General features: G+C 72.4%; 46 protein-coding genes. 19 read left to right on the forward strand and 27 right to left on the reverse strand.

What is annotated here, in order from left to right:
* Positions 1-18 precede the first annotated feature (18 nt).
* On the forward strand, positions 19-495 hold the full coding sequence (locus VF289_RS14740) for a nucleoside deaminase (protein WP_330884664.1): 477 nt from the start codon (positions 19-21) through the stop codon (positions 493-495).
* A gap of 1 nt (position 496) precedes the next feature.
* On the opposite strand, the gene VF289_RS14745 is transcribed toward VF289_RS14740, so the two are convergent.
* Entirely contained in the window at positions 497-2,398 is a 1,902-nt protein-coding gene (locus tag VF289_RS14745) for a penicillin-binding transpeptidase domain-containing protein (protein WP_330884665.1), read from the reverse strand.
* A gap of 30 nt (positions 2,399-2,428) precedes the next feature.
* Here VF289_RS14745 and VF289_RS14750 point away from each other — a divergent pair, with 30 nt between their 5' ends.
* The 8 genes from VF289_RS14750 to VF289_RS14785 all read left to right on the forward strand — a co-directional run bounded on the left by VF289_RS14750 (position 2,429) and on the right by VF289_RS14785 (position 14,323).
* A complete protein-coding gene (locus VF289_RS14750) occupies positions 2,429-3,340 on the forward strand; it encodes a PfkB family carbohydrate kinase (RefSeq protein WP_330884666.1) in 912 nt (303 codons plus the stop codon).
* 79 nt (positions 3,341-3,419) lie between these two features.
* Positions 3,420-3,911 carry a glutathione peroxidase gene (locus VF289_RS14755; protein WP_330884667.1) on the forward strand — a complete coding sequence of 164 codons (492 nt, stop codon included), beginning with the start codon at positions 3,420-3,422 and terminating at the stop codon, positions 3,909-3,911.
* Between the two features lie 52 nt (positions 3,912-3,963).
* Positions 3,964-5,106, forward strand: a complete 1,143-nt coding sequence (locus VF289_RS14760) for an SPFH domain-containing protein (protein ID WP_330884668.1) — start codon at positions 3,964-3,966, stop codon at positions 5,104-5,106.
* 3 nt (positions 5,107-5,109) lie between these two features.
* On the forward strand, positions 5,110-6,576 hold the full coding sequence (locus VF289_RS14765) for an arylsulfatase (RefSeq protein WP_330884669.1): 1,467 nt from the start codon (positions 5,110-5,112) through the stop codon (positions 6,574-6,576).
* Positions 6,577-6,651: 75 nt separating this feature from the next.
* Complete coding sequence (locus VF289_RS14770; protein ID WP_330884670.1) at positions 6,652-7,722, forward strand: hypothetical protein; 1,071 nt, start codon at positions 6,652-6,654, stop codon at positions 7,720-7,722.
* 76 nt (positions 7,723-7,798) lie between these two features.
* Positions 7,799-10,465, forward strand: coding sequence for a PD-(D/E)XK nuclease family protein (locus tag VF289_RS14775; RefSeq protein ID WP_330884671.1), 2,667 nt, complete (start codon positions 7,799-7,801; stop codon positions 10,463-10,465).
* A complete protein-coding gene (locus VF289_RS14780; RefSeq protein WP_330884672.1) occupies positions 10,462-13,698 on the forward strand; it encodes a UvrD-helicase domain-containing protein in 3,237 nt (1,078 codons plus the stop codon). Before VF289_RS14775 ends, VF289_RS14780 begins: the two co-directional genes overlap by 4 nt.
* The gene (locus VF289_RS14785; protein ID WP_414644502.1) at positions 13,682-14,323 is read left to right on the forward strand and encodes a nucleoside/nucleotide kinase family protein; all 642 of its coding nucleotides are present in this window, start codon (positions 13,682-13,684) and stop codon (positions 14,321-14,323) included. The genes VF289_RS14780 and VF289_RS14785 overlap by 17 nt, the downstream gene beginning before the upstream one ends.
* Before the next feature lie 3 nt (positions 14,324-14,326).
* Here the strand turns inward: VF289_RS14785 and VF289_RS14790 are convergent, their stop codons facing one another.
* The 4 genes from VF289_RS14790 to VF289_RS14805 form a co-directional block, all read right to left on the reverse strand.
* The gene (locus tag VF289_RS14790; RefSeq protein ID WP_330884673.1) at positions 14,327-14,824 is read right to left on the reverse strand and encodes an FBP domain-containing protein; all 498 of its coding nucleotides are present in this window, start codon (positions 14,822-14,824) and stop codon (positions 14,327-14,329) included.
* A gap of 219 nt (positions 14,825-15,043) precedes the next feature.
* A complete protein-coding gene (locus VF289_RS14795) occupies positions 15,044-15,928 on the reverse strand; it encodes an aldo/keto reductase (protein WP_330884674.1) in 885 nt (294 codons plus the stop codon).
* Positions 15,929-15,969: 41 nt separating this feature from the next.
* Entirely contained in the window at positions 15,970-16,950 is a 981-nt protein-coding gene (gene speB, locus VF289_RS14800) for an agmatinase (protein WP_330884675.1), read from the reverse strand.
* Positions 16,951-16,965: 15 nt separating this feature from the next.
* Complete coding sequence (locus tag VF289_RS14805) at positions 16,966-18,345, reverse strand: MFS transporter (protein WP_330884676.1); 1,380 nt, start codon at positions 18,343-18,345, stop codon at positions 16,966-16,968.
* A 173-nt stretch (positions 18,346-18,518) separates the two neighbouring features.
* Here VF289_RS14805 and VF289_RS14810 point away from each other — a divergent pair, with 173 nt between their 5' ends.
* A complete protein-coding gene (locus tag VF289_RS14810; RefSeq protein WP_330884677.1) occupies positions 18,519-20,012 on the forward strand; it encodes a PucR family transcriptional regulator in 1,494 nt (497 codons plus the stop codon).
* A 15-nt stretch (positions 20,013-20,027) separates the two neighbouring features.
* Here the strand turns inward: VF289_RS14810 and VF289_RS14815 are convergent, their stop codons facing one another.
* The 11 genes from VF289_RS14815 to VF289_RS14865 all read right to left on the reverse strand — a co-directional run bounded on the left by VF289_RS14815 (position 20,028) and on the right by VF289_RS14865 (position 29,350).
* Entirely contained in the window at positions 20,028-20,729 is a 702-nt protein-coding gene (locus VF289_RS14815) for an urease accessory protein UreD (RefSeq protein WP_330884678.1), read from the reverse strand.
* A complete protein-coding gene (gene ureG, locus VF289_RS14820; RefSeq protein ID WP_330884679.1) occupies positions 20,726-21,460 on the reverse strand; it encodes an urease accessory protein UreG in 735 nt (244 codons plus the stop codon). The genes VF289_RS14815 and ureG overlap by 4 nt, the downstream gene beginning before the upstream one ends.
* A complete protein-coding gene (locus tag VF289_RS14825; RefSeq protein WP_330884680.1) occupies positions 21,453-22,118 on the reverse strand; it encodes an urease accessory UreF family protein in 666 nt (221 codons plus the stop codon). The genes ureG and VF289_RS14825 overlap by 8 nt, the downstream gene beginning before the upstream one ends.
* Positions 22,119-22,123: 5 nt before the next feature.
* Complete coding sequence (locus tag VF289_RS14830) at positions 22,124-23,827, reverse strand: urease subunit alpha (protein WP_330884681.1); 1,704 nt, start codon at positions 23,825-23,827, stop codon at positions 22,124-22,126.
* The gene (locus tag VF289_RS14835) at positions 23,827-24,174 is read right to left on the reverse strand and encodes an urease subunit beta (RefSeq protein ID WP_330884682.1); all 348 of its coding nucleotides are present in this window, start codon (positions 24,172-24,174) and stop codon (positions 23,827-23,829) included. Before VF289_RS14835 ends, VF289_RS14830 begins: the two co-directional genes overlap by 1 nt.
* A gap of 11 nt (positions 24,175-24,185) precedes the next feature.
* Entirely contained in the window at positions 24,186-24,488 is a 303-nt protein-coding gene (locus VF289_RS14840; protein WP_330884683.1) for an urease subunit gamma, read from the reverse strand.
* Between the two features lie 5 nt (positions 24,489-24,493).
* On the reverse strand, positions 24,494-26,158 hold the full coding sequence (locus VF289_RS14845) for a hypothetical protein (protein WP_330884684.1): 1,665 nt from the start codon (positions 26,156-26,158) through the stop codon (positions 24,494-24,496).
* Between the two features lie 137 nt (positions 26,159-26,295).
* Entirely contained in the window at positions 26,296-27,237 is a 942-nt protein-coding gene (locus tag VF289_RS14850; RefSeq protein WP_330884685.1) for a phosphotransferase, read from the reverse strand.
* 4 nt (positions 27,238-27,241) lie between these two features.
* Positions 27,242-27,649: a GNAT family N-acetyltransferase gene (locus tag VF289_RS14855; RefSeq protein WP_330884686.1), complete on the reverse strand. Its 408-nt coding sequence runs from the start codon at positions 27,647-27,649 to the stop codon at positions 27,242-27,244.
* Positions 27,650-27,653: 4 nt separating this feature from the next.
* Positions 27,654-28,760, reverse strand: coding sequence for a mandelate racemase/muconate lactonizing enzyme family protein (locus tag VF289_RS14860; RefSeq protein ID WP_330884687.1), 1,107 nt, complete (start codon positions 28,758-28,760; stop codon positions 27,654-27,656).
* A 17-nt stretch (positions 28,761-28,777) separates the two neighbouring features.
* Positions 28,778-29,350, reverse strand: coding sequence for a helix-turn-helix transcriptional regulator (locus VF289_RS14865; RefSeq protein ID WP_330884688.1), 573 nt, complete (start codon positions 29,348-29,350; stop codon positions 28,778-28,780).
* A 145-nt stretch (positions 29,351-29,495) separates the two neighbouring features.
* On the opposite strand from VF289_RS14865, the gene VF289_RS14870 reads away from it, so the two are divergent.
* Entirely contained in the window at positions 29,496-30,755 is a 1,260-nt protein-coding gene (locus VF289_RS14870; RefSeq protein WP_330884689.1) for an MFS transporter, read from the forward strand.
* Positions 30,756-30,765: 10 nt separating this feature from the next.
* Here VF289_RS14870 and VF289_RS14875 read toward each other — a convergent pair whose 3' ends face one another.
* Together VF289_RS14875 and VF289_RS14880 are read right to left on the reverse strand one after the other, a co-directional pair.
* A complete protein-coding gene (locus tag VF289_RS14875; protein WP_330884690.1) occupies positions 30,766-32,577 on the reverse strand; it encodes a glycoside hydrolase family 3 protein in 1,812 nt (603 codons plus the stop codon).
* A 13-nt stretch (positions 32,578-32,590) separates the two neighbouring features.
* Entirely contained in the window at positions 32,591-33,961 is a 1,371-nt protein-coding gene (locus tag VF289_RS14880) for a DUF1343 domain-containing protein (RefSeq protein WP_330884691.1), read from the reverse strand.
* Positions 33,962-34,225: 264 nt separating this feature from the next.
* Between VF289_RS14880 and VF289_RS14885 the strand changes: the two genes are divergently transcribed.
* Positions 34,226-35,185: a formylglycine-generating enzyme family protein gene (locus VF289_RS14885; protein WP_330884692.1), complete on the forward strand. Its 960-nt coding sequence runs from the start codon at positions 34,226-34,228 to the stop codon at positions 35,183-35,185.
* Between the two features lie 4 nt (positions 35,186-35,189).
* Here the strand turns inward: VF289_RS14885 and VF289_RS14890 are convergent, their stop codons facing one another.
* From VF289_RS14890 to VF289_RS14910, 5 genes are all read right to left on the reverse strand, one after another.
* Positions 35,190-35,831: a helix-turn-helix domain-containing protein gene (locus VF289_RS14890; protein ID WP_330884693.1), complete on the reverse strand. Its 642-nt coding sequence runs from the start codon at positions 35,829-35,831 to the stop codon at positions 35,190-35,192.
* A 100-nt stretch (positions 35,832-35,931) separates the two neighbouring features.
* Positions 35,932-37,272, reverse strand: coding sequence for an MFS transporter (locus VF289_RS14895; protein WP_330884694.1), 1,341 nt, complete (start codon positions 37,270-37,272; stop codon positions 35,932-35,934).
* A gap of 327 nt (positions 37,273-37,599) precedes the next feature.
* The gene (locus VF289_RS14900; protein WP_414644504.1) at positions 37,600-38,898 is read right to left on the reverse strand and encodes an alpha/beta fold hydrolase; all 1,299 of its coding nucleotides are present in this window, start codon (positions 38,896-38,898) and stop codon (positions 37,600-37,602) included.
* Complete coding sequence (locus tag VF289_RS14905; protein WP_330884696.1) at positions 38,895-39,944, reverse strand: LacI family DNA-binding transcriptional regulator; 1,050 nt, start codon at positions 39,942-39,944, stop codon at positions 38,895-38,897. The genes VF289_RS14900 and VF289_RS14905 overlap by 4 nt, the downstream gene beginning before the upstream one ends.
* Positions 39,945-40,034: 90 nt before the next feature.
* Positions 40,035-40,781, reverse strand: a complete 747-nt coding sequence (locus tag VF289_RS14910) for a GAP family protein (RefSeq protein WP_330884697.1) — start codon at positions 40,779-40,781, stop codon at positions 40,035-40,037.
* 102 nt (positions 40,782-40,883) lie between these two features.
* Here VF289_RS14910 and VF289_RS14915 point away from each other — a divergent pair, with 102 nt between their 5' ends.
* The 4 genes from VF289_RS14915 (at position 40,884) to VF289_RS14930 (ending at position 45,286) form a co-directional block, all read left to right on the forward strand.
* Entirely contained in the window at positions 40,884-42,131 is a 1,248-nt protein-coding gene (locus tag VF289_RS14915) for a sensor histidine kinase (RefSeq protein ID WP_330884698.1), read from the forward strand.
* Entirely contained in the window at positions 42,128-42,856 is a 729-nt protein-coding gene (locus tag VF289_RS14920) for a response regulator transcription factor (RefSeq protein ID WP_330884699.1), read from the forward strand. Before VF289_RS14915 ends, VF289_RS14920 begins: the two co-directional genes overlap by 4 nt.
* 221 nt (positions 42,857-43,077) lie before the next feature.
* Complete coding sequence (locus VF289_RS14925) at positions 43,078-44,649, forward strand: DHA2 family efflux MFS transporter permease subunit (protein ID WP_330884700.1); 1,572 nt, start codon at positions 43,078-43,080, stop codon at positions 44,647-44,649.
* Positions 44,650-44,818: 169 nt separating this feature from the next.
* Positions 44,819-45,286, forward strand: a complete 468-nt coding sequence (locus tag VF289_RS14930; RefSeq protein ID WP_330884701.1) for an ATP-binding protein — start codon at positions 44,819-44,821, stop codon at positions 45,284-45,286.
* Positions 45,287-45,409: 123 nt separating this feature from the next.
* Here the strand turns inward: VF289_RS14930 and VF289_RS14935 are convergent, their stop codons facing one another.
* The 3 genes from VF289_RS14935 to VF289_RS14945 are packed head-to-tail and all read right to left on the reverse strand — an operon-like array spanning position 45,410 to position 48,395.
* Positions 45,410-46,408, reverse strand: coding sequence for an ArsA family ATPase (locus VF289_RS14935; protein WP_330884702.1), 999 nt, complete (start codon positions 46,406-46,408; stop codon positions 45,410-45,412).
* On the reverse strand, positions 46,399-46,689 hold the full coding sequence (locus VF289_RS14940; protein WP_330884703.1) for a cory-CC-star protein: 291 nt from the start codon (positions 46,687-46,689) through the stop codon (positions 46,399-46,401). Before VF289_RS14940 ends, VF289_RS14935 begins: the two co-directional genes overlap by 10 nt.
* Positions 46,686-48,395 carry a carbon starvation protein A gene (locus VF289_RS14945; RefSeq protein WP_330884704.1) on the reverse strand — a complete coding sequence of 570 codons (1,710 nt, stop codon included), beginning with the start codon at positions 48,393-48,395 and terminating at the stop codon, positions 46,686-46,688. Before VF289_RS14945 ends, VF289_RS14940 begins: the two co-directional genes overlap by 4 nt.
* 268 nt (positions 48,396-48,663) lie before the next feature.
* Here VF289_RS14945 and VF289_RS14950 point away from each other — a divergent pair, with 268 nt between their 5' ends.
* The 3 genes from VF289_RS14950 to VF289_RS14960 are packed head-to-tail and all read left to right on the forward strand — an operon-like array spanning position 48,664 to position 50,725.
* Positions 48,664-49,230 (forward strand): TetR/AcrR family transcriptional regulator, encoded by a 567-nt coding sequence (locus VF289_RS14950; RefSeq protein ID WP_330884705.1) that lies wholly within the window; start codon positions 48,664-48,666, stop codon positions 49,228-49,230.
* Entirely contained in the window at positions 49,227-49,964 is a 738-nt protein-coding gene (locus VF289_RS14955) for an ABC transporter ATP-binding protein (RefSeq protein WP_330884706.1), read from the forward strand. The genes VF289_RS14950 and VF289_RS14955 overlap by 4 nt, the downstream gene beginning before the upstream one ends.
* A complete protein-coding gene (locus VF289_RS14960) occupies positions 49,961-50,725 on the forward strand; it encodes an ABC transporter permease (RefSeq protein ID WP_330884707.1) in 765 nt (254 codons plus the stop codon). Before VF289_RS14955 ends, VF289_RS14960 begins: the two co-directional genes overlap by 4 nt.
* Positions 50,726-50,761: 36 nt before the next feature.
* Here VF289_RS14960 and VF289_RS19590 read toward each other — a convergent pair.
* A partial coding sequence (locus VF289_RS19590; protein WP_414644505.1) for a DUF1990 family protein occupies positions 50,762-50,862 on the reverse strand: 101 nt, incomplete at its 5' end.

A 50,862-nucleotide genomic window follows, 5' to 3' on the forward strand; every position in this document is an offset into this window, starting at 1 on the left:
GGGGAAGCATCAGCAGGTATGAGCTCCCCTGACGAGTCAGCGCCCCTGCACCGCGCCGTCGAGCTGGCCACCGCCAACGTCGCCGCCGGAGGCGGCCCCTTCGGCGCCGTGGTCGTCACGGCCGACGGCCGACAGCATGAAGGTGCCAATCGGGTCACCGCCCTCCAGGATCCGACCGCCCATGCCGAGGTGCAGGCGATCCGTGCGGCATGCCGCCGGGCCGGCACCCATGAGCTGCGCGGCGCGATCCTCTACGCGAGCTGCGAGCCGTGCCCGATGTGCCTGGCCTCCGCGCTGTGGGCACGCATCGAGCGGATCGTGTTCGCCGCCGGGCGGGACGACGCCGCCCGCGCCGGCTTCGACGACGCGGCGTTCTACGAGTACTTCGAGTCCCCGGCCCACCGCGGGATGCTGCCCACGGTGCAGCACCGGGGCGCGGACGCGATCGCGCCGTTCGAGGCCTGGCGCGTGCACGAGGCGCGCACCGAGTACTGACTCAGGCGCCCTCGAGCACCTCGCGCGCGATCGGCCCGGCGGTGACCGAGCCGTAGCTGCCGTCCTCGACGAAGACCGCGACCACCAGGTCGCCCTGGGCCACGATCACCCAGGAGTGGAGCGCCAGCTCGCCGTTCTCGTCCGTCCACTCCGCGGTGCCGGTCTTGCCGATCACCGGCTCGCCGGGCAGGTCCGCGAAGTCGTCGAGGCTGCCCTCGGTGACCACGCCGCGCAGCAACCCCTGCATCTGCGCGGTCTCCTCCGCGGTGAGCGGGGTGGGCACCTCCGGGGTGACGGGCTCCTGATCGGCGAGGATCCGCGGGGCGACGGTCGCGCCCTGCTGGACGCTCGCGAGCACGGTCGCCATCGCGAGCGGGGAGGTGAGCACCCGGCCCTGCCCCATCATCGCCGCCGCGTGCTCGGTGCCGGTGTCCTCGGGATCGACCGAGCCCATGAAGGCATCGAGCCCCGTCGGCGCCTCCTGCCCGATGCCCAGCGTGGTCGCGGCATCGGCGAGCGCCGGCTGATCCACGGTCTCGTGCTGCAGCAGCAGAGCGGTGTTGCAGGAGTGGGCGATCACGGAGCGCAGCGGCATCGTCCCGAACAGGGAGGGATCCATCGAGTCCGCGTTCTTGAAGCTGCGGCCCGCGACGGAGGCGGTCTCGGGGCACTCGAGCTCGGTGTCCGGGGTGACCCCGGCGCGCAGCAGCGAGAGCGCGGTGACCGCCTTGAAGGTCGATCCCGGGGCGTACCGGCCGACGAGACCCACGGGGTAGGACTGGCCCGTCGGCCCGAGGGCGGCGGCGAGCACGTCCCCGGTCGAGGGCTGCAGCGCGATCACGGCCGACGGGGAGTCCTCCTCGGCGATCGCGGCGGTGGCGAGGTCCTGCAGCGAGCGGTCGAGCGTGATGGGCACCGCGGTGCCGTTCGTCGGCTCGACGCGATGCAGGGAGCGGTGCTCCTCGGTCTCCTCGTCGGCGGCGCGGACCTCGACACCCGCCGCGCCGAGGATCTCCGCTTCCGCCGCCGCGATCACGCCGCCGGTGGCGACGAGGTCCCCGGCCTCGAGCTCGCCGTCGGACTCCTCGATGTCCTCGGCGCTGGCCTCCTGCAGGGAGCCGAGGATCCCGGGAGCATAGTCCCGCTGGGCGGCGAGGGGGCGGGTGCCGTCCACGGCGAGGTAGCCGGTGATCTGCTCCGCCTCCCCGAGCGGGTAGCCGCCGGTCGCCTCCTCGCGCAGGGTCAGCGCCGCGACGAAGGCCTCCGGCCCGGCCTCGGCGACGCGCTGGGCGTAGCGGTCGGCATCGATGCCGAGCAGCCCCGCGAGCTCCCGCGCGGCGGCGTCCAGCTCGTCCTCCTCCAGCTGCGTCCGATCCAGGCCGATCGTGGTCACCGGCAGGTCGCTGAAGAGCACGTCCCCGTCGCGATCCGTGATGCTGCCGATCTCCGGCTCGAGCGGTGCGAGCTCAAGGTGCTCGGTCGCGGTGAGGTCCGGGGCGTAGGCGGCGGGATCGAGCTGGGCAACCCAGCCGTCCTCCCCGCGGTGCAGGCTCGCCTCGGTGGTGTACTCCCAGGTCCCGGCATCCTCCGGGAGGGTCCAACTCCAGGCGAGGTCGACGGTGCGGGCGCCGTCCTCCGCGCTGCCGGGATCGGTGAGCTCCACGCTCGGTGCGGCCCCGGCCTCGAGCAGCGGGCCGAGGATCCGTTCATGCATCTCCGCGTCGGCCCCGGCGGGGACCTCCCCGGCGCTCAGCGCGGCGGCCAGCTCCTCCGCCTCCTGCTCCCCGGAGCCGAAACGGTCCCGCCACAGCAGACCCCCGGCCACCAGGGCGGCGATCGCGAGCGCGGCGACGAGGGCGAGGAGCGGGCCGCGACGACGCGGGGCGGCTGGGGCGTGGGCCATGGCGCCATCCTGCCACCTAGACTCGGGCACATGCCCAGAGTGCTCCACACCGCCCAGGCGCTCGTCGACGTGATCCTGGAGATCGACGCCCTGCCGCAGCGCGGCGGGAACACCAATGTGCGCCGCGAGCAGAAGTACGCCGGCGGCGCCGTGACCACGCTGATCGCAGCCGCCCGCACCGGGGCGGAGGCCGTGCACGGCGGGGCGCACGGCACCGGACCGTACGGCGACCTGCTTCGGGCGGCGCTCGTGCGGGACGGCGTGGCCCTCTCCGACGCACCGCGGCCGGACACCGACTCCGGGTACTGCGCGGTGCTGCTGGAGCCGTCGGCCGAACGGACGTTCCTCACCGTGTACGGGGCCGAACGGGAGATCACGGCAGAGTCCCTCGCGACCCTCGACCCTGTGGCCGGCGACCTCGTGTGCGTCTCCGGGTACAGCCTGTTCGAGCCGACGCGGGCGCCGCTGCTGGAGTTCCTCGAGTCGCTGCCGGCAGGGGTGGACGTGGTGCTGGATCCGGGCGATCCCTTCGCGGACTTCCCGCCCGAGGTGCAGCAGCGGGTGCTCGCGCGCACCACCGTGTGGACCTCGAACGCGGACGAGGCACGGGCGCTGACAGATCTCGACGCCCTCGAGGACACCCCGGAGGCGATCCGTCGACGGCTCGCCCCCGGCGCCGTGGTCATCGTGCGCGACGGCGACCGCGGCTGCCTGGTCTTCCACCACGGCCGCGGCACCGAGATCCCCTCCTTCCCGCAGACCCCGGTGGACACCAACGGCGCCGGCGACACCCACACCGGGGTGCTGCTGGCCGAGCGGGCCCTCGGCGCCGACTGGGAATCCGCCGCGACCCGTGCGAACGCCGCCGCCGCGATCGCCGTGACCCGCCGCGGCACCGAGAGCGCCCCCACCCGCGACGAGGTGGACGCGTTCCTCTCCTGAGACCGGAGGTCCCGGCCTACGGTCAGCGAGCGGACCTACGATGGAGGCGCACGTCACCCTCGACCCGAGTCAGGAGACCATGGCCGACTCGACCTTCCACGACTTCTCCGCGCTCACCATCGACGGCGAGCGGCGCGAGATGGGCGACTACCGCGGGCGTCTGGTCCTCGTCGTCAACACCGCCACCCAGTGCGCCTTCACCCCCCAGCTGACCGCCCTGCAGGAGCTGCACGACAGCTATGCCGAGCACGGCTTCACGGTGCTCGGATTCCCCTCGGACCAGTTCCGCCAGGACCCCGGCACCGATGCGGAGACCAAGGAGACCTGCACCTCCACCTACGACGTGCGCTTCCCGCTGTTCTCCAAGATCGACGTCAACGGGCCCACCGCCCATCCGCTGTGGAAGTGGATGTGCACGCAGAAGGCGGGCGTGATCGGCGGGCGCATCGCCTGGAACTTCACGAAGTTCCTCATCGACGGCGAGGGGAAGGTGCTGCGCCGCTACGCCCCGCCCGTGCCGCCGGTGCGGATCGCCCGCCGGATCGAGAGCGAGCTGGGACTGCGGCCCTGAGGGGTTGGTAGCGTAGGTCACAGACTTCTCACCGCATAGAAAGGGGGATCCCATGGAAGGCGTCATCCTCGTCCTCGTCCTGGGTCTCGGCCTGCTCATCTTCCTCGTGATCGTCGCAGCGCTGCTGTTCGGCGGCCTGCGCACCTCGCTGATGTTCACGGTGCACACCCAGGAAGCCGTCATCGTGGAGCGATTCGGCAAGTTCCGCCGGGTCGCGCAGGCCGGGCTGAACTTCAAGACCCCGTTCATCGACAACACCACCAAGCCGGTCTCGCTGCGCGTGCAGCAGCTCGAGGTGAACATCGAGTCCAAGACCAAGGACAACGTGTTCGTCACGGTCCCCGTCGCGGTCCAGTACCGGATCCGCGAGGAGCAGGTCGTCGATGCGTACTACAAGCTGTCCAACCCCGAGGCGCAGATCCGCTCCTATGTGTTCGACACCGTCCGTTCCGCGCTGTCCGGCCTCGAGCTGGACCAGGCCTTCGAGTCCAAGGACGACATCGCCCGCAGCGTCGAGAACACGCTCTCGGAGCGCATGCGCGAGTTCGGCTTCAACATCATCAACACCCTGGTCCAGGACATCTCCCCCGACCAGCGGGTGCGCGATTCGATGAACTCCATCAACGCCGCCCAGCGCGACCGGGTCGCGGCCCAGTCCCTCGCCGAGGCGGACAAGATCAAGCGCGTCACCCAGGCGGAGGCCGAGGCCGAGTCCAAGCGCCTCCAGGGCGAGGGCGTCGCCGCGCAGCGGAAGGCGATCGCTCTCGGCATCGCCGAGCAGTACGAGATGCTGCGCAAGGTGGGCATCGAGAACTCCGCCGAGCAGCTGCTGCTGATGACGCAGTACTTCGACACCATGCAGGACGTGGCCCGGAACTCCCGCTCCAACGTGCTGTACCTGCCCAGCAACCCCGGCGCCGTCGGCTCCATGGGCGACGAGATCCGCACCGCGATGCTGCAGTCGCAGGCCGCACAGGAGGCCAGCAGGGACGCCGATGCGGATGATGTCGAGAACCGTCGGCGCGCGACCGACGACCAGCGCCGGCAGCAGGAGCAGGCACGGGCCGCACGAGCCCGCGAGCAGGCGGGCGATCGTGCGCGGGAGGCGCAGCGCCAGGCCCAGCAGGCACCGGAGGGCTACCCGGGCGGGAACGTCCCGCCGTGGACGCACCCGGGCAGCGCGAACCAGGGCTGAGCGGTGATCGACCGCCCCCATGTCGTCCTCGTCTGCGTGGACGAGATGCGGGCCGACGCGATGGGCGTCGCCGGCAACGAGGCGATCGACACCCCGAACCTCGACGACCTCGCGCGGGGCGGGTACCACTTCACCCGCGCCTACTCGGCGACGCCCACCTGCGTGCCCGCACGGGTCGCGATGTTTACCGGGCAGTCCCCGGAGCGGCACGGGCGATACGGGTACCGCGAGGGGATCTCCTTCCCGGACGCCTACCCCGTGACCCTGCAGTCCACCCTCGGCGCCGCCGGGTACCAGACCTTCGGCGTCGGCAAGATGCACGTGTTCCCGGACCGGGCGCGCTGCGGCTTCGACGAGGTGCTGCTGCACGACGGCTTCCTGCACACCTCGCGCCGGCTCAGCCGGGGCCCGTCAGCACAGATCGACGACTACGTGGAGTTCCTGCGTCGCGAGACCGGCGACCCGCGTGCCGACTACCAGGAGACCGGGATCGGCTGCAACGCCATGACGGCGCGGCCCTGGGAGCGGGAGGAACGGCTGCACCCCACCCGCTGGGTGGCCGACGAATCCTTCCGGTTCCTCGAACGCCGCGATCCGACCAGGCCCTTCTTCCTGTACATGTCCTTCCATCGGCCGCACGCGCCGTTCGATCCGCCCCAGTGGCTGTGGGACAAGTACCGCGAGCGGGAGTTCGGGGAGCGGGCGATGGGCGACTGGGTGGCGCGCTTCGACGAGCACCGTCGGGACTTCGAGTCCGAGTCCGAGTTCGGGGCGCAGAAGGAGTCCACCCACCAGCAGGTCCGGGCCGGGTACTACGGCTCGATCGAGTTCATCGACCTGCAGCTGAACCGGCTGAAGGAGACGCTCTCGGACCAGGGCCTGCTGGAGGACACGGTGATCGTGTTCGTCTCCGATCACGGCGACATGATGGGCGACCACGACATGTACCGGAAGTCCGTGGGCTACGAAGGCTCCGCGCGGGTGCCGCTGGCGGTGCACGTGCCGCCGCGCTGGCGCGAGGGCTGGGGCGAGCCCGGCGAGGTCGATTCCCTCGCGGAGCTGCGGGATCTGATGCCGACGGTGCTGGGGCTCGCCGTAGTGCCGGTGCCGGAGGGCGTGGACGGCATCAGCCTGAGGCCCGGCGGTCCGGTGAGGGAGCACCTGCATGGCGAGCACCTGATCAGCTCGCTCGGCCGGCACTCGATGCAGTGGATCCGCTCGGAGCGCTTCAAGTACCTGTGGTTCTCCGGTGACGGGCACGAGCAGCTGTTCGATCTCGACGCGGATCCGCACGAGGAGCATGACCTCTCGGGCACCCCCGAGGTCGCCGACGAGCTCGCGCGGCACCGCGCGCTGCTGGTGGAGGCTCTGACCGGCCGTGAGGAGGGCTTCGTCCGGGACGGCGCACTCGTCCCGGGCCGGGAGGTGCGGTCCGAGGCGTCGTGGGTGCGGGAGTTCGCGCGGCTGTGATCTCCACCGAAAGTCGCACCGGGCCGATCCGGCGGGCTGATCCCGCAGGGTCGGCCTGTGCGCTGGAGTGGAGGCATGACCGCACCGTCCCCCGCCGCACCGTCCCCCACCGCACAGCCTGACGACTACGCCACCGAGAAGCGGCTCGCCCGCACCGCCGCCGTGACCCTGGGCTGGTGGGCGCACGGCGCCGTGCGCCTGCTGCTCGCGGTCGCGATGCTCTACTACGGCGTCGCGAAGCTGGTGCTGGGGCAGTTCGGGGTGACGGACATGGGCGATGCGCTGATCACCCACGGCGAGATGAGCCCGATGGGGACGCTGTGGCGGCTGATGGCCTTCTCCCCGCTGTTCCAGTTCCTGGCCGGCCTCGCCGAGTTCGGTGCCGGTCTGGCGCTGCTGTGGCGGCGCTCGGTGGCCCTGGGCGCCACCATCGCGGCCGGCTCGATGTCGCTGGTCCTGGTGCTGAACATCGGCTACGACGTGCCGGTCAAGCAGATCGCGACCGCCCTGCTGGTGATGTCGCTGCTGGTGCTGATCCCGTGGCTGCCGCGCCTGACGGCGGCGTTCCTCGGCCGTGGCCCGATCGGCCGCGGTCCGCTGCCCACCCTGGTGCCCTGGCGACCGCTGGCACGGATCACGCAGATCGCCGGCCCGCTCGCCGCGCTGGTCCTGGTGGGACTCGTGGGCTGGGGCGTGAGCTCCCTGTATCCCGAGCGGAGCGTCGACGAGACCGCACCGGCCGGGGTATGGACCGTGCAGGAGGACGCCGCCGCACCGGCGGAACAGCTCAGCGAGGACACCCGCTGGAGCGCGCTCGCCTTCGGCGAGGTCGAGTACGACGGACGCGCCGCGGTCCAGCTGCGCCGGGCCGACGGACAGCTGCTGACCGGGACCTATGTGCGCACCGACGAGGGCACGATCGAGCTGTCGCTGAAGCCGCCGCGCGAGCAGGGGCAGACGCTCCAGGAGCACTCCGCCCTCGAGCCCGCCGAGCTCACGCTGCGGATCCAGGAGCAGGCGGACGGCACGCTCCACCTCACCGGCGAGGGACAGGACCTGGTGCTCGCTCCCGACGAGTCCGCGATGGTGCTCTACGAGCGCGGGTTCAGCTGGGGCGTGCGGCCGGACGACCCCTTCAACCGCTGACCGGACGTCAGCCCGCTCCCCTACAGTGGGGTCGCGGCCCCACCGGGCCCGCCACCTGCGACGGAGGAGCGACGGCATGCGGATCGAGTTCGGCTGGTCCCTCGACGGCGCCTCCTGGGCCGATGCCGCCTCGGGCGGGGCGTCCGGGCAGGTGCGGAGCGGCCCGCGGGGCCTGGTGCAGCTGCTGCAGACCCGCCTCGCGCTCACCCGGCCGGGCGTGGCACCAGCGGTGAGGATCGCCCAGTACGCCCAGGCGATCGCCGCCGCGGACCATGCCTGGGTGCGTGACTCGTTCACCGTGGATCCCTGGGCGACCGCGACCACGATGCTGGCCTGGCGCGATGCGGCAGTGACGGCGGGTGCGCGACTGGAGGGCATGACGGGGCTGCCCGATCGCGTGGACGCGCTGTGCGCGATCGAGGCCGCGGCGGAGCTGTCCCCGGGCCCTGGGGAGGACCTGCAGGAGATCGTGGATCTGCTCGCGACCACCTCATGGCCGCTCGGGATCGCTGAGATCCGATGCCAGGAGGAGCCGACGCATCTGCCGGGACTGTGGCCACGGCTGTTCGCTCTGCTCGCCGAATCGGGCGTCGCGGTGACCGCTGCGGAGGACCAGGAGGGACGGCCCGAGCTCATGCTGCTCGAGGCCGAGGACGAGTGGACCGCGGCCGAGACCGCCGCACGACTGCTCGCCGGACGCGAGGGCCTGCATGTCCTGGCGACCGAGGACACGGTGCTGCTCGACCAGGAGCTCCACCGCCGCGGACGCGCCGCGCTCGGTGTGGCCGGGGCCTCCGCCGACCGTACGAGCCTGCAGATCCTGCCCCTGTTCCTCTCGATCGCGATCGCCCCGGTGGACGTCCAGCAGCTCGGCGCCTTCCTCGACCTGCGCGTGCTCGACGCACCGGAGGCGGACCGCGAACCGATCGGCCTGGTGCCCGTGCGGGTGCGTCGACGGCTCCTGGACGCGCTCGCGGCCGAGCCCGGCACCGGAGGCGCCGCCTGGCAGTCGACGATCGCCGAGCTCTCCGCCGACCCCGAGTCACAGGAGATCGCCCGGGAGATCTCCGCACTGGTCAGCGACCCGATCGCGCCGAGTCAGGTCACTCCGGCACGGCTTCGGGCCGCCACGGAGTGGCTCGGCGATCGACTGCGCCGGCTCGGGCAGGACGATCAGGGCCTGCTGCGGGCGAGCGCGCATCTGGCGACCTTCCTCGCGGTGCTCGAGACCCTCGGGGAGGATGCTCTGCTCAGCGCGCGCGAGCTCTCCCAGATCGTCGAGGCCGCCGGCAGCCGCGCCGCCTCCCCCTTCGCGCGCCCCGAGGCGACCGGTGCCTGGACCCTGTGCACCCGGCCCGCGCAGCTGCGCGCCGACGGCGGGGACGTGCTGTGGTGGGGCGCCGATCGGAAGGACGCCGCAACCGGCGTGACCTGGGACGCCGTCGAGGTCGCGGCGCTCGAACAGCTCGGCGGGCAGCTGCTCGATCCTGCCGCGCTGGCTTCGCTCGAGACCGAGGCGGGACTGCGCGCGCTGCGCGGGGCCGGGCGCCTGATCGTGGTCCGAACGCGCAGCCGCGCCGAGAAGGCGACCGCACCGCACTCCCTGCTCGCGCACCTCGCCGCGGAGCGCGCCGCTGACGGCGAGAGCGTCGCCCGCGTCCTCGCACGGTTCCGACGGGATCCGCGGGAGGCGATCGACGGGACGCAGTGGCAGCTCGCGGGGGCACAGCGGGCGGTGGCGGTGCCGGAGGCGGAGGAGATCCCGCCGCTGCCGGAGGACCTGACCAGGACCTCAGCGCCGGCACCGCATCTGCTGCCCACCAGGCTCAGCTACTCGCAGGCGGAGAACCTGCTGGGCTGCCGGCAGAAGTGGACCTATCGCACCGGGCTCGGGATCCGACCGGCATCGGTCGCCTCGGTGCCGAGCGGCAACCAGATGATCGGCACGCTCGTCCATGCGGTGGTCGAGCAGCTGGTGACCGCACGCGAGGAGCGCGCAGGCGCGCCGTCGGCCGACGAGATCGAGCAGATGCTCGACGCGCTGGTCCCACAGCTCGCCTCCGAGCTGCTGCTCCCGGGGCGCGAGGTCGAGCTGACCACCATGCGCGAGACCGCCGTGCGCTCGCTCCTGGAGTTCTTCGACCGGCTCGGCGCTGCCGGGCTCGTGGTCACCGCGGTCGAGTCCCGCTTCGAGGAGCCGCTGACCCTGCACCTGGAGCGAGGGGACGTGGAGATCCCCTTCATGGGGTTCCGCGACGTGCTCGCCGAGGACGCCGCCGGGGCACCCACCGTGATCGACCTGAAGTGGACCGCCGCGGCGAAGAAGCACCCCGAGCTGTTCGACTCCGGGGAGGCGCTGCAGCTGGCCTCCTATGCCTGGTCGCTGCACGATCCGCGCACTGACGTCGGCTACTTCCTGCTCAAGCAGGGCGAGTTCGTCTCCGCGAACCCGATGCTCGATCCCCATGGCCGGCCCGCGCTGGATGTCGAGGCGGCGTGGGAGACCACGGTCTCCGGCGTCACCGCGGCGCTGGAGGCGATCGGCGAGGGCACCGTCTCCGCGGAGTCGGGACAGATCCTGGTGGACGCCGGCCAGGGCCTCGGCACCCCTCGCGAGGCGGCGAAGAAGACCTATTCCGCGGCGCAGGAGACGGCGCGGGCGAGCGGCGGGATCGTGGTCGATGCCCGCTGCGACTACTGCGAGTTCTCCCTCCTGTGCGGACTGCGAGGCGATGCATCATGAGCTTCACCCTGATCAACGCGTCGGCCGGCTCCGGCAAGACGCACACCCTGACCACCCTGCTCGCCGAGCGCCTCGGTGCGGGGATCGACCCCTCACAGGTCATCGCCACCACCTTCACGGTCAAGGCTGCGGACGAGCTCTCCCAGCGGGTGCGCTCCACGCTGCTGGACCGTCGGCAGGTCGAGGCGGCACGCGGCATCGACAGCGCCCTGATCAGCACCGTGAACTCGGTCGCGGGGCGCCTGGTGACCGAGTACGCCCTCGATGCCGGCATCTCCCCGCAGGTGCGGGTGCTGGACGAAGCCACCCAGAAGACCGCCTTCGCTGCGGCGATCGACCGCACCGCCGCCGCGGCCGGGGTGCGCTGGGCAGGGATGCTCTCCCGCATGGAGCACGACGGCGACGAGAACGACACCGGCTACGCCCAGAAGCAGGCCTGGCGGGGCAGGGTCCGTGCCGTCGCGGACGCCGCGCGCACCAACCAGCTCGACGCCTCAGCGCTGCGTGCGGCGGCGCCCGTGTCCTGGGAGGAGCTGCGGGACTCCGCACAGCTCCCCGAGCCCGGCGAGGACCTGCGCGGGCGCTGGCTGCATGAGCTGGGGCGCCTGCTCGACGGCTTCGCGGAGGACATCGGGGCCTCCGTCGACGCCTCCGGTGAGGGGATCTCCGGCGGACCGATCGCGAAGGGCAGCGTCGGCAAGGCGCAGCGCGACCTCGTCGCATTGCGACGGCTCGAGAGGAGCCTCGCAGAACGGGAGCGGGTCCCCTGGTCGAGCTGGCTGCGGATCGCACGCGGCGCCTGGGGCGCTCCGGCGAAGAAGGTGCTCGCGCCGCTCGCCGAGGGGGTCGAGGACGACGTCGCCCGGAACCCCGCCTGGCAGCAGGACCTGCGCGACCTCATCACCCTGGTGCTCGACGTGGCGGCCGGCTCCCTCGACGCCTACGAGACCTACAAGCGCGAGCTCGGACTGATCGACTTCATCGACCAGGAGGTGCGGGCGCTGAGACTGCTGCAGAGCTCCGAACGGGTGCGCGCCTCCATCGCCTCGAGGTTCCGCCTGCTCGCGGTCGACGAGTTCCAGGACACCTCCCCCGTGCAGCTCGCCCTCTTCCTCGAGCTCTCCCAGCTCATCGAGGAGAAGATCTGGGTGGGCGACCCCAAGCAGGCGATCTACGGGTTCCGCGACGCGGACCCCTCGCTGATGAAGAACATCATCGCTGCGCTCGAGGCCGGAGGCACCGTCTTCGGCACCGGTGAGGTCATGAACCTCTCCCATTCCTGGCGCTCGCAGGAACGGCTCGTGGAGTTCTCCAACGCTGTGTTCGCCCCCGTCTTCGCGCCCGACGGGACGGAGCTCGACCGCGTGCGGCTCGCGATCCCGGAGCAGCGCCGCGATATCGCCGCAGGGGGCGTGCTCGAGGTGTGGGAGGCGACGAAGAACGATCGGCGCGCTGTCTCCGCCCAGAAGCACGCCATGATGATCGCCGAGCAGATCCGGACCCGGATCGCCGAGGGGGTCCTCACCCCCGGCTCGACAGCGGTGCTCGTGCGCAGCAACGTCCAGCGCGCCGCCGTGGTCGCCGCCCTCCAGGAGCGCGGGGTGCCCACGGCGGGCGCCGCCCATCCGCTGCTCGCCACCCGCGAGGCGCAGATGGTGCGCGCCGCCCTCGCGGTGACCCTCGACAGCTCGGACACCCTCGCGCTGACCGAGCTGGTGACGCTGCTGAGCGACCACGGGGCGCACGGGACGTGGTTCTCCCAGCTGATGGCCGCGCCGGACCGCGAGGGGCGCCGGGCCGTGTTCGCCGACTGGTGGGAGGACGAGGCGCTCAGCGGGCTGCGGGTGGTGCGCCGCACCTGCATCGGCTTCACCCCGGAGGAGATGATCAGCGCCCTGATCGATGCCCTGGACCTCCCGCAGAGGATCAAGCGCTGGAGCGAGCAGGGTTCCCGTCGCCGCTCCCTGGACGCGCTGCGGGCGATGGCGCGGGAGACCACCGAGCGGCGCCGCGCGGAGGGCTCCCCCGTCACCCTCACCGGCCTGCGGGCCGAGCTCGATGCCTGGACCGAGGGACCGGACCTGTCCGCCCTGCCCGAGGCGGTGTGGGTGGGCACGGTCCACGGCGCGAAGGGTCTGGAATGGGATCACGTGATCTCCTACCTCGGCGCACCGCCCAAGGAGCGCGACCATTCCAGCGGCGTGCTCGTCATCTCGCCCGAGGAGCTCGACGTCACCGCCCCGCTCGCCGGACGGAGCCTGCGCTTCTGGCCGAAGATCGCCGCCCCTGCGCAGGTCGCCGAGCGCCTCGCCGCCTCGAGCTTCGCGACCCGTCGACGCGACGCCGAGGCCGAGGAGTCCGGGCGCCTGCACTACGTCGCCCTCACGCGGGCTGCCCGCACCTCGGTGCTCGCCGTGCCCGGCGCCGCGACCGTGCTCGACACCCTCGTCCCGACGCCTCCGCTGGTGCGCTGGCGTGACGAGGAACTGCTCGTGCACGGCACCGAGCAGCCGCTGCCGGCACGCGTGACCAGGGTGAACGTGGACGACCTGGCCGAGCAGATGCCGGTGCGGCTGACTGCGACGACCGATCCGCTCGCGGTCAGCGATGTGCCGCTGCATGCACCCTCGCGCGGCGCGACGGGCGCCTCGGCCCGGTTCCAGGCCTCCGCGGTCGGATCCTCCGAAGGGCTCGGCACGGTCCACCAGCCGCGGAGCATCGGGCCGATGCTCGTGACCGGCGGCGGCCCGCAATGGGAGCGCGTCGGCGAGGCGGTGCACGCCTACCTGGCGCTGCCGCTGGCGCAGCTCACGGAGGTGCAGCGGGCCGCGGCGGCGCAGCGGCTGCTGGAGCGCTGGACCGTGACCCGCACCGTCGACGCACAGGTGCTGCTCGGCGCCGGCGACGCCTGGGCCCGTTTCCTCGCCGAGGAGTTCCCCGGCGCCGAGGAGCTCACCGAACAGCCGATCACCTGGTGGAACGAGGACGATCAGGTGATGGAGGGCTGGATCGACACCCTGCTGCGTCTCCCCTCCGGCGAGATCGTGCTGGTGGACCACAAGTCCTATCCCGGGCAGGAGCCGGTGGACCATGTGCGCCGGAAGTATCTGGGGCAGATGGCGACCTACTCCCGCGCGCTGGCCGCCGCGGGGCGGGCACCGGACCGGATCCTGATGCACCTGCCGCTGCGCGGCGAGGTCATCGAGGTGACGCTGCATGAGCATGCACTCTGAGCACGCCGTCGACGCCGCCCGGGCGCTGCTGGATGAGGCGCTGCGCTCCGGCTCGCGGCGTCTGCTGGGGATCGCGGGGGCGCCCGGGGCGGGGAAGTCGACGCTCACGGCGCTGCTCGCCGAGCAGCTGCCGGCGGGATCCTGCGCCGTGGTGCCGATGGACGGCTTCCATCTGGCGGATGTCGCGCTGGAGCGGCTGGGACGGGCGGAGCGCAAGGGCGCACCGGACACCTTCGACGCCGCGGGGTATGTCGCGCTGCTGCAGCGGCTGCGGACCGCCCGGCCGACGGATCCGCCCGTGTGGGCGCCGATGTTCGCACGGGACCTCGAGCAGGGGCTCGCGGGCGCGATCGAGGTGGGCGCCGAGGTGCCGCTCGTGCTCACCGAGGGGAACTACCTGCTGTGCGAGGAGGGACCGTGGGCGCAGGTGGGTGCGCTGCTCGATGCGCGCTGGTTCGTCGAGGTCCCCGAGGAGCTGCGCCACCAGCGGCTGATCGCGCGGCACGAGCGCTTCGGGAAGTCACCGCGAGCGGCCCGGGACTGGGCGCTGGGACCGGACGAGGACAATGCTCGCCGGGTCGCCGCCACCCGATCCCGGGCCGATGCGGTCGTCACCCTGCCGTGACGGTCAGCCTGCTCTGACCGCGCGGACGAAGCGCGAGGAGCGCTCCTGCAGGCCGGCGATCTTCTGCTCCTGGTGGTACGCGAGCAGGGCGGGGTCCTCGGAGCGCAGCTCGTAGGAGGACGGCGCCCGGCGCACATTGCGCGAGCAGCGCAGATCGGCGCAGATCGAGGTGCCGATGGTGTTGCCTCGTCTGCCGGAGTCACCGCCGAGCGGCGCGACGAAGAGCGCGGCGTGATTGCCGTCGACGATGTCCTCGCACCAGGAGCACAGCAGCTTCTTCGCCGGCGGCCGCTCCGCGCCGCGCAGCATGACGGTCGCGACCTCGCCGTCGAGCTCGAGGCTCACGTAGTGCAGCTTGGGACGCTTGGCGTCCTGCCAGCCCAGCAGGTCCAGGCGGTCCCAGTCGACGGCGTCGAGGTCGGGCAGCTGGGCCCGCTTGGCGTCGCCCTTGCTGGCGTTGACGAAGGAGCTGCGGATCAGGGAATCGGTCAGGGGGATCATGGGGTCCTCACGGAAGGCGCGTCGCGGCGCCCCGTCCGGAACGGGCTCGCTGCGCGCAGGGGAGATGGTGGATGCGGGTGTGACGAGGTCACGCCGAGCAGGCCCCGTGGGCCGCCCCGCTTCCTGCAGGCGTGATGCGCATGCTGTCTCCCTGTGCCGTCGTGGACCCGGCCACGCTACGCCTCCGCGCCCGGATCCGCCACGGGATTCCCCTCACTCTCAGGCGAGGATCCGGTCCAGCTCCTCGCGCTCCTCCGCCGTGAGCTCGAGGTCCAGCGCGCCGGCGGAGTCGGTGATCGACTCGGGGCGGCTCGCGCCCGGGATCGGGATGACGTGCTCGCCCAGCGCCATCTCCCAGGCGAGGACGACCTGCTGGGGGCTCACGCCATGGGCCTCGGCGATCCGCTGGATCTGCCCGAACCGCTCCCCCACCGCGGCCGCGCCGCCGCCGGTCCCGCCGAGCGGTGACCAGGGGACGAAGGCGATGCCGTGCTCGCCGCAGTGCCGCAGCTCGTTCCGGCTGGTGTGGAAGAAGGTCGGCGAGAACTCGTTCTGGACCGCCGCGAGCCCGCCCTCGCCGAGCACGTCGCGGGCCACGTCGATCTCCTCGACGTTCGCGTTCGAGATGCCGATCTCCCGGATCAGGCCCTCCTGCTGGAAGGTGGCGAGCGCCTCGACCCCCTCGGCGTAGCGGATGCTGCGGTCGGGACGGTGCCAGTAGTAGAGATCCACCGAGTCCTGGCCGAGGGCGGTCAGGGACTTCTCGAGCGCGGAGCGGAGGTAGGCGGCGGAGCCGTCGCGGCCACCGCCCTCGGCCGAGCGGGTGATGCCGCCCTTGGTGGCGACGACGGCCTGTGAGCGGTCACCCTCCCAGCTGCGCAGCGCCTCGCCCACGAACTTCTCGTTGTGGCCCATGGTGTCCCAGCTCGGGGCGTAGATGTCGGCCGTGTCCAGGAGGGTGACGCCGGCGTCGAGGGCGGCGTGGATCGTGGCCATGGCGCGGTCGTGAGGGGCGGGCTCGCCGCGTCCCATCGACAGGGGCATGGCGCCCAGGCCCAGGGCGGAGACGGTCAGGGAGCCGATGCGGCGGGTGGGTGCAGTCATGCTGGTAAGCGTATGCCGCGAGCGGCGGTCCTGCCAGGGGGTCAGCCGGCCGTACGACCGAGGGCCTGGTTCGTCATGAGCGCGACGATGTCGTACACGACGGTCGCCGCGGCGACGGTGGTGACCTCGGCGTGGTCATAGGCCGGCGCCACCTCCACCACGTCCGCGCCGACCAGGTTCAGCCCGTCCAGGCGCCGCAGCAGCGCGAGCAGCTCGCGGCTGGAGAGGCCGCCCGCCTCCGGGGTCCCCGTGCCCGGCGCGAAGGCGGGATCGAGCACGTCGATGTCGAGGGAGAGGTAGACGGGAGTGTCTCCGACGCGCTCCTTCACCTGGGCGACGGCCGCGTCGATCCCCATCCGGTCGAGGTCGCTGCAGCGGATGGCCTTGAACCCGAAGTCCCGATCCTGCCGGAGGTCGATCCGGTCGTAGATGGGGCCGCGGATGCCCAGGTGGATCGATTTGTCCTCCGCGAGCAGGCCCTCCTCGAAGCAGCGGCGGAACACCGTGCCGTGGGTCAGCGGGGTCGAGAAGTAGGTGTCCCAGGTGTCGAGGTGGGCGTCGAAGTGCACGAGGGCCACCGGGCCGTGCTTCGCGACCGCGCTCCGTATCAGCGGATAGGCGATGGTGTGATCGCCGCCGATGCCGATGAGGCGCCGCTCCGGGGCATCGCCGCGCACGTCCAGCGCCACCTTCTCCACCTGGGCCATCGCGTCCGTGATGCTGAACGGGGTGCAGGCCACGTCCCCGGCGTCGACCACCTGGAGCTCGCCGAAGGGGGCCACGTCCAGCTCGACGTGGAAGGCGGGGCGGAGGTGGCGGGAGGAGGTGCGCACCTGCAGCGGGCCGAAGCGGGCGCCGGGTCGGTACGAGGTGCCGCCGTCGAAGGGGACGCCCAGGACGGCGATGTCGTAGTCGGCGACCTGGTCGATGCGCGGGATCCTGGCGAAGGTCGATTCGCCGGCGAAGCGGGGGACGATCGTGCCGTCGACGGGGCCGACGGGGTCGGGGACTCGGATGCTCATGGGAGGCGCTCCTTCTCAGAGGGTGGGTTCGGTGGAGGCGAGACGAGGACGGCCGGAGGCCGTCGCAGGCGCTGATGACTCGGCGCCGTCGCTCGTCTCGTGGAGGGCGCGACCGGCCGTCTCCTCGCCCCAGACCAGGGTCACGACGAGGCCGACGACGCTCACCGCCGCACCGGCCAGGAGCACGTACGCGATGCCATGGGCGAGCAGGAGCGGCATGAGGTAGACGGCGATCGCGGCGCCGATGCGGCTCGCGGCGGTGCCGATGCCGACGGCCGTGGCCCGGACCTGGGTGGGGAAGAGCTCGTTGGGCACCACGACCTCGAGGAAGTTCGAGGAGCCCGACAGGAAGGCGAACAGACAGATCGCCACGAAGATCGCCATCATCGGCAGTCCCGGCACCAGCCCGGCCATCCCCCAGATCACGGCGATGCCGGCGAAGGAATAGATCAGGAGTGCCTTTCGCCCGATCCGGTCGACGAGCAGCAGCCCGGGGATGCCTCCGAGGACGAACAGCGCGGCCAGGAACACCTCGGCGCCGTTGCCCTCGAGGCCCACGGTCGCGAGCACGTCGAAGGAGAACGAGTAGATCGAGAGCATCGGGATGACCTGGCACATCCAGAACAGGCAGACGAAGATCAGCCGGCCCCGGTACGGGGCACGGAACAGGGTTCCCAGCGAGACGCGGCCCGCGCTCTCCTCGTGGCCGAGGTCGGCGCTCGAGTATCCCGACCCGTAGACCTTCCGGATCGCGGCGTCGGCCTCCTGGACCCTTCCCTTGCTGAGCAGCCAGCGCGGGGACTCTGGAGTGCCGAGGCGGAAGAGGAGGGTGACGATCGCGAAGACCGCGGTGCTCGCGAGCATCCATCGCCAGGCCTCGTCCCCGAAGGCCGCCGTGCAGGCGATCGCGACGATCGGCGCCAGCGTCGCGCCGACGGCCCAGACCACGAAGGTCGCGCCGAGCATCTTGCCGCGATGCCTGCGGGGCAGGTACTCCGCGAGGAGGGAGGTGGCGATCGGATAATCCGCCCCGATGGCGACGCCGATCGCGAAGCGGAGCAGGACGATCTGCCACACGTCGCCGGCCCAGAAGGTGAGGACCGAGAAGAGGGCGAGGGCGAGGAGGTCGATGATGTACATGGCGTGGCGGCCCACCTTGTCGGTGACCCAGCCGAACAGCGCACCGCCCACGAAGATGCCCACCAGGGCGGCGGCGGCGATGAGCCCCTTGTCCGCGGCGCTCACCTCGAATGCGGTCCCCATGCTGGCGTAGGTGAACCCGATCATCGCGATCGCGTAGCCGTCGATCAGCGGGCCGCCCGAGGAGTAGGCGGTGAGCTTCTTGTGGAACGAGGTGAGCGGCGCATCGTCGATCACGCCTGATGAGCTGGTCATCGGAGCCTCCTGGGGACGAGCCGGGTGAGAGGGGGCACTCGGCTGGATGCATCGATCATGCGCCTCCGACCGCGCGCAGCGCGCCGTGCATCCGTATGAGGCAGCTGCACCGATATCGTGCGAATGCACGAACGGGCCCGGAGCGGGCGGACGAGAGGCGGCGGACGATGGTCATGTCGGTGCGCGAGCTGATGGAGATCCCCCACCTGACCCTGAGGCTCCACGCGGGTGCGCCCGGGCTGGACCGCGCGATCACCTGGACCCACACCACGGATCTCCCCCAGCCCTGGCGCTGGCTCTCCCACGGCGAGCTGATGATGACCAACGGGATGAGCTTCCCCGCCGGGGCCGCGGAGCAGGTTGAGCTGCTCGACCGTCTGTCCGACGTGGGCGTCGGCGCGCTCGCGATCGGCGAGGAGATGTACTGTCCCCCGCTCACCCGCGCCTTCGACGACGCCGCGGACCGCCTCGGCATCCCGGTGCTGTGGATCCGCTACCCGATGCCCTTCGCCGCGATCTCGCGCACCGTCGCGGAGTCGGTACAGCCCGAGCAGTCCCTGCGGATCAGCCGCACCGCCCGGCTCTACGAGGCGATCCGTCGCACCCCCGGCACGGACATCGACCGCTCCCACACCCGGCGCACCCTGATCTCCGTCCTGGGCAGCGATGTGGACGTCTGCGACGTCCATTCCGGTCGCGCCTACTTCCCCCACGACGACCAGCCGCCGGAGGAGGTGACCCGCGCGATCCGCGGCCCAGTCGGGCTGCTCTCCTCCGGCAACCGGCTCGCACCCCTGTCCGGCGGAAGGGTCCTGCACATCGTCCCCGTCCCCACCCAGTCCGCCGCCGTGCTCGCCGTGATCAGCCGCTCCGAGACGCCCCCGGACACGCTGCTGCTGCAGCACGCCGCGACGGTGGCGGCCCTCGAGCTCTCCCAGGCGCATCTCGAGCTCGGCAACCGTCAGCGCATCCACGGCGAGCTCGCCGCCGCGGTCCTGGACGCGGGCGTCCGCCGCCAGGGCGCCGCCCGGGAGCTCGGAGAGCTCGGGCTGGATCCCGCGCGCTCCCTGGTCGCCGCAGTCGCCTGCGAGGACGAGGAGCGGCTGCGCACGCTCCCCGTGAGCCTGTGGCGGGCGCGGATCCCCTACGCGATGACCCTGCGCGCCGGCTCGCCCGTCCTCATCCTCCCGCAGCGGCCTCATGCGCTCCGGGTGCTCACCGATGCGCTGGGCCGGGCCGGTCGGACCGGTCTCAGCCGCCCGGTGCGGCGCGGCTCCCGGTACGCCGAGAGCGCCCAGGAGGCGGCCTGGGCGCTGGGCATGGCTCGGCGCAGCGGGTCCACGAGCGTCCGCTACGGCTCGATGAGCCCGGATCTCGGGCCGACGGACCGGGCGGACGCCCGGGCGCTCGTGGAGCATCGGCTCGGGCCGGTGCTCCGGCACGATGCGGAGCAGGACGGATCGCTCATGGAGACCCTCGAGGCGTTCCTCGAGCACCGTCGTTCCTGGCAGAGGACGGCGGAGGCGCTGCAGCTCCACCGCCAGACCGTGCACTACCGGATCCGCCGCATCGAGGGTCTGCTCGACGTCGACCTCCACGAGAGCGGCGACCTGGCCCAGGTGTGGCTCGCGCTCCAGGCGAGGCGCTCGCTCGACGGTATGCCCTGACCGCTGCGGCGTGGGCTACGAGGGGACGGCGTCATCGGCCCACTCCTCCATCAGCTCCCCGACGCCGGTGCCGTGGGTGCTCGCGCCGAGGGCTCGGCCCAGGGCGCCGGGGGCCTCGAGGTGGAGCACGCGCGGACCGGTGCTCTCCGGAGGGCGACGGCCGAGCAGCACTGCGGAGTCCAGCACCCGGTGGGCGCCGAGCACGCCGTGGCGCGGCGCGGCGCCATCGAGGTCCAGGTGCTCGAGCAAGAGCGGGGCGCCGTCCGCGCCGCGCGCATCGAGGGCGCTGACGAGGTGGCCGCCTCGCTCCCCTGTGCGTCCCAGCACGAGGGTCTCGCGCAGGAGCAGGTCGGCTCCGTGGCCGAGGGTGATCGTGGTCCGTCGGCGCACGTCGGCCCCGTCGGTCACCACGAAGGGGTGGGCCCGCCACACCAGGCGGGCCCCCTCCTCCAGGCGGATCGAGACGTCGAACCGGCTGGGCGCACCGGTGCTCTCGTAGGCGACCGTGCCGCCGACGTCCTCGATCTCGAGCGTGCAGCCGGCGCCCACGTGCACGTCGACGGAGACCTCGTCGCCGCCCAGCAGCGTGGCCCCGGCGGCGACGAGCGCCACCCGGGCACCGGTCCGGGTCCGGGAGATGAGCCGCGGCTGGAGCAGGCCGGGGACGAGGCGCAGGCGCACCGGTCCGTCGGCCCGCTCGAGCGCGATCCGTGTCATCCGGCGTGGGCGTGCTCGTGCGGGTGCTCGTGGTCGTGCTCGTCCTCGGCGTGGACGTGCGGCGCCATCGGCCCGGGGTCCTGCGGGGCGTGGGTGCCCGCGGTGTGGGCGGCGAGAAGCTCCAGCACCCAGGCGCGCAGCTCCGCGACGGTGTCCTCCTGGTGACGGGAGACCCCGAGCACCGGCCCGCCCTCGCGGGCCGCGGTCGCATCGGCGAGCATCCGTTCCACATCGACCCCCACGTGCGGGGCGAGGTCGACCTTGTTCACCACCAGCAGGTCGGCGCGGCCGATCCCCGGGCCGCCCTTGCGGGCCACGTCCCCGCCGCCGGCGACGTCGAGCACGAAGATCTGCGCGTCGACCAGCGCCGGGGAGAAGGTCGCGGTGAGGTTGTCGCCGCCGGACTCGACGAGCACCAGGTCCAGCGGGTCGAAGTCCGCCTCGAGGTCCTCGACGGCGGCGAGGTTCGCGGTGACGTCGTCGCGGATCGCGGTGTGGGGGCAGGCCCCGGTCTCGACGGCGCGGATGCGCTCGGGCTCGAGCACCCCGGCGGAGCGCAGGAAGCGGGCGTCCTCGTCGGTGTAGATGTCGTTGGTGATCACACCGATGCGGATCTCGCCGGCCAGGGCGCGGCAGATCGTCGCGATGAGCGAGCTCTTGCCGGTGCCGACGGGGCCGGCGACCCCCAGCCGGAGCGAGCGGTTCGGGGATCGATGGGTGTTCTCAGGCACGGAAGAGCCTCCTCGGCAGTTCGGACTGGGCCTCGGACCAGCCCTCGGTCAGGGGTGCCCCCGCGCACGGGATGTGCGTGGGGTCCGTCAGCGCGGCGAGCTCCGCCACGCGGGGTTCCAGGAGCGCGCAGGCCTCGAGCACGAGGGCGGCCGCGGCGCGGGGGTCGCCCGGCTCGAGCTTAAGCAGGGCGGAGGCGATGGTCTGCGCGTCGTCGTAGGCGATCAGGCGCACCAGGTCCTCGGCCTCGAGGCCGGCGGCCGCGGCGACGAGGCCCAGCACGATCGGCCGGGGCCAGGGGCCGTCCCGCCGGGCGGGGACGGGGACCGCGCCGGGCCACAGGACGTCGGCCGCGCGGCGCAGCCCGTCCCCGAGGGCTCCGGCGACCTCGCGCTGGGCGCGGCTCGGGGTGCGGGCCGCCCATTCGGCGCGCAGGCGGTCCAGGTCCGAGGCGGGCCCGAGCGCTCGGGCGACGACCGCGGTCCCGGCCTCCACCAGGACCACCGTGCGGATCCGGGAGGCGACGTACCCGGCCACGTCCGCCGGGGCCAGCCCGTCGCGCAGCGCCGCCTCGAGGGCGTTGGAGGAGACGTGCGCGCCGGCGGGCAGGCGGGAGTCCGCGAGCAGCAGGGCGACCGACAGCGAAGCGGGCACAGTCATCGGGGTCAGAACATCTGGTAGAGCTGGGCCAGCGGCAGCATGCTGGCGGGTGCCGGTTCGACCAGCTCCCCGTCGATCCGGATCTCGAAGGTGTCCGGGCGGATGTCGATCCGGGGCAGCGCGTCGTTGAGACGGAGGTCCGCCTTGGTGACGTCGCGGGTCGGAGCCACCGGCAGCAGCTCCCGGGACAGGCCCAGGCGATCGCGCAGACCGTCCTCGACCGCGGAGGGCGCCACGAAGGAGACCGAGAGCGCGTCCCCGATCGCGTCCCCGAAGGCGGGTCGCATCAGCACCGGCTGCGGGGTGGGGATCGAGGCGTTCGGGTCCCCGAGCGCCGCCCACGCGATCGCACCGCCCTTGAGCACCAGCGCGGGCCGCACCCCGAAGAAGCGCGGATCCCAGAGCACCAGGTCCGCGAGCTTGCCCTCCTCCACGGAGCCGATGTGGGCGTCGACGCCGTGGGCGATCGCGGGGTTGATCGTGTACTTGGCGACGTAGCGGCGGGCTCGTTCGTTGTCCGCCGGCATCGTGTCGCCGAGGGACCCGACACGGTCCTTCATCACGTGGGCGACCTGCCAGGTGCGGGTGATGACCTCGCCGATCCTGCCCATCGCCTGCGCGTCGGAGGACGTGATCGACAGGGCGCCCATGTCGTGCAGGAGGTCCTCGGCGGCGATGGTCGAGGCGCGGATGCGGGACTCGGCGAAGGCGAGGTCCTCGGGGACGGAGGGCTTGAGGTGGTGGCAGACCATCAGCATGTCGAGGTGCTCGGCCACGGTGTTGACGGTGTGCGGGAGGGTCGGGTTGGTCGACCCGGGCAGCACGTGGGGCAGGGAGGCGATCTCGAGGATGTCGGGGGCGTGCCCGCCGCCCGCGCCCTCGATGTGGAAGGCGTGGAGGGTGCGGCTGTCGATCGCGGCGATCGTGGACTGCACGAAGCCGGACTCGTTCAGCGAATCCGAGTGCAGGGCCACCTGCAGGCCGTGCTCCCCGGCGGCACGCAGCGAGGCGTCGATCGTGGCGGGGGTCGCGCCCCAGTCCTCGTGGACCTTGTACCCGGCGGCGCCGGCGAGGGCCTGCTCGGCCAGCGCCTCGGCGGAGACGGTGTTGCCCTTGCCCAGGAGCAGCACGTTCACGGGCAGGCGGTCCAGCGCCTGATGCATCCGGCCCAGGTGCCAGGCGCCGGGGGTGACGGTGGTGGCGCGGCTGCCCTCCGACGGGCCGGTCCCGCCGCCGCCGATCGTGGTGATGCCGGTGGCCAGCGCCTCGTGGATCTGCGAGGGAGAGAGCAGGTGGACATGGGTGTCGAAGGCGCCCGCGGTGAGGATCTTCCCCTCCCCGGAGATCACGTCCGTGGAGGGCCCGATGCGCAGCGCGGGGTGGATGCCGTCGGAGATGTCGGGGTTCCCGGACCTGCCGAGCGCGACGATCCTGCCGTCGCGCAGCCCGACGTCGGCCCGGACCACACCCCACCAGTCCAGGATGATCGCGTTGGTGATCACGGTGTCCGGGGCGCCCTCGGCGCGGGTGGTGGTGCCCTGGCCCATGGACTCGCGGATCGACTTGCCCCCGCCGAACACGGACTCCTCGCCGCCGACGGTGCGATCCTCCTCGACCTCGATCCAGAGGTCGGTGTCGCCCAGGCGCAGCTGGTCGCCGGTGGTGGGTCCGTAGAGCGCGGCGTAGCGCTCGGCGCTGATGCGCACCATCAGCGCACTCCCCCGTCGTCGGCCGTGGACCGGATCTGCAGCCCCGGCACCCGCCCGGCCCCGCCCAGGCGCACCACCGCGACGCGGCGCGAGGCGCCCGGCTCGAACCGCAGCGAGGTGCCCGCGGGGATGTCGAGGCGGAAGCCGCGGGCGGCCTCCCGATCCATGGCCAGGGCCGTGTTCGCATCCGGAAGGTGCAGGTGCGAGCCGATCTGGATCGGGCGGTCGCCGGTGTTCTCGAGGACCAGCTCGGCGGAGTCCTCGGCGCGCTCGCGACGGTTCAGCTCGCGCATCCCGGGGCGCACGCGGAGCGCGCCGGGGCCCGGTCGGTCGGTGATGGGGTCCATGCGCAGTGTCCTCAGTCGATCGGGTGGTGGAGGGTGACGAGCTTGCGACCGTCGGGGAAGGTGGCCTCGACCTGCACGTCGGTGAGCATCTCCGCCACGCCCTCCATCACCTGGGTCCGGGCGAGCACCTCACGGCCGGCGACCATGAGCTCCTCGACGCCGCGGCCGTCCCGCGCCCGCTCGATCACCCAGGTGCTCAGCAGGGCCACGGCCTCGGGATGGTTCAGCAGCACACCGCGGTCCAGGCGGTCACGGGCCACCATCCCCGCGACCGACAGCATGAGCTTCTCGGTGTCCGCCGGGGTGAAGCGCATGGCGGCTACTCCTTGGGCAGCACGTGCTGCCCGGTGCGGTCGGTGGTCAGAGCCAGGGAGCTGAGGTAGATCCGCTCCCCGTCGGGGCCGGGGACCGCGGAGGCGATCATGTCCGGCCGCTCGAACTCCATCCCGGTGACGGCGCACTCGAGGGTCTCGCCCGAGGGGTTGCCGTGCTCGTCGAGCATCGGCAGCTCGATGCCGTCGTCGGTGCGGCGCAGGTAGTAGCGGCCCTGGGTGAGGACAGCCATCAGCGGGGTGGCGAGCACGGCGATGCCGACGGCGAACAGCGGCGAGAAGGGCTGGACCGCGGCCCCGAAGGCGCCGAAGAAGATCGCGATCGAGAAGCCGCCGGCCAGGGCCAGGGACACGATGCCGACGGGGTTCCAGTCGTACAGCATGCCGCGGCGGAACTCGGGTCGCACCGGAGACAGCTTCAGCACGTGCTTGTTGATCACGATGTCGGTGGCGACCACGCAGATCCAGGACATCGCGAGGTTCGCATAGAAGCTGAGGATGCCGTTGAGGAAGTCGAACATGTTCGCCTCCATGAGCACCAGGGCGATGCCCAGGTTCACGGCGAGGAACACCAGGCGGCCGGGGTAGCGGCGGGTGACGCGGGTGTACGAGTTCGTCCAGGCCAGCGACCCGGAGTAGGCGTTGGTGACGTTGATCTTGACCTGGGAGATGACCACCAGGACCACGGCGAGGATCAGCGCGAGCCAGCCCGGCATCAGCTGCTCGTAGGTGACCAGGAACTGCTGCACCGGCTCGTTGGCGAAATCGCGGGCGCCGGGGACGTTGGCCACCAGGTACACGGCCAGGAACATGCCGAGGATCTGCTTGATCGCGCCGAAGATGACCCAGCCCGGGCCGCCCAGGATCGTGGCGGCCCACCAGGAGCGGCGGTTCGCGTCGGTGCGGGGCGGCATGAACCGCAGGTAGTCGATCTGCTCGGCGATCTGGGCGATGAGCGAGAGGCAGACGCCGGCCGCGAGCATCGCGGAGGCCAGGTTCACCCCGGCGCCGCTGTCCCCGGTGTGGGAGAGGAAGGTCTGCACCGAGTCGGGGTGGGAGATGACGAGATAGGCCACGGGGATGACCATGAGGATCAGCCACACCGGGGTGGTGGCGACCTGCAGCTTCGCCAGCGTCTTCATGCCGTAGATGACCAGCGGGAAGATCATCAGTGTGGAGACGAGGTAACCGATCCAGCGCGGGATCCCCAGGCCCAGGTAGAGGCCCTGGGCCATGATCGAGCCCTCGAGGGCGAAGAAGATGAAGGTGAACGACGCGAAGATGACGTTGGTGATCACCGAGCCGTAGTAGCCGAAGCCGGAGCCGCGCGTGATGAGGTCGAGGTCGAGGTTGTAGCGGGCGGCGTAGTACGCCAGGGGGAAGCCCGAGAGGAAGATGATCGTCGCCGCGACCAGGATCCCGATGATCCCGTTGAGGGTGCCGTGGGTGAGCGCGATGTTCGCGCCGATCGAGAAGTCCGCGAGGTAGGCGATGCCGCCGAGGGCGCTCGTCGCCACGACCGCCGGGGTCCACCGACGGTAGGACCGCGGGGCGAAGCGGAGGGTGTAGTCCTCGAGGCTCTCGCGGGTCGCGGTCTGGGCGTCGGCGGAGGGCCCGGCGCCGTCCGGGGCAGGTCTGGTCTCTACGCTCATCACAGCTCCGATCGCGGGAGGGCAGTGTGAGGAGGATCTGCCCGGGAACAGCCGCACCGTAGGCGGCGGATTCCGGGCGGCGCGCGGCCAGGAGGGGCCGTGACCTGTTCGTGACCGGGTGTCTCAGCGGGTGCGGGTCAGGCCCGGGCGGTGCGCTCCCAGCGCCGACGCACCAGCGTCAGGAGCGCGTCGCGCCGACGCCGACGGTGCTCGCCGAGCAGCGGCATCGACGGGACGTGCGGGTGCCGGGCCGCGTCGGCGAAGAAGGCGAGGATGCCGGCGAGCACGTCCGTGCCCTCGCCGAGCGGCCTTCCGTGGCGAACCAGGAGCTCGTCCACGTGCCGGTCCACCTCGAGCGCTCCGTCGGGGTCCTCGATCGAGGAGAGCAGCTGCAGGGCGTCGGCGGTGCGGCTGCCGCGGGAGGCCCATGCCCAGTCGACGAGGCTGACCGTGCCGTCGTCGGCGAGGAGGATGTTGTCCGCGCGCAGGTCGGAGTGGCACAGGGTGTCGCCGTCGAGCACGTCGATGCCCCGCCGGGCGGCGGCCCGCAGCGCGTCGAGATGCGCCGAGATCCACGGGTCGAGGTCCTGCGGAGGATCGGCGGCGATGCGGTCGAAGCCCAGCATGTCCTCGCCGAGGGTGTCCGTCACGCTTTGCAGATCGGGCACCGGGCACGGCGTGGCGGAGGCCTGGAGCTCGTCGAGCGCGGTGAGCACCGCCGAGAGGTCGCCCGCGGTCCACGGCTCCTCCGGCATCGCGCCCCGGCCCACCTCGGTGACCAGCACGAACCAGTCCTCGTGCGGAAAGGCGTCGACGAGGGCGGGCACCGGGGCGGCCGACGGGATGCGCGCGAGCGCCGCGGCCTCGGACCGGTTCAGCTGCATCGCCCCGGGGTTGTCCTGCTCCCGCACCGCCTTGACGAAGAGGGGGCGGCCCGAGTCGGCCTCGACGATCTCCGCGGAGCTGCGGGAGAAGCCGCCGCGGCACGAGCGGAGACGCGTCACCGGACCGCCGAGCAGCAGCTCGAGACGCCTGTGCAGCGAGACGGGCAGATCGGCCCAGGTCAGACGGTGCGTCATCGGCTCAGACCTTCAGGATCCCCGCCGTGCTGCGCTGGAACAGGCCCTCGGTCATGTAGAACGCGCCGAGGTCGATCTCGAAGTCGACGTGAAGCCATTCGACCTGGCTCCTGCGGCACTCCTCGATGGCGCGGTGCACCATGGTGCGGCCGATCCCCGTGCCCTGGTGATCGGGGTGCACGGAGGTGTCCAGGAGGAAGGCGTGGCGGCCGCCGTCAGTGATGACGTTGCAGAACCCGCGCAGCTCGCCGTCGCAGCGGGCCGTGACCCAGCCGAGCGAGTACCGCTCGAGGCGATCGGACCACGGCTCGAGCTCGACGGCGTGGCCGAACGCAGCGGCGTGGAGCGCGGAGAGCTCCTCGTCGGTGGCGTCGTCGCGCCAGGCGATCTCGGGCTGCTCCCTCGGACTCATCGCCTCAGTGTGCCAGGCGCACGAGGCCGAATCCGGGCTTTCCCGGCAGCACGAGCTTCCCGTCCTCCAGCAGGTATGCGGAGGCGTCGACACCGTCGGTCGCGCCGGGCACCCCCTCGACCACGGGGACCCCGCCCAGGCCGGCAGCGAGCTGGGCGGCGTAGAGGGTCTTCAGCGGATGGCCCCAGGCGTGCGGGGAGGCGAGCACCCCGAGCTCGCGCACCCGGGGCATCAGCTGCCGCCAGGCGGTGAACCCGAAGGAGAGCACGTCCATGAGCAGCACGTCGAGCAGGCCCTCGCCGGCCAGCTCGAGCACCGCGTCCACGTCGGGGTCGAACTCCCCGTCGGCCACCAGCACCCCGGAGCCCGCGGCCACCAGGTGCTCGTGCACGCGACGCAGCCCGTCGGCCTCCTCGGCGAACGGCTCCTCGATCCAGAACAGCTCGCAATCGGCGGTCTCCTCGAGGAACCGCACCGTCTGCTCCGGGGTGTAGCCGTCGTTCATGTCGACCAGGAGGCGCAGCTCGGGATGCGCCTGCCGCACGGCGCGGACCACCTCGAGATCGCGGGCGTACCCGATCTCGGGAGCCATCCAGCGGTTGCCGCGGCCGATCTTGAGCTTCAGGCCGCGATATCCGGCGCGATGGTCGGCCTCGCACGCGGCGAGCACACCATCGATCCCGCGCGGCGCCTCCTCCGGGTCGAGGTCGTCGAAGTAGATCGCGCCGGAGTAGCAGGGCACCTCGGCGGGCCCGCCGTCGCCGAGCATCTGATGGACGGGCTGGTCCAGGAGGTTCCCGGCGAGGTCGTGCAGTGCGATGTCGAGCGGCAGCGCGGCGGGGTCGAGCACTCCGGACCTGGCGTCGAAGATCTCCTCGAGCGGTCGGCCGACGCAAACCTGCAGGTCGGGCTCGGGTCCCTCGTACATGCCCCAGCCCGTCGCCCCGGAGTCGGTGCGGAGGCTGACCGCGAGCGCGGTGGGACCGTCCCCGTGGGCGCCGAGGCGGGCGTTGCGGCCGATGGTGCGCGGGTAGCGGCTGCGCAGCGGGGCGGAGGTCACCTCGGCCAGACGATGTCCGGAGAGGTCGGCGGGACGGTGGGTGTCGGTCACGACCCCAGCTTTGTCGCTCAGACCGCCCGTGTCGAGGGGGCGGTGGACCGCGTCAGCAGCGCGACGGAGAAGAACACCGCCGCCTGACCCTCCCGCGCGCGGTAGCGGTAGGTGCCGGCGGTGACCGTGCGGCCGGAGCCGCCGGCCTCGATGACCTGCACGTCCGCGTCGGTGACGATCTCCAGAGCACCCTCGGTGACGTGCAGCATGATCGCGGGGATCGGCACGCCGGCGCCCCCCTCATAGACGTCCTCGCCCAGCAGCTTCCACTTCCAGGTCTCGACGGAGAGCGCGGCGGTGTCCACGGCGTCCAGCAGCACCGCCCAGCTGCCGGCCGCGGTGGACCAGACCTCCACCCCGTCCGGGGCGTCGTCGGCCCCCACGCCCATCAACGCGGCGAAGGTGGTCCCCAGGCCCGCGGCGATGCGGTCGAGGATCGCGACCGACGGGTTCGCCTGACCGAGCTCGATCTGGGTGAGCATGCGGCGGCTGACGTCGCTGAGGTCGGCGAGCGCGGCGACGCTGAGATCCGCCTCCTGCCGCGCGGCGCGGATGCGGGCGCCGAGCTGCTCGACCACTGCGGGACGCATCCCACCGCTCATCGCCGCACCCCTCCCCTTGCCATGCCAGAAGCCTAACGGAGTGACGGGAACTATATTGCGCACCCGGCCGGGTGCGCACTATGTTGCGCAGTGGCGACACCGCCCCTGCTCACGCATCCCGAAGGAGGTCCCCATGGCCGGACACACCGCTCTCGCCCCCGCTCGGCGCACCCCGGTGCGTCGTCCCGACGGCGCCCTGCTGCGCTGGTTCACCTCCTACGGCTCCTTCGCGGTGCCGCAGGCCGCGGCACCGATCGCCTTCTCCCTGATCGCGCTGCCGCTGACGGGGGACGCCGCCAGCGGCGCCGCGATGATGCTCGCGATGACGATCGCGCAGGTGCTCGGCGCCGTGCCGATCACGCGCCTGGGTCGGCGCTTCTCCCCGGTGCCCTTCCTGCGGATCCTGATCGGGCTGCGCACGCTCGCCCTGGTGGGGATCGCCGTGCTCGCGGGGCTCGGCGCCCCCTTCGCACTCGTCGTGGCCGGGGCCGCGCTCGCAGGGCTGGTCAACGGTGCCGCCTACGGGAACCTGCGCGCGGTGCTGAACCACCTCGTCCCGGCCGGTCGGCTGCCGCGCGCGCTCGGGGTCGCGGCCACGCTGAACGAGGTCACCTTCGTGGCCTCCCCGGTGCTCGCCGCGGCGCTGGGCAGCTACTCCCCGCAGGCGGCGGCCTGGGCGATGGTGGTGCTCGGGATGGGACCGATGCTCCTGCTGCCGCGGATCCCGACCGCCACCGCGCCGGGCCCGGAGCAGCGCCGCAGCCGCCTGCACCTGACCCCGACGATCCTGCTGTGGCTGGTGTGCGGCGGAGCCAGCGCCGCCTCGATCGCGGCGATCGAGATCGGTGCCGTCTCGATGGCGGTCTCCTTCGGCCTGCCAGCGGCCTGGGGCGTGCTCTTCCCGGTCGCGATCTGCGTGACCTCGATCCTCGGCGGGATCTGGGTGAGCGTCCACAACCGGATGCCGCGCCGCCGCACCGTGCTGGCCTGGCTCGCGGTGACCGCGCTCGGTGTGGCCGCCGTGGGCTTCGGGCACTCGGTGACCGCCACGGTCATCGGGGCGCTCCTGGTGGGTGCGGTCCTCGCACCGCTGGCGACCTACTACTCGCTCGTGCTGGACCATCTCGTCGCGCCCGAGCACCGTGCCGAGGTGTTCGCCCAGCTGCGCACCGCGAACGCGCTGGGCATCATCACCTCGAGCGCGCTGCTGTCGCTGGCGAGCCTCGAGGTCACCTTCATGGTCGTGATCACGGTCATGGCGGTCGTGCTGGTGGTGACCGGGACCGTGTTCACGGCGGGCTGGGTGCGGACTCGGCGCCGTCACCTCGTGCGGGAGGCGGCCGAGCGCCGGGCGCGAGAGGAGACGACCCCCGAAAACGCGACGCTCGGCTGACGGACACCGCTCAGCGCAGCCCGTGCCCGAGCGGGTACGCCTCCCCCGTGCCGTCGGCCGTGGGGATCGGGACCGGGAGCTTCCCGCGGGTGCGCACCGTGCCCGCGAGCACCCCGGCGATCGCCCGGAGCGAGGCATCGGCATTGCCGTAGGCGGCCAGCGACGCCGCGACCTCCCCGACGTGCACCACGTCGTAGGGATTGCGCAGCGAGGCGTGGATGACGGGCGTGCCGGTCGCGGCGAGCGCCGCCACCATCGCGACCTGGGCGGCGGGGGTGGTGAACCCCGACGAGGAGGTGAACACCAGCACCACATCGATCCCGTCGTCCGTCGCCGCGGCCGCCTCCTCCGGGCTCGCACCGGCCAGCGCGGTCGCCGTCAGTCCGTGCTCCTGGAGCGCCGCGGCGGCGACCTCCAGCTTCGCCGCGGTGCCCGCGCCGGTGACCAGAACTTTCGCCCCCTCGGCGAGCGGGAGGGCGCTCCCGTCGTCGGTGATCAGGGTGATCGAGTCCTCGGCCATGCGCTGTGCGGTGCTCACGGCGCGTCGGGCACCGATCGTGCCGGCCGCCGTCGCGGGGTCCACATGGACCTCGTCGAACAGGCCCCGGCGCAGCTTCTGGGCGAGGATGCGGCGCACCGACTGATCCACCCGCTCCTCGGTGATCTCGCCGGCCGCCACCGCGTCGCGCACGCCGCCGATCGCGACCGCGAGGTCCGGGGGCATGAGCATCTGGTCGGCGCCGGCGAGGATCGCCTCGACCGGGACCCGGTCGTCGCCGAACAGGGTGCGCACGCCCTCCATCGCGAGGGAGTCGGTGACGATGACGCCCTCGTAGCCGAGCTCCTCGCGGAGCAGGCCGGTGAGGATCGGGCGCGAGAGGGTCGCCGGGACGCCGGAGTCATCGAGCGTCGGGACCACGATGTGCGCGGTCATGATCGCGTCCACGCCCTCCTCGATCGCCGCGACGAAGGGCGGCAGGTCGATCGTCTCGAGCTCCTCGCGGGTGTGGTCGATGACCGGCAGCCCGATATGGGAGTCGGTCGCGGTGTCGCCGTGGCCGGGGAAGTGCTTGGCCGCCGCCGAGCAGTCCGCGCCCTGCATCCCCCTGATCTGGGCCGCGGCGAGGCGGGCGACCGCCGCGGAGTCCGCGCCGAGCGAGCGCACCCCGATCACCGGATTCTGCGCCTCGACGTTGACGTCGACCACCGGGGAGAACGCCTGGTGGAGGCCTGCGGCCCGCATCTCGGCGCCGACGATGTCCCCGGCCTTCCGTGCGTGGGCGCGGGAGCCGGTGGCCCCGAGCGCCATCTGCCCCGGCAGCGGGGTGGCCGGGGCCGGGAGGCGATGGACCACGCCCCGCTCCTCGTCGGCACTGATGATCAGGGGGATCCCGCCGGAGTCCAGGGCGGCGTCCTGAGCATCGTTCGAGAGCGTGGCGATCTGCTCGATGTCCTGGAGGTTGTCGCTCCAGACGAAGTAGATCAGCCCGCCCACGTGGTGGGTGCGCACGATCTCGGCGATCGTGTCCACCCCCGTGGTCGAGGTGTTCGAGGCGTGCGGCTCATGGGCGCTCGCGCCGTAGCCGACGGCCACGAACAGCTGGCCGATCTTCTGCTCGAGGCTCATGGCGGCCAGGAGCTCGTCGATCCGGGCAGCGTGCCGGCCGTCCCCGGGGGCGGCATGGGCCGCGGTGGGCAGGGCGACGGCGGTGCCGACCCCCGCGAGGGCGGCCGCGGTGACGGCGCGGCGGCTGACGGCGCGGCTGTCGGGGCGGGAGGTGCGGGGAGCGCGAGAAGCGTCGGCGGGGTGGAGGGAGGTCATGATCGTCTCCTGTTCAGTAGCGGCGATAGCGCTGGGTGATGGCCTCGAAGCGTCGGGACTCGCGCCGCCAGGCGGCGACGATCGCCTGCGGGCTCTCCCCGTCCTCGAGCATCATGCGGGTGCGCTTGGTGCCGGAGAGCCTGTCGATCCAGCACACGTCCGCCTCGGTGCGGCAGTCCTCGCCCTCGCGCCAGTCGACCTCCTCGACGTTGCGCAGCAGGGCGGCGAGCACATGGATGCCGGTGCGCACCGGCTCGTAGGCCAGCGGATCGGTGACGTGCAGCTGCAGGCCGCCGCAGAACTCACCGGCGTGCTTGGAGGTGGTGGGGGTGGCGAACATGGGGCGGCAGAGCACGCCCGGCAGCTCTGCGGCGCGGAGGTCCTCGATGATCGCGTCGATCTGCTGCTCGCCGAGGAAGGGGGCACCGAACCAGAGGAACGGCGTGGTGGTGCCGCGCCCCTCGGAGACGTTCAGCGACTCGATCAGGCCCGTGCCGGCGTAGACCACGGCGGTGTCGGGGGTGGGGATGTTCGGTGAGGGCAGCACCCACGGGAGATCGGTGGCCGACGGGTCCTCGGGGTCATAGCCGCTCATCTCGATCACCTCGAGATCCACGGCCTTGGCCAGGAACTCGCCGTTGAACAGGGAGGCGAGCTCGCCGACGGTGAGGCCGTGGGTCTGCGGGATCTCGCGCAGCCCCACGAAGGAGGACAGCTCCGGCTCGAGCACGAAGCCCTCGATGTCCGCACCCAGCGGGTTCGGACGGTCCAGCACCACGAACCGCTTGTCGTTCTCGCCGGCGGCCTCCATCGCGTAGTAGAGGGTCCAGATGTAGGTGTAGAAGCGGGTGCCGATGTCCTGGATGTCGAAGACCAGCACGTCGACATCGGCGAGCATCTCCGCAGTGGGCTTCTGGGTCGCGCCGTACAGCGAGCGCACCGGCAGTCCGGTCTTCTCGTCGATGTAGTCCCCGACGGCGCCGCCTGCCGGTTCCGCGCCGCGCACCCCGTGCTCGGGGCCGAACAGGGCGGCCATCGTGAAGCCGCCCTCCTCCTGCGCCGCGACCAGCAGATCGATGGTGGAGCGCAGCGCGCTGTCGGTGCCGGTGGGATTGGTGATCAGGCCGACGCGCGCATCGCGCAGAGTCGCCAGGGCCTCCGGCTCCAGCAGGTTCTCGATGCCGAGGCGGAGGTCGCTCGCGGTCCCCGTCCCGTTCCCCGTGCCTCTGCCCCGGCCGTTGTCTGCGGGGGCGGCGTGCGCGGCACCGGCGGCGAGGGCCGCTCCGGCCGGAAGGGTGCCCAGCGCGGCGAGGACTCGGCGCCGGCCGTGTCGGCCACCTCCGCCGTCGGTCGGCTCCATCTGCTTCAGTGCTGCATGGTTCACGAGGGGACCTCCGTCGTCGTCGGATCGTGAGCGCGCAGGGTCATCTGGCGGGCACACGGTGCAAAACGTTACAGCGTGGTGTCGTGGGTCACAACCGGTTCCGCGAGACCCCGCTGCGCACCAGCCTTCTGCGCGGGCCGACCCGCGAGGCCGCCGTCCGGACGGGCTACCGTGAAGCTGCGCGGCGCCGCAGACCGCGCCCGTCACGAGGGAAGAGGGTCGATGTCCGGGACAGGCAGCTGCTGCGCGGCCGGAAGGGCCGCCATGGAGGAGAACCCCGAGCGGGAGGCCGTGCCGCCCGACCCGTCGGCCGCGACGCCCGCCGTCGCCGCCAGCGCTGCCGACGCTGCTGCCCCTGTCACCGCCGTCGCCTCTGTCGCCGCTGAGGTTCGTGATCGCGCGCGGCATGCGGTGCTCATCGAGGCCGGACCCTTCCGGATGGGCAGCGAGGACGCCGACCGGAACCCCGGGGACGGCGAGTCCCCCGTGCGCAGCGTGGAGGTGCCCGCCTTCCGGATCGATCCCGCCTGCGTGACCAATGCCGAGTTCGCCGCGTTCGTGCAGGAGACCGGATACGTCACCGAGGCGGAGGAGTTCGGCTGGTCCTTCGTGTTCGGCGGTCTGCTCGAGCCGGAGCTGCGCCGGGCGAGCCGCAAGCCGCCGGGCACGCCCTGGTGGCGGGCGGTCGAGCAGGCGTGCTGGTCCGCGCCGGAGGGCCCGGGATCGAGCGTGAGGGAACGCGGGGAGCATCCGGTGGTGCACGTGTCCCTGCGGGATGCCGAGGCCTTCGCGGCCTGGTGCGGGATGCGCCTGCCGCGGGAGGCGGAGTGGGAGAAGGCCGCCCGCGGGGGCCTGGACCAGGCCCGCTACGCCTGGGGGGAGGAGCTCGCACCGGGCGGCGAGCACCTCTGCAACATCTGGCAGGGAGCCTTCCCTCTGCGCAACACCCTCGAGGACGGCTTCCTGGGCACGGCCCCGGTGCGGTCCTTCCCGCCCAACGGATTCGGGCTGTACGAGGTCGCCGGGAACGTGTGGGAGTGGTGCAGCGACCCATGGGAGACGGGCGGCGCAACCTCGCTGACGGGCGATGTGCGGGTGATGCGCGGCGGCTCGTACCTGTGCCACGACAGCTACTGCAACCGGTACCGGGTCGCGGCCCGCTCCTCGACCGCCGCCGAGGACTCCAGCGGGAACAAGGGCTTCCGCCTCGCCATGGACGCGTGAGCGGTCAGGCGGGGTCGGTGCCCCAGGCTCGCTTCAGGTCCTCGACATGCTCCGCGAGCGCCGCGGCCATGTCGACCTCGGGATCCAGCAGCCACTGCAGCTGCAGGCCGTCCATGAGCGCGATCATCGAGCGGGCGATCCGTTCGACGGGGGCGTCCGCCCGGACGTGCCCGGTGCGCTGATCTGCCCGCAGCCCGCCGATGAGCGACTCGGCGGTGACCGCGTAGTGGCTCAGCATCCACTCATGCGCCGGATGGTCCTCCGTGACCGCCTCGCCCACCATCGACGCGTACAGCAGCACCAGTTCGGCGCGCTCCATGTTCTGGCGGGCGAGGCCGACGAGGGCATCGAACAGCCGCCAGGGGGCGTCCCCCTCCGCCGCCGGCGGCATGTGGTCCAAGCGGTCCCGGTGCTCCAGGACCGCGCCGAGCAGCGCGGGCTTCGAGGGGAAGTGATGGGCCAGGCCCGAGGGAGAGATCCCGGCGGCGGCGGCGACCTGCGCCATCGAGGTGGCGGCGTAGCCCTGATGGGCGATGAGATCGATCGCGGCATGCAGCGAGCGCTCGCGCACGACGGCCGAGTCCTGGCCGCGGGGGCGACCGCGGCCCCGGCGTGCGGGGCGGGCGTCCTGGGCGGCGGTGCTCATCGGTCCCTCTCCTTCATCGGTGGTCCGCCGATGCAGGACGACCGGGACGGATCGCCCCGTCCCGGCCGTCGGAGTCAGCGCTCCACTATGACATGCCGCGCTACTTCACGCCGCGGATGAACATCGTCAGGATCGCGCCGATCAGGGCGATCACCCCGGCGGTGATGAGCAGGGGTGCGAAGTTCGTGCCTCCGCCCAGGTTCGCGAGCAGGAACCCGCCGAAGGCCGGCGCCAGGGACTGCGGCAGCGCATTGGCGATGTTGAAGACGCCGAGGTCCTTGCCCGCCTCCTCGCGGTTCGGGAGCACCTCGAAGACCAGGGCGAGGTCCACCGCGATGTAGGCGCCATAGGCGATGCCCATGATCGCCTCGACCACATAGAAGGCGGCGACGGAGTCGGCGTGCAGCAGGAGATAGGTGGCGAGCCCGAAGATCAGGATCGCCGCGGCGACCAGCGCCTTGCGGCGGCCGAGCTTGTCCGAGAGCCAGCCTCCGGCCAGGCTCGCGACCATCGAGGTCACGGTGTAGATGGTGACGCCGATGGCGACGGCGCCGGTGGCGGAGGCCGCGTCGAGCTCCAGGTGGTTGGTCATGTAGAGCAGCCGGAAGGTGACGAACATGTACGAGGCCAGGATGATCGTGAACCGGCCGGCCCAGGCCAGGGCGAAGTCCGGGTACTTCAGCGGGTTCCGCCAGAAGGTGGACAGCAGCTCCACCAGGTTGAACGGGTGACGGTTCTCCTTCAGCACCGGCTCGGGGATCATCAGCGCGTAGAGGATCGCCATCAGCGCACCGAGGACCGCGGGCACCATGAACAGCAGGAGCATGTTGCCGCCGAGCACGGTGGAGAGCCAGGTCGCGACCATCACGGCCAGGTTGCCGGCGATGCCGACGAGGCCCGAGACCTTGCCGTACTGGGTGCGGGAGAGCTGATCGGCCAGGGACGCGGTGAAGGCGGCGAAGGCCATGTTGGCGGTGGCCTGCGTGAAGAACCAGCCCACGGCCATGAGTCCGGCACCGGGCGCGATCGCGATGAGGAACAGGCCCACCAGCATCGCCACGGCGCCGCCGATGATCCACGGTCGGCGCCGGCCGAAGCGGCCCGTCGTGCGGTCGGAGATGCGGCCGCCCAGGGCGTTGAACAGGACCGCCGCGAGCGCGCCGGGGGCGACGGCCAGGCCGACGATCGCGGCCTGCTGCGCCGGATCCGCGGAGAGCGTGGTCGCCTTGAGCTGGATCGAGACCGTCGCGGGCCCCATCAGGCCCAGGAAGATGCCGAGCTGACCCAGGACCACGCCTGCCACGAACCACCACGGCTTGACGGTGTCCGGCTGGATGCCGATGTGCGGGACCGGGAGCTTGGGCCCGACCAGGTTCGGACTGCCGTCGAGGTCGATGGTCGGATCGGGCGGGAAGCCGGTGCTTCGGGTGGGGGTGGCCACGCGGGGACTCCTTCGTCTGTGTGCTGTGCGGCCACTGCCTCCTGCCGCGACTGCGCGGGCTCGAGCGTGCGGCCGTGGCGCACATTATTAGTCGGTGCCACCTAATAAGTCGAGCCATTGCTGTCCACTGGTCAGTTTCTGACAGCGACATGGCATGACCTGCGACGATGCGACCACCGAGACATGGCGCGCGTCACATCCGCGGGTGGCGGGGCGCCCACAGAGGGGCGGGCGCGCCCGCGACCCAGGGAGACTCTGCGGCGCACGCAGTGCCCGCGACGCCCGGAGAGCGTGCGGTGCGTGGGAGACCTGCGGCGCGGGCCCGACTCAGGCGGTGCGGCGGCCGGCGGCGAGGTCGAGCAGATGGTCCAGCACGGTCTCCCCGCTCGCGCGCAGTCCGTTGTGCTCGTACTCGCTGGTGACCCAGGGGCGCAGCCGCGACAGCAGCGACGCCGTGTCCATCGAGAACTCGCGGGGCACATAGGCGTCGTCGTAGTAGACGGCGGCGGCGCCGGGGACGTCCGCCGCGCGCAGTGCGGCGGGGTCGTACAGCGCAGGCCACTCGTGCTCGGCGAGCAGGTCGGCGGCCTCGGCCCAGACCTCCAGCTCCGGGTCCTCGGCGAAGAGGGAGCGGTGGATGTGCTCCCCCGCCAGCAGGGTGGGATCCGCGAGCACCTCGGTCGGCTGCGCACGATCGGCGGCCCAGCGGGTGGCGGTCCCGTCGGCCCAGCAGCTCTCGTGGATCACGGCGTACAGCGGGTTCCGGCCTCCGAACGGCAGGGCTGCGGCGAGGTCATGGGAGAAGGCTGCGGAGGCGGGATCCATCTCCAGCAGGTAATGGAGGCGCGCGGCCCCCTGGGAGGCGCCGAGGAGGTGACCGAGTCGGCGCAGTCGCTCCACGCCCACGCGCTGACCGTCGGGGAGCCGCAGCCGGCCGGCGTCCGCGGCGTCGGCGAGGCGGCGGAAGCGGTCGCGGTCGCCCGGGAAGCGGTCCCAGTGCCGTTCGCTGCGGCCGATCATGCCGTGCCAGGTGGCGGCGTAGACGGCGTCCATATCGGGGCCGATGTTCGGCAGTCCACCGGTGAACAGGGCCGTCGCCACGCTGCCGGCGGCGGCGCTGAGATAGCGCAGGGTGGTGAAGCCGCCGAAGGACTGACCCAGCAGCGACCAGGTCTCGACCCCGAGGTGCCCGCGCAGCAGCTCGGCGTCGGCCACGATCGCATCGGCGCGGAAATGCGTGAGATAGCGGGCCTGCTGGGAGGCGGTCGCCTCGCGCAGGGTCGCGGCGCCGGCGATCGCTCCTTCGGGAAGGGCGGCGTCCGGACCGACCGGGGTCGAGCGGCCCGTGCCGCGCTGGTCGAGCATCACCACCCGGTGCTCGCGCAGGGCGCGGGCCAGCCAGGCCGGCGACGCGGCATCGAGGGGACGGGGAGCCTCGGAGCCCGGGCCGCCCTGCAGGAAGACGAGGTAGGGCCGGTCCGCTCCGCCGTCGGCCGTGACCACCCGGGCGAACAGCTCGATCTGCGCCCCGGCGGGGGCGGCGTGGTCCAGCGGGACGGGCAGGGTGACGTCCTGCAGCTGCAGTCCGGGCAGGGTCCAGGTGCGGGAGGAGGGAGTGGTCATCATGCTCCGTCGGGGTCGCGAGTGGTGGTGCCGGGGAAGAACTCCCAGTCGAAGGTGTGCAGCTCACCGGGACGGTCGCGGCGGTCGGTCGCGCGGTCGATGAGGATCCGCGACAGCCGTGCGAAGACGTCGTCCACGCCGTAGTAGCTCAGCGGGCCGAAGTACTCCGTGGCCGCGGGGACGTCACCGATGGAGATGATCTCGAGGTCCTCCGGGATGGCGATCCCTGCCCGTTCGGCGGCGATCTGGAGGGCGACGGCCTGGTAACCGGTGAAGCAGATGACGGCCTCGGGACGGTCCGGCCCCGCGAGCCATGCGGCGGCGGCGACATAGGTCTCGTGGCTGCCCTCGGGGACCAGGTGCACGAGCGCCGCTCCTGGGCCGTCGCCATGCTCGCGGGCCGCGTCGAGGAACGCCTCGGCGCGCGGATGGGCGAAGGTGCCGCCGGGGCGGTGGGAGAAGTCGGGGGCGAGCAGCCGGACCTGCTCATGCCGGGCGCGCAGTCGTCGATAGGCGTGTGCGATGGCCCGGGTCGGCGTCGAGGAGACGACGTCGAAGCTCTCCGGCTCCATCTGCGCGGAGAAGGCGACCAGCCCCGAGTGGGTGGAGGCCGCAAGGCGACGGGTCAGGTCCGGTCCGTCCTCGACGAAGTCGATGCTGGTCAGCAGTGCGGCGTCGGCCGAGGCTCCCATCAGGTACTGGAACCAGCGCTCGTCGGCGAGCACCAGCGTGGAGAGGTCATGGACCAGGGCGTCCTCACGCACCTGGGTGGTCAGCTGCACCCCCCAGGGATCATCGAGGGCTCCCAGGGTGAGCACGATCCCGCCGCCCCGCCCGGTGCGCATGGCCTGCGCGTGACGGTTGGGGACGTAGCCCAGCTCGGCCGCGGCGGCGCGCACCTTCTCCTTGGTCGCCGCGGAGCCCGCGGAGCGGGAGCCGGCACGGCCGGAGAGCACGAAGGAGGCGGTGGCGAGCGAGACGCCGGCCGCGCGGGCGACATCGGCCAGGGTCACCGTGCCGCGCGGGGCGGCGAGGGGATCGCTGGTCATGACTGCGGGACCTCCTGGGAAGAGAGGGCTCGACCGCGCCCCCGGCGATCGAATCCTCGGAGTCTACCGGGCGGCCCCTCCCGGCGGCCGTCAGGAGCCTCCGCCGGTGAGCCAGGTCAGCGCGGGGCCGACGGTCTGCAGCGCGATGATCGCCCCGATGATGCCGACGGCCCAGGAGAAGGCGCCCGCCGTGTGCTTCACCGCCCAGTCGTGGGCGCGGTCCAGGAAGGAGTCGGCCCGCCCTCCGAGCGCCGCCCGCACCCCGCACAGCACCCCGGCGGGAAGGATCATCACCGCGCAGTAGCCCACCAGGATCAGGGAGCCCCGGGCGAGCCCGACCCCCATGTCCGCGAGGATGCCCATCGCGGCGAGGTACGGGATCATCGAGGCGGCCTCGAGGAGACCGGCGGTGAGGGCCAGCGCGATCAGGAGGGGCGGGCGGCCGGAGGCGCGGCGGGCGCGGTCCGTCCACCGGCGGGCGGAGGCCTCGGGATCCCCGCCGCGCTTGGCGACGGCCTTCGGATCGAGACGGAAGGACCAGACCACCAGGAGCACGCCGATGACAGCGAGCACCAGCATCACCTGCGGCGAGGCGAGCAGGTGCCCGAAGGCGTCGAGCAGGGGCAGCAGCCCGGCCAGCAGACCGATCCCCAGCAGCAGGTAGAACACCCCGATCACCGCCAGGTAGAGCAGGGTGCGCCCGGCCACGCGCAGCGCCCCGCCCTCCCCCACCACCAGCAGGATCACCGGGATCACGAGCGTGCCCAGCGAGGTGGAGTCGACCAGGGCCAGCAGCACCAGGCCCAGCGGGCCCGCGACGTCGAGAAGGGATTCCATGCCCTCCATGGTGGTTCCCGTCCGTCGGCGCGGGCCTCCTCCCTTGGGACGAAGTGCCGGCCCCGGGGGTCCGGGCATCGCATGCCCTCGTAGGCTTGGCGCATGTCCCGCACCCCGCTCCCGCAGCCGCTCCCGAGCCCGCGTCCCGGGCGTGGGGACCTGGCCGTGGCAGCGGCGTATGCGCTGCTGGTGGTGGTGCTCGCCGCCTCCGGCGCCGCGAACTCGGGGTTCCTCGCCGAGGGCCACGCCTGGCCCCGGGAGGTCTCGGTGGCATTGATGCTCGCGGCCTGCGTGAGCCTGCTCTGGCGGCGCCGTCTCCCCGTGGTCGCGCTCTCCGTCGCGGGTCCGCTGGGACTGGCCGAGATCATCGGCGGCGGGCAGATCTCCGCCTACTTCCTGCTGTTCGAGGCGCTGTTCGCCCCGGTCATGCACGGCAGCAGACGGCTGGCGCGCGCGACCACCGGCATCGCGATCGCCGTGGGAGTGCTCGCCGTGCTGGTCACGCTCGCCGTCGGCGCACCAGGACCCATGGTGTTCGTGGTCGTGCTGGTGGCCGCGCTGATGCTCTCCACCCCGCTGCTGTGGGGGTGGGAGGTGCGCCATCATCGCGACGCACGACAGGCCGCCGAACAACTGGCGACGCTCGAGCACGAGCTCGCCGCCACCCGCGCCGCCCATGCGGCGGAGACGGAACGTCGCACCCTCGCCCACGACCTGCACGATGTGATCGCCGGGCACCTCAGCGCCGTCTCCCTCCACACGTCCCTCGCCGCCTCGCTCGAGGACACCACCGCCCGCGACCGCTCCCTGCGCACCGCCCGGGATTCGGCCCACGACGCGCTGCGGGACCTGCGCTCGATGATCGGGGTGCTCTCGACCGAGGGCGCCGGATCCCAGCCTGCGGTGACGCTGGACTGGCCCTCGCTGCGCCGCCGGCTCCAGGGCCGCGATCCCGGCGCCGAGGTGCGCATCGATCCGGCCGCCACCGACCCGGCGAGGGTGGAGCCCGCCGTGCAGGCCGCCCTGCTGCGCATCGCCGCGGAGGCGAGCACCAACGCGATGCGCCACGGACTCGCGCCGCTGTCGCTGTCCGTGCTGGTGGAGGGCGAGGCCGTCACGTTCGAACTGCTGAACCGACGGGCGGGGACCGAGGTGATCGGCAGCGGCGTGGGGCGGGGCACGATCTCCCACCGGGCCACGGCGGTCGGCGGCAGGGCGAGCTCCGGCCCCGTCCCCGGCGAGGGCTCGAACGGCGGGACGTGGAGGGTGCACGCTCAGCTGCCGGCGCGTGCTCCGGTCCCGCCCACCGCCGCCTCCGTCCCGTCGTCGAACCAGGAGCCACGATCATGAGCGATGACACGACGATCCCGTCCCCGCAGGCTCCTCCCCTGCGCGTGGTGGTCGCCGATGATCACCCCGCCGTCCTCTCGGGGCTCGTCGCGCTGCTGGACTCCGCCCCGGACATCACCGTGGTCGCCGAGGCGGCCGATGGTGACGCCGCCCTCGCCGCCGCCCGTGAGCATCGCCCCGACGTGGTCCTCACCGACGTGCGCATGCCGGGCGCCACGGGTATCGAGATCACCCCGCAACTGCGCGAGACCGGTGCGAACGTGCTGGTGATCTCCGGTTTCGATCTCGACGACTTCGTGCTCGGCGCCCTCGCCGCAGGGGCCGACGGCTATCTGGTCAAGACCGAGGAGCCGCAGCGGATCCTCGCCGCCGTGCGTGACGTGCATCGCGGCGATGCGGTGCTCTCCGCCGCGGCGACCCGGGCCGTGGTCGCGGCACTGCGGGATCGCGGGCTCGACGAGACCGAACAGGCCGGGCCGCGCGCCGCCTCCGCGCCCGCGTCGGAGTCCGCGCCGGAGGCGCCCGTCGGCCCCGAGCCCGCCTTCACCCGTCGGGAGGAGGACGTGCTCGCGCTGGTCGCCCAGGGCCTGTCCAACCAGCAGATCGCCTCGACGCTCTTCGTCGAGGTCACCACGGTGAAGACGCATCTGTCCCACGCGCTGCTGAAGCTGCAGCTGGACTCCCGGGTCCAGGCCGCGCTGTGGTGGCAGCAGCACCGAGGGTGATCGACGTCATCAGAATCCCGGCCCCGTCGCACGGGAATGAGCGCCGACCACATCGCGTTACATATCACCGTGACGAGAAGACGTCCGCGTGAAAGGATCGGCGCGGTCGTGGATGGAGTCCGTCGGCCGCACCGAAGGGTGACCCAGCCGCCCCGCCGCCAGCGCGGGGCCGCGAGTCCCGGCCCTTCGGCCCCACCAGCAAGAAAGTCCCCTGCGCTCCCATGACCACGAGCACCCCCACCCCCACCGGAGAACTGCCCGCCCTCGAGATGTCCGGGGTCGTCGCCGGCGGCTCCGCCGCGGCGGAGGCCGAGCTGTCGACCCGCGACGGCGCCGACGACCCCCGCACCACCGTCGTGGACGGCCACGCCCCGAAGCAGATCGCCGTCACACCGATCATCGCTGTGCTGGTGGTCTCCGCCTTCGTGATGATCCTCAACGAGACCCTGCTGTCGGTCGCGCTGCCCTCGCTCATGGAGGACCTGTCGATCACGGCGGTCACCGCGCAGTGGCTCTCGACCGGCTTCCTGCTCACGATGGCCGTGGTCATCCCGACCACGGGCTTCCTCATGAAGCGGCTCTCGGTCCGCCAGGTGTTCACGATCGCGATGGGCCTGTTCCTGGTCGGCACGGCGGTCGCGATGGTCTCCCCCACCTTCCCGCTGCTGCTGGGCGCCCGCGTGGTGCAGGCCGCCGGCACCGCGATGGTGCTGCCGCTGCTGATGACCACGATCCTGGCGCTGGTCCCGATCCGCTCACGCGGCCTCGTGATGGGGCTGGTGGGAGTGGTCATCTCCGCCGCGCCCGCGATCGGCCCCTCCGCCTCGGGCTTCATCCTCCAGCACTGGACCTGGCACGCCCTGTTCCTCATGATGCTGCCGATCATCGTGGTCGCGCTGGTCATCGGCCTGCTCTTCATGCGCAACTACACCGAGCCGGAGAAGGTGCGCCTGGACGTCCTCTCCGTGGTGCTCTCCGCGATCGGCTTCGGCGGCCTCGTCTACGCCCTCGCCTCGATCAGCCAGATCGTCGAGGGCACGAACCGCGTGATCCCGCTGACGGTCGCGGTCGTGGGGCTGCTCGCGCTGACCGTCTTCACCAGGCGGCAGCTGCGCATGCAGGCCCGCGACGAGGAGCCGCTGCTGGACCTGCGCCCGCTGCGGGTGCGCACCTTCACCGTCTCCGTGATCGTGATCCTGATCGGCTTCGCGACCATGCTCGGCACCGTCGTGGCGCTGCCGCTGTACATGACCGGCTCGCTCGGCATGGACACCCTCACCATCGGGCTGACGATGCTGCCCGGCGCGGCCGCCTCGGGTCTGCTGGGCCCCGCGATCGGCGCGCTCTACGACCGCGTGGGCGCCCGCCCGATCGTGGTCCCGGGCATCGCGCTCATGGCCACGGTGAACTGGCTGTCGGTGTTCCTGCTGGACGAGCACGCCACCCAGGGGCTGATCATCGCGCTGAACATCCCGCTCGGCGTCGGCATGGCGATGGTGATGACCCCGCTGCTGACCCTGTCGCTGGGGTCGCTGCCCCGCTCGCTGTACGGGCACGGCTCGGCGATCCTCAACACCCTCCAACAGCTCGCCGGCGCTCTCGGCACCGCGGTGTTCATCGCGATGCTGAGCCTCGGCTCGGTGCTCGCCGCGGGTGCGGGCGTCTCCGCGCAGGCCGCGCAGGCCAGTGGCGCGAGCTGGGCCTTCGTGTTCGGTGGCGTCATCACCACGGCCGCCGTGGTGCTGGCCGCCACGCTGAAGCCGCTGCCTGCCGAGGCCTCGCCGCAGGGCTGAGGCACTCGCCGGCCCGCCGAACACTCCACCGCGCACTCCGCCGCAGCTCGACGACATTGTCGTCGCTGACGTGACCTCACGGGCTCTACGGGCCCGAGGTCACGCCAGCGACGACATCTTCGTCAGCGGGATGGGGGGCGGGCTGGGGGCGAGCCGCTACGCTCGCACGATGGGCAGAGTGATCTTCGTGTGCGGCCCGGCCGGATCCGGGAAGTCCACGCACGCGCGGCGCCTCGAGGCCGACGGGATGGTGCGTCTCTCCGTGGACGCCGAGGCCTGGGCGCGGGGCCATCGCACGATGCCGCTGCCGGAGTCCGTCAGGGCGGAGATCGTGGGCGCGCTGCAGGAACGGCTGCTCGCGCTCATCGCCGAGGGGCAGGACGTGGTGCTGGATCTGTCGTTCTGGTCGCGGGCGATGCGTGAGGAGTGGCGGGCGCTGCTCGCCCCGACGGGCGCGGCCGTGCAGATCGTGCACGTGGTCGCGGCGCGGGAGACGGCGCTCGCCCGGGTCGCGGCGCGCACGACCGGGCACGGCGATGACTTCCAGCTCGAGCCCGAGGTGGCGGCGCTGTACTACGACCACTTCGAGCCGCCAACGGCCGGCGAGGGGCCGATCACGGTGGTGCGGACGGGCTGATCCCGGGCCGACGGCGGGGCCTGACGCCTCGGCGACGACTTCTGCGGCGCTGGTGAGGGGCGACGGGCCAGGAGTCGTTCACCACACACCAGCGCCGACATCTTCGTGGCGCGGCACGGTCGCTCAGAGCTGCGTGGCGAAGCGGGCCAGGGCATCGGCGCCCACCACGTCCTCCGCGCCGAGGGGGACCTCCTGCAGCGGCACGCGCGGCAGGGCGGCGCGGAGGGTCGCGAGGTGCTCCTCCTCGAGCAGCCGTCGGCGCTCGAGGAACTCTCCGCGATCTGCCGGGGAGCGCTTGTTGACCACGAGAGCGCCCACGTCCACGCCGGTGCGGGTGAGCTCCTCGTGCAGCTCGATCGTCTCGAGCACGGGCAGGCGCTCGGCGGCCAGCACGATCACGAAGGAGCAGAGCGCGGGATCGGTGAGCACGCCGCGCAGGCCGGCCAGGCGGTCGCGGCGGCGCAGCAGGATCGAGCGGATCTCGTCGTCCCGCTCCTCGAGCGGATCGCGCGGGGCGGTGCTGCCCAGGAGCGTCCGCCCCCGGTCCGCGTCCCGCTCGAGCCCGCGCATCGCGGCGCCGAGCTTCGCGGACTTCTCGCGGCGGCTCAGCAGCCCATCGGTCCACGCGGTCATAAGCTCGGGCAGGGCCATCAGGCGGGCCGTATGGCCCGACGGGGCGGTGTCGAAGACGACCAGGTCGAACTCCTCCATCCCGGTCTCGACCAGCTCCGTCATCCGCTCGAGCACCGCGGCCTCATGGGTGCCCGGAGAGCGGCGGGAGAGCTCCATGTGCTTGTCGACCTCGCCGGCCAGGTTCTCCGGCATGAGGCGTTTGAGGGTGTGAGCGACGTCCTTCAGGTGGCGGTCGGTGGTCGCGTCGGGGTCGATCTCGATGCCCATGAGCCGATCCCGCAGCCCGTCGCCGAGCCGGACGGGTCGATCACCGATCGTCCGGTCCCACAGATGACCGAGGTTGTGGGCGGGGTCGGTGGAGACCACGAGCGCGCGTCGGCCCTCCCGCGCCGCGGCGAGAGCGACGGCGGAGGCGACGGTGGTCTTGCCGACGCCGCCCTTCCCGCCCAGGAACAGCACGCGGCGCTCGGCGGCGAGCCTCAGCAGCATCGGTAGTCCTCCAGCGGCGAGCGCTCCATCCCCATGCGCCGGTGCCAGTCGTGGAAGCCGTCGTAGAGCAGGGGCAGCAGTTCGGCGGTGTAGTAGGAAGCGGGGTTCGGGACCCCGAGCATCTCGCTCATCACGAGCATCCGAAACAGGTCGTCCTCGTCGCGCCGCGCCTTGGCGAAGGTGCGCCGGTACGGGGCGACGTAGAACTCGTGGAGGCCGTCGCTGAACGCCCGCCAGCGATCGGCGAGGGAGCGCGGGGACGGGGCGGGGGACGAGGTCACTCGCCGGTGCCGCCCGCGTCGACGGCCGCCCGGTCGTCCTCGTCCTCGAGGTCGGGCTCGGAGGTGCGGGCCCGGTTCAGCGCGACGGCGCTCTCGACGATCACCCACACGGCCGCGACCAGGATGATCACGTCGAGCACCAGCAGCAGCCAGTTCTCCTCGGCGAAGAAGTCGCCGAGCTGGATGATCAGCGCGTAGACGCTGACGAACAGCACGAACACCAGCGGGATCATGATCGGCAGCACCGGGCGGCGCTTGCGCATCAGCATCACCGCGAGGATCGCCAGGGTGAGGCCGGCGAGGATCTGGTTGGTGGTGCCGAACAGCGGCCAGATGACCATGCCGCCGGAACCGTCGGGCCCGGCGCTGAAGGTGAGGCCCAGGCACACCACCAGCACGATCGCGGTCGCGACCGCGGTGCCGAGCTTCACGCCGATCACGTCGCCGATCTCCTGGACCACGAAGCGCTGCAGGCGCACGCCGGTGTCCATCGTGGTGGCGGCGAAGAGCACCGCCATGGTGGCGAGGATCGTGGCCGAGAGCGAGGTCGGGATGCCCAGGCCCGAATTCAGGATCGCGCCGCCACCGTTGACGAAGGCGGTCACGCCGCCCTCGCCGAACGCCGAGTAGACCTCCTCCCAGTCCGCGATGGTGCGGAACCCGGCGGTGGTGGCGATGATCGCGCCGAGCGCCAGCAGGCCTTCGCCGACCGCGCCGAAGTAGCCCACGAAGCGGGCGTCGGTCTCCTTGTCCAGCTGCTTCGAGGAGGTGCCGGAGGAGACGATGCCGTGGAACCCGGAGATGGCGCCGCAGGCGATGGTCACGAACAGCAGCGGCATCAGGCCCGGGGTGCCCTCGGGGACGGTCGCGTTCATCGCAGGCGCGACGATCTCGGGGCGGAAGATCAGCACCGAGCCGTAGAGCAGGCCGAGGGCGATGAACAGCTGCAGGCCGTTGATGTAGTCGCGCGGCTGCAGCAGCACCCACACCGGGAGCACGGAGGCGATCGCGGCGTAGACGAACAGGACCACGATCCAGAACGCCTCGGCGGAGAGGCCCAGCACCGTCTCGGGCAGCACCACCGGCACTGCATCACCCAGCAGGATCAGGGCGTACAGCGCCACCACGCCCACCACGGACACGATCGGCAGACTCCATTTCAGGCGGTAGATCGCCTGGCCGATCAGCACGGCGACCACGAGCGCGCCCCAGGTGGGGATCACGGCTGTGGGGGTGGAGACCAGCAGGCCTGCGATGACCACGGCGAAGGCCGCGTTGACCATGAGCAGCAGCAGGAAGATGACCACCAGGAACAGTCGGCTCCCGCGGGCGCCGATGTACCGCGCGGAGAGGGTGCCGATGGATTGGCCGCGGTTGCGGACCGAGGCCCACAGCGCGCCGAGGTCGTGCATGCCGGCGAAGAAGACGGTGCCGAGGGTGACCCAGAGAAAGGCGGGCAGCCAGCCCCAGATCACCGCGACGGCGGGGCCGACGATGGGTGCGGCCCCGGCCACCGAGGTGAAGTGGTGGCCCCACAGGATGAACTTGTTGGTGGGGACGAAGTCGACGCCGTCCTGCAGCTCATGGGAGGGGGTGCGGAAGGAGGCGCTGAGCCTGAAGACGCGCCGGCCGAGGAATGTCGAGTAGAGCAGGTAGCCGGCGACCATCATGGCGACGCCGACGACCGCGAGGATCAGGGAGTTCACGGGGCTCTCCTGTCGGGGGCGGGGAAGGGACACCGCGGCAGGGGCGTGGAAGCGGCCGACGGGGCGGCCCGTCGAGCGCTCATCACGTCGTCATCGCTCGCGATACAGATCACAGTAGCCGACTCCGGAGCACGAGTTCCCGAGGCGCTCTCGAGCAGGGCGACGCGCCGAGGATTCCGCCCTGCGGGCCCGGCCGGGCAGGCCCCGGACCGAGGGACGGTGACGCCGACGGGTCGACAGCGCACATGTTAGTCACTAACGTCAGGGCATGCCCTCCACCGCCCGTTCGACGCCGGAGCACGTGCAGCGCACTGCGCTGGCCCTGTTCGCCGCCTCCGGGTACGACCAGGTGACGGTCGCCGCGATCGCCCGCGCCGCCGGGGTCTCCCACATGACCTTCTTCCGGCACTTCCCCACCAAGGAGTCCGTGGTCGTGGGCGATGTCTTCGACCCCCTCATCGCCCTGGCCGTCGCGCAGCAGCCGGAGCAGCACCCTCCGCTGCGGCGTGCCGTGGACGGACTGCTCGGCGCGATGGCGGATCCCGCCGCCCGCGAGCACCTCGGCTCCGAGGAGTTCCGTCTGAGGATCCGGCTCGCGGCATCGACGCCGTCGCTGCGCGCCGCAGTCCGTGCGGCCACGCAGGTCACCGAGGACGAGATCGCCCGGGCCCTCGGGGCGGGCGGCACCGCGCCTCGAACGGCGCGCGCCGCCGCCGGCGCCCTGATGGGGGCCGCGAGCGCGGTGCTGCTGGACTGGGCCGGCGGGGACGACGGCACGGAAGCGGCCTCAGCGCTCACCCGGGCACTGCAGGATCTCCTGCGCGGCGCACCATGACCCGCGCGCTCGCGGTCGTCGGCGCCTGGCGGCAGATCGGCGGGGTCCCCGTGCTGCGCGGGCTCACCCTGAACGTCGCCGCGGGCGAGTGCCGAGCGCTGGTCGGGATGAACGGGGCGGGGAAGACCACGGCGCTGAGAGCGATGCTCGGCATGCTGCGCCTGGACCGCGGCGAAGTGCGACTGCTGGGCCAGGACGTCCGCAGCGAACGGCGTGAGATCTGGCGGGAGATCGGCTGCCTCGTCGAGACGCCTCTGTGCTACCCGGAGCTGACCGCCCGCGAGAACCTCCGCGCCGCCGCCGACCTGCGCGGCGCCGACCGCGCCTCTGCCGCGTCCCGTTGTGCTCGCTTCGCCGAGGTGCTGGGGCTGTCCCCGTGGATGGATGTGCCGGCCCGGCGGCTGTCGCTGGGGTCGCGCCAGAAGGTCGGGATTCTCGCGGCGCTGGCGCACCGACCACGACTGGTGCTCCTCGACGAGCCGACCAACGCCCTGGATCCGCTGGCGGTCGTCGGTCTGCGGGAGATCCTCGGGGAACTCACCACCGAGGGCACGGCCGTGCTGGTCACGGGGCATCATCTCGATCAGATCGCTCGCCTGGGCGGGCAGGTGGACGTGCTCCATCGAGGACGGGTGGTCGAGACGATCTCCCCGGAGGGCACGGACCTCGAGCGCGCGTTCTTCGACGCCGTGCTCGCGGCGGAGCGCGCGCACGGCGAGGAGCGGCGGACATGAGCGCCACAGGCCGCACCCTGCTTCGCGTGGAGTGCCGGAAGCTCGCCCGGGCAGGGGTGGTGCGGGTGGCGACGCTCGCAGTGCTGCTGCTGACCGCGACCACCACCGTCGGCGGATTCCTCGCCGCCTCGCACGCACCCGGGACCGACATCGGGCAGAAGGCGGCGGGCATGATGGCGGCGCCCGGCTGGGCGGGGTACGTGGGTCTGGCCGGCACCGCGATCGGCATCTGCTCCCTGCTCGCCGCGGGCATCGTGATGGCGTGGAGCATGGGCCGGGAGTTCACCGACGGCACCGCGGTGGCCCTGCTGACCCTCCCCGCGCGGCCCGCCGCCGTGGCCTCCGCGAAGATGGCCGCCGCCCTGGTCTGGGTCCTGGTGCTGGCAGTCGCTGAAACGCTGCTGGTGACGCTCGGAGGATTGGCGCTAGGACTCCCTGCGACCGGGGCACCGCCCGCAGCCGCAGCAGTGCTCGTGGTCGGGGTGCTGCTCGGGGTGAGCGCCTTGCCGGTGATGTGGGTCGCCACCGTGGAGCGCGGTTACCTCGCGGGCATCGGAGCCACGCTGGGGATCGTGGTGATCACCAACCTCACGGCGGGGTTCGGCCTGGGCGCCGTCATCCCCTGGGCGGTCCCGGTGCTGTGGGCGGCGCCCGGTGAGGCCGTGCCCACGGCGCTGCTCGCCCTGCCGGCCGGGGTCAGCGTGGCCGGTGCACTGCTCACACGACGGGCCTGGACCCGCCTGGAGCTGGGCGACCGCTGACGTCGCTCGAGCGGATCGGGCAGGGGCCGGGGCTTCTCACGGGACGGACAGGGCACGGAGGTAGCGGCGGGTGACGAGCTCCTGGGCGAGCCGGGCGAGCGGGGCGCCGAGTCGGGCGTACCAGGTGGAAGGCCGGG

It is taken from the genome of Brachybacterium sp. (assembly GCF_036379615.1).
GTDB lineage: Bacteria > Actinomycetota > Actinomycetes > Actinomycetales > Dermabacteraceae > Brachybacterium.

Bases quoted from the DNA above. Each gene is read 5' to 3' on its own strand.
- VF289_RS14855 (WP_330884686.1), bottom strand. From the start codon at position 27,649: ATGAGTCCGAGGGAGCAGCCCGAGATCGCCTGGCGCGACGACGCCACC.
- VF289_RS14850 (WP_330884685.1), bottom strand. From the start codon at position 27,237: ATGACGCACCGTCTGACCTGGGCCGATCTGCCCGTCTCGCTGCACAGG.
- VF289_RS14955 (WP_330884706.1), top strand. From the start codon at position 49,227: ATGACCCGCGCGCTCGCGGTCGTCGGCGCCTGGCGGCAGATCGGCGGG.
- VF289_RS14745 (WP_330884665.1), bottom strand. From the start codon at position 2,398: ATGGCCCACGCCCCAGCCGCCCCGCGTCGTCGCGGCCCGCTCCTCGCC.
- VF289_RS14835 (WP_330884682.1), bottom strand. From the start codon at position 24,174: ATGGACCCCATCACCGACCGACCGGGCCCCGGCGCGCTCCGCGTGCGC.
- VF289_RS14805 (WP_330884676.1), bottom strand. From the start codon at position 18,345: ATGACCAGCTCATCAGGCGTGATCGACGATGCGCCGCTCACCTCGTTC.
- VF289_RS14775 (WP_330884671.1), top strand. From the start codon at position 7,799: ATGCGGATCGAGTTCGGCTGGTCCCTCGACGGCGCCTCCTGGGCCGAT.
- VF289_RS14905 (WP_330884696.1), bottom strand. From the start codon at position 39,944: ATGACCAGCGATCCCCTCGCCGCCCCGCGCGGCACGGTGACCCTGGCC.
- VF289_RS14915 (WP_330884698.1), top strand. From the start codon at position 40,884: ATGTCCCGCACCCCGCTCCCGCAGCCGCTCCCGAGCCCGCGTCCCGGG.
- VF289_RS14960 (WP_330884707.1), top strand. From the start codon at position 49,961: ATGAGCGCCACAGGCCGCACCCTGCTTCGCGTGGAGTGCCGGAAGCTC.
- VF289_RS14825 (WP_330884680.1), bottom strand. From the start codon at position 22,118: ATGACTGTGCCCGCTTCGCTGTCGGTCGCCCTGCTGCTCGCGGACTCC.
- VF289_RS14740 (WP_330884664.1), top strand. From the start codon at position 19: ATGAGCTCCCCTGACGAGTCAGCGCCCCTGCACCGCGCCGTCGAGCTG.
- VF289_RS14810 (WP_330884677.1), top strand. From the start codon at position 18,519: ATGTCGGTGCGCGAGCTGATGGAGATCCCCCACCTGACCCTGAGGCTC.
- VF289_RS14770 (WP_330884670.1), top strand. From the start codon at position 6,652: ATGACCGCACCGTCCCCCGCCGCACCGTCCCCCACCGCACAGCCTGAC.
- VF289_RS14790 (WP_330884673.1), bottom strand. From the start codon at position 14,824: ATGATCCCCCTGACCGATTCCCTGATCCGCAGCTCCTTCGTCAACGCC.
- VF289_RS14935 (WP_330884702.1), bottom strand. From the start codon at position 46,408: ATGCTGCTGAGGCTCGCCGCCGAGCGCCGCGTGCTGTTCCTGGGCGGG.
- VF289_RS14870 (WP_330884689.1), top strand. From the start codon at position 29,496: ATGGCCGGACACACCGCTCTCGCCCCCGCTCGGCGCACCCCGGTGCGT.
- VF289_RS14930 (WP_330884701.1), top strand. From the start codon at position 44,819: ATGGGCAGAGTGATCTTCGTGTGCGGCCCGGCCGGATCCGGGAAGTCC.
- VF289_RS14845 (WP_330884684.1), bottom strand. From the start codon at position 26,158: ATGAGCGTAGAGACCAGACCTGCCCCGGACGGCGCCGGGCCCTCCGCC.
- VF289_RS14815 (WP_330884678.1), bottom strand. From the start codon at position 20,729: ATGACACGGATCGCGCTCGAGCGGGCCGACGGACCGGTGCGCCTGCGC.
- VF289_RS14830 (WP_330884681.1), bottom strand. From the start codon at position 23,827: ATGGTGCGCATCAGCGCCGAGCGCTACGCCGCGCTCTACGGACCCACC.
- VF289_RS14890 (WP_330884693.1), bottom strand. From the start codon at position 35,831: ATGAGCACCGCCGCCCAGGACGCCCGCCCCGCACGCCGGGGCCGCGGT.
- VF289_RS14900 (WP_414644504.1), bottom strand. From the start codon at position 38,898: ATGATGACCACTCCCTCCTCCCGCACCTGGACCCTGCCCGGACTGCAG.
- VF289_RS14760 (WP_330884668.1), top strand. From the start codon at position 3,964: ATGGAAGGCGTCATCCTCGTCCTCGTCCTGGGTCTCGGCCTGCTCATC.
- VF289_RS14920 (WP_330884699.1), top strand. From the start codon at position 42,128: ATGAGCGATGACACGACGATCCCGTCCCCGCAGGCTCCTCCCCTGCGC.
- VF289_RS14885 (WP_330884692.1), top strand. From the start codon at position 34,226: ATGGAGGAGAACCCCGAGCGGGAGGCCGTGCCGCCCGACCCGTCGGCC.
- speB (WP_330884675.1), bottom strand. From the start codon at position 16,950: ATGAGCATCCGAGTCCCCGACCCCGTCGGCCCCGTCGACGGCACGATC.
- VF289_RS14795 (WP_330884674.1), bottom strand. From the start codon at position 15,928: ATGACTGCACCCACCCGCCGCATCGGCTCCCTGACCGTCTCCGCCCTG.
- VF289_RS14785 (WP_414644502.1), top strand. From the start codon at position 13,682: ATGAGCATGCACTCTGAGCACGCCGTCGACGCCGCCCGGGCGCTGCTG.
- VF289_RS14755 (WP_330884667.1), top strand. From the start codon at position 3,420: ATGGCCGACTCGACCTTCCACGACTTCTCCGCGCTCACCATCGACGGC.
- VF289_RS14950 (WP_330884705.1), top strand. From the start codon at position 48,664: ATGCCCTCCACCGCCCGTTCGACGCCGGAGCACGTGCAGCGCACTGCG.
- VF289_RS14780 (WP_330884672.1), top strand. From the start codon at position 10,462: ATGAGCTTCACCCTGATCAACGCGTCGGCCGGCTCCGGCAAGACGCAC.
- VF289_RS14910 (WP_330884697.1), bottom strand. From the start codon at position 40,781: ATGGAATCCCTTCTCGACGTCGCGGGCCCGCTGGGCCTGGTGCTGCTG.
- VF289_RS14875 (WP_330884690.1), bottom strand. From the start codon at position 32,577: ATGACCTCCCTCCACCCCGCCGACGCTTCTCGCGCTCCCCGCACCTCC.
- VF289_RS14840 (WP_330884683.1), bottom strand. From the start codon at position 24,488: ATGCGCTTCACCCCGGCGGACACCGAGAAGCTCATGCTGTCGGTCGCG.
- VF289_RS14925 (WP_330884700.1), top strand. From the start codon at position 43,078: ATGACCACGAGCACCCCCACCCCCACCGGAGAACTGCCCGCCCTCGAG.
- VF289_RS14750 (WP_330884666.1), top strand. From the start codon at position 2,429: ATGCCCAGAGTGCTCCACACCGCCCAGGCGCTCGTCGACGTGATCCTG.
- VF289_RS14865 (WP_330884688.1), bottom strand. From the start codon at position 29,350: ATGCGTCCCGCAGTGGTCGAGCAGCTCGGCGCCCGCATCCGCGCCGCG.